Source organism: Lactobacillus sp. ESL0260, from assembly GCF_003692935.1.
GTDB lineage: Bacteria > Bacillota > Bacilli > Lactobacillales > Lactobacillaceae > Lactobacillus > Lactobacillus melliventris.
This window is the reverse complement of sequence record NZ_REHO01000013.1, coordinates 516,075-573,745: the sequence shown is the minus strand read 5'-3', so window position 1 is coordinate 573,745 and position 57,671 is coordinate 516,075. Positions and strand designations below refer to the sequence as shown.

Annotated in this window: 53 protein-coding genes, 2 pseudogenes and 1 riboswitch (2 of these 56 cut by a window edge); of the genes and pseudogenes, 41 read left to right on the top strand and 14 right to left on the bottom strand. The window is 35.9% G+C overall.

Annotation, left to right across the window (positions count from 1 at the left end; translation table 11 throughout):
* The 5 genes from F5ESL0260_RS09005 to F5ESL0260_RS08985 all read left to right on the top strand — a co-directional run.
* Window positions 1–266, top strand: the end of a protein-coding gene (locus tag F5ESL0260_RS09005) for a PTS sugar transporter subunit IIC (protein ID WP_122026723.1). 1,030 nt of this gene lie to the left of the window's left edge; only the last 266 of its 1,296 coding nucleotides appear in the window; its start codon lies off the left edge, out of view; it ends in the stop codon at window positions 264–266.
* A 3-nt stretch (window positions 267–269) separates the two neighbouring features.
* On the top strand, window positions 270–1,136 hold the full coding sequence (locus F5ESL0260_RS09000; RefSeq protein WP_046325713.1) for an alpha/beta hydrolase: 867 nt from the start codon (window positions 270–272) through the stop codon (window positions 1,134–1,136).
* The gene (locus F5ESL0260_RS08995) at window positions 1,136–3,667 is read left to right on the top strand and encodes an AAA family ATPase (protein WP_122026672.1); all 2,532 of its coding nucleotides are present in this window, start codon (window positions 1,136–1,138) and stop codon (window positions 3,665–3,667) included. Before F5ESL0260_RS09000 ends, F5ESL0260_RS08995 begins: the two co-directional genes overlap by 1 nt.
* Window positions 3,668–3,871: 204 nt before the next feature.
* Window positions 3,872–5,968, top strand: a complete 2,097-nt coding sequence (locus tag F5ESL0260_RS08990; RefSeq protein WP_122026671.1) for an ATP-dependent Clp protease ATP-binding subunit — start codon at window positions 3,872–3,874, stop codon at window positions 5,966–5,968.
* A gap of 306 nt (window positions 5,969–6,274) precedes the next feature.
* Window positions 6,275–7,297, top strand: a complete 1,023-nt coding sequence (locus F5ESL0260_RS08985) for a branched-chain amino acid aminotransferase (RefSeq protein ID WP_046325710.1) — start codon at window positions 6,275–6,277, stop codon at window positions 7,295–7,297.
* A 117-nt stretch (window positions 7,298–7,414) separates the two neighbouring features.
* On the opposite strand, the gene F5ESL0260_RS08980 is transcribed toward F5ESL0260_RS08985, so the two are convergent.
* Window positions 7,415–8,137, bottom strand: coding sequence for a GntR family transcriptional regulator (locus tag F5ESL0260_RS08980; protein ID WP_122026670.1), 723 nt, complete (start codon window positions 8,135–8,137; stop codon window positions 7,415–7,417).
* Window positions 8,138–8,279: 142 nt separating this feature from the next.
* Between F5ESL0260_RS08980 and F5ESL0260_RS08975 the strand changes: the two genes are divergently transcribed.
* Together F5ESL0260_RS08975 and F5ESL0260_RS08970 are read left to right on the top strand one after the other, a co-directional pair.
* Window positions 8,280–9,206 carry a haloacid dehalogenase-like hydrolase gene (locus F5ESL0260_RS08975; RefSeq protein ID WP_122026669.1) on the top strand — a complete coding sequence of 309 codons (927 nt, stop codon included), beginning with the start codon at window positions 8,280–8,282 and terminating at the stop codon, window positions 9,204–9,206.
* A gap of 12 nt (window positions 9,207–9,218) precedes the next feature.
* Window positions 9,219–10,460, top strand: a complete 1,242-nt coding sequence (locus F5ESL0260_RS08970; RefSeq protein WP_122026668.1) for a PTS sugar transporter subunit IIC — start codon at window positions 9,219–9,221, stop codon at window positions 10,458–10,460.
* A 461-nt stretch (window positions 10,461–10,921) separates the two neighbouring features.
* Here F5ESL0260_RS08970 and F5ESL0260_RS08965 read toward each other — a convergent pair whose 3' ends face one another.
* On the bottom strand, window positions 10,922–11,479 hold the full coding sequence (locus tag F5ESL0260_RS08965; protein WP_122026667.1) for a TetR/AcrR family transcriptional regulator: 558 nt from the start codon (window positions 11,477–11,479) through the stop codon (window positions 10,922–10,924).
* 99 nt (window positions 11,480–11,578) lie between these two features.
* Here F5ESL0260_RS08965 and F5ESL0260_RS08960 point away from each other — a divergent pair, with 99 nt between their 5' ends.
* Window positions 11,579–12,325, top strand: coding sequence for a sulfite exporter TauE/SafE family protein (locus tag F5ESL0260_RS08960; protein ID WP_122026666.1), 747 nt, complete (start codon window positions 11,579–11,581; stop codon window positions 12,323–12,325).
* 55 nt (window positions 12,326–12,380) lie between these two features.
* Here the strand turns inward: F5ESL0260_RS08960 and F5ESL0260_RS08955 are convergent, their stop codons facing one another.
* Window positions 12,381–13,394 carry a LacI family DNA-binding transcriptional regulator gene (locus F5ESL0260_RS08955; protein ID WP_122026665.1) on the bottom strand — a complete coding sequence of 338 codons (1,014 nt, stop codon included), beginning with the start codon at window positions 13,392–13,394 and terminating at the stop codon, window positions 12,381–12,383.
* Between the two features lie 160 nt (window positions 13,395–13,554).
* On the opposite strand from F5ESL0260_RS08955, the gene F5ESL0260_RS08950 reads away from it, so the two are divergent.
* The 5 genes and pseudogenes from F5ESL0260_RS08950 to F5ESL0260_RS08930 all read left to right on the top strand — a co-directional run.
* The gene (locus F5ESL0260_RS08950; protein WP_158593832.1) at window positions 13,555–14,901 is read left to right on the top strand and encodes a glycoside-pentoside-hexuronide (GPH):cation symporter; all 1,347 of its coding nucleotides are present in this window, start codon (window positions 13,555–13,557) and stop codon (window positions 14,899–14,901) included.
* A gap of 1 nt (window position 14,902) precedes the next feature.
* Complete coding sequence (locus F5ESL0260_RS08945; RefSeq protein WP_122026663.1) at window positions 14,903–16,018, top strand: glycoside hydrolase family 172 protein; 1,116 nt, start codon at window positions 14,903–14,905, stop codon at window positions 16,016–16,018.
* A gap of 434 nt (window positions 16,019–16,452) precedes the next feature.
* Window positions 16,453–17,343 carry a DUF3737 family protein gene (locus tag F5ESL0260_RS08940; protein WP_122026662.1) on the top strand — a complete coding sequence of 297 codons (891 nt, stop codon included), beginning with the start codon at window positions 16,453–16,455 and terminating at the stop codon, window positions 17,341–17,343.
* Window positions 17,344–17,348: 5 nt separating this feature from the next.
* The gene (locus tag F5ESL0260_RS08935; protein ID WP_122026661.1) at window positions 17,349–18,515 is read left to right on the top strand and encodes a MalY/PatB family protein; all 1,167 of its coding nucleotides are present in this window, start codon (window positions 17,349–17,351) and stop codon (window positions 18,513–18,515) included.
* 276 nt (window positions 18,516–18,791) lie between these two features.
* A pseudogene (locus F5ESL0260_RS08930) lies at window positions 18,792–18,977 on the top strand (IS3 family transposase); the annotation flags it as partial.
* Between the two features lie 160 nt (window positions 18,978–19,137).
* On the opposite strand, the gene F5ESL0260_RS08925 reads toward F5ESL0260_RS08930, so the two are convergent.
* Together F5ESL0260_RS08925 and F5ESL0260_RS08920 are read right to left on the bottom strand one after the other, a co-directional pair.
* Window positions 19,138–19,695 (bottom strand): hypothetical protein, encoded by a 558-nt coding sequence (locus F5ESL0260_RS08925; RefSeq protein ID WP_122026659.1) that lies wholly within the window; start codon window positions 19,693–19,695, stop codon window positions 19,138–19,140.
* 367 nt (window positions 19,696–20,062) lie between these two features.
* Window positions 20,063–20,428 carry a DUF805 domain-containing protein gene (locus F5ESL0260_RS08920; RefSeq protein WP_122026658.1) on the bottom strand — a complete coding sequence of 122 codons (366 nt, stop codon included), beginning with the start codon at window positions 20,426–20,428 and terminating at the stop codon, window positions 20,063–20,065.
* 160 nt (window positions 20,429–20,588) lie between these two features.
* Here F5ESL0260_RS08920 and F5ESL0260_RS08915 point away from each other — a divergent pair, with 160 nt between their 5' ends.
* The 7 genes from F5ESL0260_RS08915 (at window position 20,589) to F5ESL0260_RS08885 (ending at window position 27,128) form a co-directional block, all read left to right on the top strand.
* Entirely contained in the window at window positions 20,589–21,476 is an 888-nt protein-coding gene (locus tag F5ESL0260_RS08915) for an SDR family oxidoreductase (RefSeq protein WP_122026657.1), read from the top strand.
* A gap of 144 nt (window positions 21,477–21,620) precedes the next feature.
* Window positions 21,621–22,106 carry a GNAT family N-acetyltransferase gene (locus F5ESL0260_RS08910; RefSeq protein ID WP_122026656.1) on the top strand — a complete coding sequence of 162 codons (486 nt, stop codon included), beginning with the start codon at window positions 21,621–21,623 and terminating at the stop codon, window positions 22,104–22,106.
* Between the two features lie 45 nt (window positions 22,107–22,151).
* Window positions 22,152–22,544: a cytidine deaminase gene (locus F5ESL0260_RS08905; protein ID WP_122026655.1), complete on the top strand. Its 393-nt coding sequence runs from the start codon at window positions 22,152–22,154 to the stop codon at window positions 22,542–22,544.
* Complete coding sequence (locus F5ESL0260_RS08900) at window positions 22,544–22,987, top strand: ASCH domain-containing protein (RefSeq protein ID WP_122026654.1); 444 nt, start codon at window positions 22,544–22,546, stop codon at window positions 22,985–22,987. Before F5ESL0260_RS08905 ends, F5ESL0260_RS08900 begins: the two co-directional genes overlap by 1 nt.
* 272 nt (window positions 22,988–23,259) lie before the next feature.
* Window positions 23,260–24,813: an ATP-binding cassette domain-containing protein gene (locus F5ESL0260_RS08895; protein ID WP_122026653.1), complete on the top strand. Its 1,554-nt coding sequence runs from the start codon at window positions 23,260–23,262 to the stop codon at window positions 24,811–24,813.
* Between the two features lie 173 nt (window positions 24,814–24,986).
* Window positions 24,987–25,715 (top strand): gamma-glutamyl-gamma-aminobutyrate hydrolase family protein, encoded by a 729-nt coding sequence (locus F5ESL0260_RS08890; protein WP_122026652.1) that lies wholly within the window; start codon window positions 24,987–24,989, stop codon window positions 25,713–25,715.
* A 9-nt stretch (window positions 25,716–25,724) separates the two neighbouring features.
* On the top strand, window positions 25,725–27,128 hold the full coding sequence (locus tag F5ESL0260_RS08885) for an APC family permease (RefSeq protein WP_122026651.1): 1,404 nt from the start codon (window positions 25,725–25,727) through the stop codon (window positions 27,126–27,128).
* A gap of 80 nt (window positions 27,129–27,208) precedes the next feature.
* On the opposite strand, the gene F5ESL0260_RS08880 is transcribed toward F5ESL0260_RS08885, so the two are convergent.
* From F5ESL0260_RS08880 to F5ESL0260_RS08860, 5 genes are all read right to left on the bottom strand, one after another.
* A complete protein-coding gene (locus tag F5ESL0260_RS08880; RefSeq protein ID WP_122026650.1) occupies window positions 27,209–28,387 on the bottom strand; it encodes an MFS transporter in 1,179 nt (392 codons plus the stop codon).
* An 82-nt stretch (window positions 28,388–28,469) separates the two neighbouring features.
* The gene (locus tag F5ESL0260_RS08875; RefSeq protein WP_122026649.1) at window positions 28,470–29,117 is read right to left on the bottom strand and encodes a helix-turn-helix transcriptional regulator; all 648 of its coding nucleotides are present in this window, start codon (window positions 29,115–29,117) and stop codon (window positions 28,470–28,472) included.
* Window positions 29,118–29,409: 292 nt separating this feature from the next.
* Complete coding sequence (locus tag F5ESL0260_RS08870; protein ID WP_233557732.1) at window positions 29,410–30,306, bottom strand: alpha/beta hydrolase; 897 nt, start codon at window positions 30,304–30,306, stop codon at window positions 29,410–29,412.
* A gap of 231 nt (window positions 30,307–30,537) precedes the next feature.
* Window positions 30,538–31,530 (bottom strand): diaminopimelate epimerase, encoded by a 993-nt coding sequence (dapF, locus tag F5ESL0260_RS08865; protein WP_122026648.1) that lies wholly within the window; start codon window positions 31,528–31,530, stop codon window positions 30,538–30,540.
* Window positions 31,531–31,547: 17 nt separating this feature from the next.
* Entirely contained in the window at window positions 31,548–32,900 is a 1,353-nt protein-coding gene (locus F5ESL0260_RS08860; protein WP_122026647.1) for an aspartate kinase, read from the bottom strand.
* Between the two features lie 279 nt (window positions 32,901–33,179).
* Window positions 33,180–33,358, top strand: a riboswitch (Lysine riboswitch).
* A gap of 85 nt (window positions 33,359–33,443) precedes the next feature.
* Between F5ESL0260_RS08860 and lysA the strand changes: the two genes are divergently transcribed.
* The 13 genes from lysA (at window position 33,444) to F5ESL0260_RS08790 (ending at window position 46,390) form a co-directional block, all read left to right on the top strand.
* Complete coding sequence (gene lysA, locus F5ESL0260_RS08850; RefSeq protein ID WP_122026646.1) at window positions 33,444–34,757, top strand: diaminopimelate decarboxylase; 1,314 nt, start codon at window positions 33,444–33,446, stop codon at window positions 34,755–34,757.
* A 9-nt stretch (window positions 34,758–34,766) separates the two neighbouring features.
* On the top strand, window positions 34,767–35,477 hold the full coding sequence (gene dapD / locus F5ESL0260_RS08845) for a 2,3,4,5-tetrahydropyridine-2,6-dicarboxylate N-acetyltransferase (protein WP_122026645.1): 711 nt from the start codon (window positions 34,767–34,769) through the stop codon (window positions 35,475–35,477).
* 4 nt (window positions 35,478–35,481) lie between these two features.
* Window positions 35,482–36,621 carry an N-acetyldiaminopimelate deacetylase gene (locus F5ESL0260_RS08840; protein WP_122026644.1) on the top strand — a complete coding sequence of 380 codons (1,140 nt, stop codon included), beginning with the start codon at window positions 35,482–35,484 and terminating at the stop codon, window positions 36,619–36,621.
* Between the two features lie 18 nt (window positions 36,622–36,639).
* On the top strand, window positions 36,640–37,563 hold the full coding sequence (gene dapA, locus F5ESL0260_RS08835; RefSeq protein ID WP_122026643.1) for a 4-hydroxy-tetrahydrodipicolinate synthase: 924 nt from the start codon (window positions 36,640–36,642) through the stop codon (window positions 37,561–37,563).
* Window positions 37,560–38,321, top strand: a complete 762-nt coding sequence (dapB, locus tag F5ESL0260_RS08830) for a 4-hydroxy-tetrahydrodipicolinate reductase (protein WP_122026642.1) — start codon at window positions 37,560–37,562, stop codon at window positions 38,319–38,321. Before dapA ends, dapB begins: the two co-directional genes overlap by 4 nt.
* A 16-nt stretch (window positions 38,322–38,337) precedes the next feature.
* The gene (locus tag F5ESL0260_RS08825) at window positions 38,338–39,525 is read left to right on the top strand and encodes an aminotransferase class I/II-fold pyridoxal phosphate-dependent enzyme (RefSeq protein WP_122026641.1); all 1,188 of its coding nucleotides are present in this window, start codon (window positions 38,338–38,340) and stop codon (window positions 39,523–39,525) included.
* Window positions 39,522–40,592, top strand: a complete 1,071-nt coding sequence (locus F5ESL0260_RS08820) for an aspartate-semialdehyde dehydrogenase (RefSeq protein WP_122026640.1) — start codon at window positions 39,522–39,524, stop codon at window positions 40,590–40,592. Before F5ESL0260_RS08825 ends, F5ESL0260_RS08820 begins: the two co-directional genes overlap by 4 nt.
* A gap of 204 nt (window positions 40,593–40,796) precedes the next feature.
* Complete coding sequence (locus tag F5ESL0260_RS08815; protein WP_122026639.1) at window positions 40,797–41,615, top strand: PTS sugar transporter subunit IIC; 819 nt, start codon at window positions 40,797–40,799, stop codon at window positions 41,613–41,615.
* Entirely contained in the window at window positions 41,612–42,448 is an 837-nt protein-coding gene (locus tag F5ESL0260_RS08810) for a PTS system mannose/fructose/sorbose family transporter subunit IID (RefSeq protein ID WP_046325673.1), read from the top strand. The genes F5ESL0260_RS08815 and F5ESL0260_RS08810 overlap by 4 nt, the downstream gene beginning before the upstream one ends.
* Before the next feature lie 18 nt (window positions 42,449–42,466).
* The gene (locus tag F5ESL0260_RS08805; protein ID WP_046325672.1) at window positions 42,467–42,910 is read left to right on the top strand and encodes a PTS sugar transporter subunit IIA; all 444 of its coding nucleotides are present in this window, start codon (window positions 42,467–42,469) and stop codon (window positions 42,908–42,910) included.
* The gene (locus F5ESL0260_RS08800) at window positions 42,885–43,376 is read left to right on the top strand and encodes a PTS sugar transporter subunit IIB (protein WP_046325671.1); all 492 of its coding nucleotides are present in this window, start codon (window positions 42,885–42,887) and stop codon (window positions 43,374–43,376) included. Before F5ESL0260_RS08805 ends, F5ESL0260_RS08800 begins: the two co-directional genes overlap by 26 nt.
* Entirely contained in the window at window positions 43,376–44,434 is a 1,059-nt protein-coding gene (locus tag F5ESL0260_RS08795) for a tyrosine-protein phosphatase (RefSeq protein WP_122026638.1), read from the top strand. The genes F5ESL0260_RS08800 and F5ESL0260_RS08795 overlap by 1 nt, the downstream gene beginning before the upstream one ends.
* Window positions 44,435–44,488: 54 nt before the next feature.
* The gene (locus F5ESL0260_RS08790; RefSeq protein WP_122026637.1) at window positions 44,489–46,390 is read left to right on the top strand and encodes an HTH domain-containing protein; all 1,902 of its coding nucleotides are present in this window, start codon (window positions 44,489–44,491) and stop codon (window positions 46,388–46,390) included.
* A gap of 146 nt (window positions 46,391–46,536) precedes the next feature.
* Here the strand turns inward: F5ESL0260_RS08790 and F5ESL0260_RS08785 are convergent.
* Window positions 46,537–46,662: pseudogene (locus tag F5ESL0260_RS08785) on the bottom strand (IS3 family transposase); the annotation flags it as partial.
* Between the two features lie 138 nt (window positions 46,663–46,800).
* On the opposite strand from F5ESL0260_RS08785, the gene F5ESL0260_RS08780 reads away from it, so the two are divergent.
* From F5ESL0260_RS08780 to F5ESL0260_RS08765, 4 genes are all read left to right on the top strand, one after another.
* On the top strand, window positions 46,801–47,517 hold the full coding sequence (locus F5ESL0260_RS08780) for a GntR family transcriptional regulator (protein WP_122026636.1): 717 nt from the start codon (window positions 46,801–46,803) through the stop codon (window positions 47,515–47,517).
* A 130-nt stretch (window positions 47,518–47,647) separates the two neighbouring features.
* Window positions 47,648–49,048: a PTS sugar transporter subunit IIC gene (locus F5ESL0260_RS08775; RefSeq protein ID WP_122026635.1), complete on the top strand. Its 1,401-nt coding sequence runs from the start codon at window positions 47,648–47,650 to the stop codon at window positions 49,046–49,048.
* A gap of 6 nt (window positions 49,049–49,054) precedes the next feature.
* The gene (locus tag F5ESL0260_RS08770) at window positions 49,055–50,569 is read left to right on the top strand and encodes a sialate O-acetylesterase (RefSeq protein ID WP_122026634.1); all 1,515 of its coding nucleotides are present in this window, start codon (window positions 49,055–49,057) and stop codon (window positions 50,567–50,569) included.
* A 10-nt stretch (window positions 50,570–50,579) separates the two neighbouring features.
* Window positions 50,580–50,894 (top strand): PTS sugar transporter subunit IIB, encoded by a 315-nt coding sequence (locus F5ESL0260_RS08765; protein ID WP_122026633.1) that lies wholly within the window; start codon window positions 50,580–50,582, stop codon window positions 50,892–50,894.
* Window positions 50,895–51,148: 254 nt separating this feature from the next.
* On the opposite strand, the gene F5ESL0260_RS08760 is transcribed toward F5ESL0260_RS08765, so the two are convergent.
* Window positions 51,149–52,141, bottom strand: coding sequence for a GMP reductase (locus F5ESL0260_RS08760; protein WP_122026632.1), 993 nt, complete (start codon window positions 52,139–52,141; stop codon window positions 51,149–51,151).
* A 196-nt stretch (window positions 52,142–52,337) separates the two neighbouring features.
* On the opposite strand from F5ESL0260_RS08760, the gene F5ESL0260_RS08755 reads away from it, so the two are divergent.
* From F5ESL0260_RS08755 to F5ESL0260_RS08745, 4 genes are all read left to right on the top strand, one after another.
* The gene (locus F5ESL0260_RS08755; RefSeq protein ID WP_122026631.1) at window positions 52,338–53,627 is read left to right on the top strand and encodes an adenylosuccinate synthase; all 1,290 of its coding nucleotides are present in this window, start codon (window positions 52,338–52,340) and stop codon (window positions 53,625–53,627) included.
* Window positions 53,628–53,630: 3 nt separating this feature from the next.
* Complete coding sequence (gene purB, locus F5ESL0260_RS08750; RefSeq protein ID WP_122026630.1) at window positions 53,631–54,926, top strand: adenylosuccinate lyase; 1,296 nt, start codon at window positions 53,631–53,633, stop codon at window positions 54,924–54,926.
* 169 nt (window positions 54,927–55,095) lie between these two features.
* The gene (locus F5ESL0260_RS09585) at window positions 55,096–55,218 is read left to right on the top strand and encodes a hypothetical protein (RefSeq protein ID WP_255410406.1); all 123 of its coding nucleotides are present in this window, start codon (window positions 55,096–55,098) and stop codon (window positions 55,216–55,218) included.
* Between the two features lie 142 nt (window positions 55,219–55,360).
* Window positions 55,361–57,172 (top strand): FAD-binding protein, encoded by a 1,812-nt coding sequence (locus tag F5ESL0260_RS08745; protein WP_122026629.1) that lies wholly within the window; start codon window positions 55,361–55,363, stop codon window positions 57,170–57,172.
* Window positions 57,173–57,284: 112 nt separating this feature from the next.
* On the opposite strand, the gene F5ESL0260_RS08740 is transcribed toward F5ESL0260_RS08745, so the two are convergent.
* Window positions 57,285–57,602, bottom strand: a complete 318-nt coding sequence (locus F5ESL0260_RS08740) for a hypothetical protein (RefSeq protein WP_122026628.1) — start codon at window positions 57,600–57,602, stop codon at window positions 57,285–57,287.
* Between the two features lie 12 nt (window positions 57,603–57,614).
* Window positions 57,615–57,671 carry the final stretch of a type II toxin-antitoxin system RelB/DinJ family antitoxin gene (locus tag F5ESL0260_RS08735; RefSeq protein ID WP_046325662.1) on the bottom strand. The gene runs 216 nt beyond the window's last position, so only the last 57 of its 273 coding nucleotides appear in the window; its start codon lies beyond the right edge, outside the window; the stop codon is at window positions 57,615–57,617.

The following is a 57,671-nucleotide window of genomic DNA, read 5'->3' as shown; positions in this document are numbered from 1 at the left end:
TTTTTATCTTACCGAGCATTTTAATTCCTCTGATTAATATGACAATAGCCGTGGCAGCTATTAGTTTACACATTATCCCAGTTTGCGTTTACCAGAATTTAAAAGGGACTCCGGGACTATTGGTTTCCTTTTTTGGCACTAACGGCAATTGGGCAACACTAATTTTTACATTATTGTTGTTTTTATTAGATATCTTTTTATTGCTACCTGTAATTAAGATAAATGAAAAAGTTGAATTAAGAATTAAAAAGCAGGAGATGAAATAGCAGATGCAAAAAAATCCTAACTATAAATGGTTGCTCCTGATTATTATTATTTTAATTATGCTTGCTGTTCCCAGCTTCTTTTGGATGAAAAAAGATAATAAATCACGAGCAGAACTCAGTAAATCGCTTCTCTCGCCTGTAATTATGGTCCCGGGTTCAAGTGCTACCACCGAGCGCTTTAACCAGTTAATTGATGAACTTAATAAAACGACACTTAACAGACATAGTGTAATAAAAATTAGAGTTTCACGTGAAGCAAAATTGACTTACACTGGCTCTATAGGTAAAAATGACTTGGAGCCCTTTATTATTATTGGTTTTGATAACAATAAAGACGGCTATTCCAATATTAAAAAACAAGCTAAGTGGCTAAATGTTGCATTTGAATCGTTAATCCAAAATTATAAGTTCAATAATTTTAAGGCGTTTGGTCATTCTAACGGCGGTTTGATTTGGACTTACTGGCTGGAGCACTATTATTCTGAGTATTCAAATGATATCAAAATCAAGAAATTAATGACTTTAGGTACGCCATATAATTTTACTGAAAATAATATTAATAATAGAACGCAAATGCTGGCTGATTTTATTAAAAAACGTTCAGCACTGCCAACCTATTTAAAGGTTTATTCTCTTTCTGGTGGCAAAAATTACGAATCTGATGGTATTGTACCTGAATCAAGTGTAGCTGCAGGTAAATTTATTTTTCAAAATCAAGTAAAAAACTATACTGCAATAACAGTTACGGGTGAAAAGGCAGATCATTCTGATTTGCCGCAGAACAAGCAAGTAATTCAGGCCATAAGACAGTACTTATTAAAGAAGCCAGAAAAGCCGTTAAAGCCGGCTAAAAGAAGGGGCAATCACTAATGAAATATCAAAAGCAGCCGACCAAAATTGAAGTAATTGGTGGTAAAGTTAATAACTTAAAAAACATCAACGTTGATATTCCCCTGCATAAATTTGTAGCGATATCGGGGTTAAGCGGATCTGGCAAATCAAGCTTAGCGATGGGAATCTTGTACTCAGAGGGTGCAAGACGTTATCTTGATTCCTTGGCAGCTTATACCAGAAGACGTATTAGTCAAGTTGGTCGTGCACAGGTTGACGAAGTAAAACATATTCCTTCAGCTTTAGCTCTAAGGCAAAGGCCTGCTGTGCCCGGAGTTCGTTCCACGGTAGGTACAATTACAGAAGTTTTTAACATCTTACGGTTGATTTTTTCCCGTTTAGGTTCACCTGTATGCCCCAACGGTCACCGAGTACCAGCAACGATTAAAATAGCTGAAGCCATGGATCTAACGGGGGCAGCTATGGGACGATTAACTTGTCCTACATGTGGGAGACAATTTTATGCTTTTAGTGCAGAAGACTTTGCGTTTAATTCTGATGGTGCGTGTCAAAAATGCCAAGGACTGGGAACTGTTGAAGAAATTGATGATAGCAAAATCATTGCAGATGAGAATTTATCTCTTGAAAATGGAGCAGTGGCAACTTGGCAAATTCCCGGACGAAATTGGATGTGGCGTATTGCCCGGGAACTAGGGGTACGGACCGATATTCCATATAAAGAGCTGAATGCTAAAGAAAAAGAAATTGTACTTCATGGAAAAGAGCGGAAAGTCCCGATTGATTTGCCAACTTCAACTGGTCGCGTATATCATCTAGATGCGCTATATGAGAATGCTTATAATGCGGTAGCTAATTCACGCAAAACTACTAAGTCTGAACGCGGACTGCAAAGAATTAACTCCTTTTATAAATTCAGTACCTGTCCCCGCTGCCAAGGCTATCGCATTGATCCAAGTCGCTGGCAGCAGTTAGTTGCTGGAAAAAGTATTGTAGCAGCTGAACAATTAACTTTGGGTGAACTGAGCCACTATATGAGTGAGATTTTAGCTTCCCTGCCGCAAGATATGCAGGAATTGGCGGAAAATTTAACTGGTGAATTGATGCATCAAGTCAAGCCCCTGCTAAAATTAGGCTTAGACTATCTGAGTTTAGATAGACAGGCTGCCAGTCTGTCTACGGGGGAACTGCAACGAATTCAGCTTGGTAGAACTTTGCGTACGGAAACCACTGGGGTGCTTTACGTTTTAGATGAACCATCTGTTGGTTTGCACCCTGATAATGTGGCTGGACTGATTGATATATTTCATGAACTGGTTAATCAAGGAAACTCTTTAGTTGTAGTTGATCATGAAACTGCAATCATTAAGGCAGCCGATTGGGTAATTGAAATTGGTCCTGGTTCAGGCAGCCGGGGTGGTGAGATTATTTCCCAGGGAATACCTAGTGAGATTGAGCAAAGTGAACAGTCTCTAATTGGTCCTTACTTAACTGGTAAGGCACCACTCCTAGTTCGTCACAGGGCCAAAACTGACCAAATTTTTAAACACGGTAAGGTTGAATTTGATGTTACTGAACGTTTTAATTTAAAGAATATTCACGCGCAAATTCCACTCAATCGCTTAACTTCCGTTACCGGCTTTTCTGGCGCTGGTAAGACTACCCTAATTCTCGATTCCCTCATTCCTGCACTTAAAGCACAAAAAAATCTTAAAAATGGTCCTGATTGGGTAAAAAATTTAAAAAATGATGCTATTAAAAATGTAATTAGTGTTGACTCTACACCTGTTGGTAAAAATCAACGTTCGACTGTTGCAACTTATACTGATATTATGGATAATTTGCGTAAACTCTTTGCCAAGCAGCCATTAGCAAAAAAATTAAAATACCGTGCGTCTCATTTTTCTTACAATAACAAAGAGGGTGCCTGTCCGGCATGTAACGGAACCGGTGTAATTTCACTTGACATCCAATATCTACCAGATATGGTTGAAACGTGCTCTGTATGTGGCGGTCACCGTTTTAACCAAGCTGTTTTACAAGTAAAATGGCATAACTTAAGTATTGCGGATGTCTTAGATTATTCCGTTGATGATGCGCTAGACAAAGAACTTTTTAAAAATGAACCAAAAATCAATAAAACAATTACAACTTTGCATGATATGGGTCTAGGATATTTGCACTTGGGAGAATCTACTCCAGCTTTATCAGGAGGAGAAGCACAACGCTTGAAACTAACCAGTCATATCCATCAAAGACAAAAAGGGACACTATTTGTTTTTGATGAACCGACCGTTGGCTTACATCCACAAGATGTCAGAACCCTTTTGCATGTTTTTCAAAAATTACTTGAGCAAAAAGGAACTATTATTACAATCACACACGATTTAGATATTATGGCTAACAGTGATTATATGATTGATATGGGACCAAAAGGTGGGCTGCAAGGTGGGAAAATTATTGCAAGTGGCACTCCTGTGGATATTTCGCAAAAATCTAATAGTTTAACTGGTAAATATTTACGAAAACAATTTAAATTGTATCAAAAATAGCAGTGAAAAGTCTTAAAAGAAGCATTAGTGCTTTTATAGCAAGACTTTTTTCTTTTGTGGAAAAAACGGGAAAATTGTGGAAAAAGCAATCATAATTTTTGCCTTCTGTGGATAACCTGCTATAATATTATATGTAAGTAATTAGCAGTCGAACCGATCGAGTGCTAATCACAAATTTATAACCTATCAAAGGGGTGTTTGCATATGGCATATTTTGATAACGATTTTGACGATTTATTTAACGAACTAAACAATTCATTCTTTAACAATACTAACGACAACGGTGGTGCTATTCCTATTCACTACTCCAGTAGTATGAATATTTCTCCACAAGATTTGAATCAAAGTGGACAAGTGAGACAAAAACAAGGTCAAAAGCCAATTGGTGTTGATCTGGTTGAACAAGCTAAGAAGAATAAGTACGATCCTGTAATTGGGCGTGACGAACAAATTCAAGAAGTAATTGAAATTTTAAGTCGGCGCAAGAAGAATAATCCTGTGTTAATTGGACCTGCCGGGGTTGGTAAAACAGCTATTGTAGAAGGCTTGGCACAAAAGATTGCTGCAGGCGATGTTCCTGATAAAATGAAGGACAAGCATATTATCGCAATTAATATTAATGATATGGTTGCCGGATCAAGCTTGCGTGGCAGTTTTGAAGAGCGCCTTAAGAAAGTGATTGACGAAGCAAAAAAGAATCCGAATATTATCTTGTTCATTGATGAATTGCATAATATAGTTGGAGCCGGTTCTACTGATTCTGAGAATAATAACGGTGATGCCGCTAATATTTTAAAACCGGCTTTAGCTAGTGGTGATTTAAACTTAATTGGTGCAACGACTACAAGTGAGTATCGCAGAATTGAAAATGATGCGGCACTCGCACGTCGGTTCCAACCAGTACAAGTTCCGGAACCATCAGCAGACGTTACCGTTAAAATCTTGGAAGGATTAAAGGATAAATATGAGTCTTTCCATCACGTAAAATATAATGACAGTGCTTTGAAACTCGCAGTTGAATTGTCACAACGTTATATTCAGGGACGTTATTTACCTGACAAGGCCATTGACTTAATGGATGAGGCAGGTGCTAAAAAGGGTCTTGATACAATTCCCAGCGATGAAGCAACTTTAAAGAAACGGATTAAAAAGCTTGAAAGTGAGAAAGAAGCAGCTGTCAAAAAAGAAGATTATAGTAGAGCAAACGAGTTGAAAAAACAAGTCGAAGACTTGCGTGATAAGGCTAATCACGTGGATGACGCTGCCACTCCACATGTTACTGATGAAGATATCTACGCTTTAATCGAAGCTAAGACTAAGATTCCAATGAGTGAATTACATGCAAGTGCAGGACAAAAGAACCTTGACTTGGCTGAGAAATTAAAGAAAGTAGTTATTGATCAGGATAATGCTGTTGACATCATTACAGATGCGATTGCCCGTAAACAAGTTTTCAAAGACAATGATCGTCCCACTGGTACGTTCTTGCTAACTGGACCTACTGGTGTAGGTAAGACGGAATTAGCTAAACAATTAGCTATTCAGCTATTTGGTGGTGAAAATCATCTTATTAGACTGGATATGTCTGAATATCAAGATCAGATGGCAGTTAATAAATTGATCGGTTCGGCACCGGGCTATGTTGGTTATGGTGAAGGCGGCCAATTAACTGAAAAAGTTCGTCATCAACCATACAGTTTGATTTTGTTTGATGAAATTGAAAAAGCTAATCCACAAGTATTCAATGCTTTGCTTCAGATCATGGACGATGGGCGCTTAACTGATGCTCAGGGCAGAACAGTTTCCTTTAAGGACACAATTTTAATCATGACTTCTAATGCAGGCTACTCTGACCAATTATTAAAAGACGGCAAAGTTGATCATGATAAGCTGATTAAAGCTCTTGAGGCCTACTTCAGACCAGAATTTTTGAATAGACTTGATGCTATTGTTCCGTTTAATTCATTGACCAAAGATGATATGAATAAGATTATTGATATCTATTTGAATAAAATGGCACATGTTTTGGCTAAAAAAGGTGTTAAGGTTGAAGTCTCTGATGAAGCTAAAACCTACTTAGCAGATAAGGGTTATGATAAGAAATTTGGTGCAAGACCTCTACGTAGAGTCGTTGAACAAGATTTAGAAACGCCAATTGCCAAGTTATTAATGAAAAAACCTGACACTAAAACAGTTAAGTTTACAGCAGATGATAAACATGTTTACCTAAATGATGCCGCAATTTTGGACATTTCGGCAAAAACTGATACTGAAACTAAAGATAGTGCAAAACAAGACTAATTTTAAAAACGAGAGTCATCCTATGAAAGTGATGTAAACCCTGAAATTAAGATAAATTGGGGAGTCATATTGCAATGAAGGGATGGCTCTTTTTTTAAATATATTCGTTTCACGTGAAACTAGATGCACATACAAAATTTTGCTTTTGTTTTATTATTAGAAGTTCAAATTATTTTATTGGACAATAGAGAAGTTTTACTATTGACAATAAAAAGAATTTAGTTTAAATTAGTTAACAATTAAATTAATATTAAAAGCTAAAGAGAAATTTTTAGCTTATGTAGTTTTTTATAGGGGACAGTTCAAATGAAACAACGAGTAGAAGACCTAGATTGGAAAAATCTGGGATTTAAGTATCGAGATCTGCCTTATCGCTATGAGGCAAAATATAAAGATGGTGAATGGCAGGAAGGGAAACTGACTGAAGATTCAACCATGACATTTTCTGAAGGTGCAGAAGTCCTGCACTATGGTCAGGAAATTTTTGAGGGCTTAAAGGCCTATCGTAGAAAAGACGGTAAAATCAACCTGTTTAGACCTGATCAAAATGCACACCGCTTTACCCTTTCAGCAAAGCGGTTAGCCATGCCGCCTTTCCCTGAAGATAGGTTTGTTGCTGCAGTAAAGCAAGTTGTTAAGGCTAACGAAGAGTTTGTACCACCATATGACAGTGGTGCGACCCTGTATTTACGGCCACTTATGGTGGGAACATCAAAAGTTTTAGGTGTTGAAGCAGCCAGCGAATATACCTTCCGCATTTTTGCGGTTCCAGTTGGCGCATATATTAAAGGATTGAACCCTGCAGATTACATTGTTAGTGAATACGACCGTGCCGCATATGCCGGTACTGGTCAAGCAAAGACATCAGGTAACTATGCCAGCAGCTTGCTTCCGTCCGTTGAAGCACACAAAAACGGCTTTGCCGATTGTCTTTACTTGGATCCACGTGAACATAAATATATTGATGAATTTGGTGGTGCTAACTTCTACGGCATTACCCAAGAAGGTCAATTTGTCACACCAAAATCACAATCGATTTTGGTTTCTATTACTAAGCGCTCACTTTTGGAAGTCGCTAAGTGGCAAGGACTAAACCCGGTTGAACGTCAAATCACTTTGGAAGAAGCGTTCAACATGAAAGAAGCTGGTGCGATGGGTACAGCTGCTGTAATTTCACCCGTAGGTTCAATTACCTATAAGGGTGAAAAGCACGTTATCTACAGTGAAACAGAAACTGGACCGGTAACGACTAAGCTTTATAATGAATTAGTTGATATTCAGTACGGTAATAAAAAAGGCCCAGAGGGCTGGGTCCAAACAGTAGAATAAGTTTAAATATCGGGAACATAAAAGCGAGGCTTAGGCCTCGCTTTTTTTATAACATTTTAGAATTATTATGACTAAAACATTGGAAAAATTTAATAACAGTTTTATGACTTAAAAAAATTATTTTCCCACAAAGTTTTGGTAATCGAATTTTGAAGTTAGAATTTTTCTTTTACTTAATATAATTAATTCATTGTTATTGTTGTATGCCGATTTAAGAATAGTCAAAGCAGGTTCAAAATCAGCGTCTAAAATTTTTGATTCTTCGCTGGATAAATTCATTATTTTATAGGTTTCTTCAATCACTTTTAAATTGATATGTCTTTGCCTAATTAAAAAATCAATCTCATGTTCATCAAAGGATTTTTTGTTTAAAAAACTAAAATATTCATTTTTTAATATCAAATTTTCAAGAACAACTGGAGTGGATTTCAGTTTATAAAGCATATTTATTTTAATAACGTTTTGAGATTTCTTAAGTCCCATTCTTTGCCTAATACTTGAGGAAGGGGGCTCTTTAATAAATGTCAAAATGTGCTTTTTAAGTTTATTTCGGTTTTCGCCAATATAGTGGTTTCTAAGATTTAAATCAAAAAAAGAATTTAGGGATTTAGGCTTTATTGCCGAAACAAAAGAACCTTTTCCCTGTATACGATAAATAAAACCACGTTTTTCCAACTCTTGCATGGCTAAGCGAACAGTAGTCCGACTCATAGAGTATTCTTCACCAATTTGCTTTTCAGTTGGTAACTTATCGTTAGGCTTCATTTGGGTTTCAATTTGTTCTTGTAATGTACTCATTAGTTGAGAATAAAGAGGAATTTTATTTGAATTATCACGCACTATGTTCACCTCGACTTGTTATAACAATATTATGAAAGAAAAAAATTTTTTTGTCAATAATGTGCTTGACAAGTATATGCAAGCGCTTTATAATTCGTTAAAAAGGTAGTGTTGTTATAACAAATTATAAGAAGAAAGGTAGATTAGATTGAAACGACTTTTGGATTTCTCGGCCAGAGATTTTTTAGAGGCTACCCCGTTGGAGCTAAAACAAGCTATTTTGGCTTCAGAAGGGCGTACCATCATGGCAGAAAATGTTCCTACACATCACCCATTTTTAAATGGTGTAACCAATGCTGAATTGGAAAGAGCTGCTGGGGCGGATCTTTTAATGTTTAATACTCTTGATTTGTTTCACCCGATTATTCGAGGAGTACCAGAAAAAATTAAGGAAAGTCCTGTAACCTGGATTAAAAAGGCTACTGGAAGAGCTATTGGAGTAAATTTAGAACCCGTAGATTTATCTGCTTCAATGGTTGAAGAGCGAACCGAGATATCTATTGGTCGTGTCGTTTCTCCCAAGACTTTAAAGGAAGCACAAAACCTAGGATTTAGTTTCATTTGTTTGACTGGAAATCCAGGAACAGGTGTTTCAAATAAATCAATTAAAAATGCTATTAAAATTTCAAAGGAATATTTTAATGGCTTAATAATTGCAGGAAAAATGCATGGTTCTGGAGTTGATGAGCCAGTGATGAATTTAAATATAGCTAAAGACTTTATTTCTTTGGGAATTGATATTTTATTGGTTCCTGCACCGTATACTGTTCCTCATTTTATGGAACAAGATTTAAGAAAAATTGTTGATTACGTAAAAGCTTATAACGAAGGAAAAAATATTAAAGAGAAAGTTTTAGTTTTAACTGCAAACGGTACTAGCCAAGATTCTTCGGATATTGATACTATTAAAAAAATTGGACTTGCAGCTAAAGCATGTGGAGCGGATATTCAGCATATTGGTGACTCTTTTAATGGTATCTGTTTGCCACAAAATATTTTTGCATTGGGTCAAGCTATTAGAGGCTACAGGCACCAAATGACTATGCTAGGTAAATCAAATTATAGATAGGAGTGATTTGAAATGATTAATAAAGTTCAAAAAATTGCTGCAAAAATTAGTAGCCAGCGTCATTTAATTGCTTTAAGAGATGGTATGGCAAGTGCTATGCCTTTGATTATTATTGGGTCAGTTTTTATGTTAGTTGCGAACTTTCCTATTCCCGGTTTTACTGCTTGGCTTAAAAATATTGGGATTCAAGATTTTTTTAATAAAGCTGCTAATTCAACCTTTGGGATTGTGGGACTTACTGTAACCTTCTCAATTGCATATAATCTTGCGAAATATTATAAAGTTGATCCTTTATCAGCTGGTTTATTATCTTTAGGTTCTTTTGTATTGTTAACTCCAGTTTTAAAAAATAATGGATTTCCAATGCAATATTTAGGTAGTGCTGGCCTTTTTGTAGGAATTATTGTTTCGCTTATTACTACTGAGATTTTTAAATTCTTTGTAAAGCGAAACCTGGTAATAAAAATGCCAGATACAGTTCCTCCTAATGTTAGTAGAGCTTTTGCTGCTATTTTACCTGGATTTTTTTCTATTACATTTTGGTTTTTAATATTATTAATTACTCACTATATGGGAATTGATAATATTCATGCTTTAATTGCTAACATAATTGCTAGACCGCTGAGCATTTTGACAAAAACTTTACCAGGAATTATTCTTGTAATTTTTATTCAATGTTTCTTTTGGATGTTTGGTATTCACGGTGCACAGGTAACGGGTCCCATTATTGAACCATTGCTTCTGCAAAATTCCGATGCTAATAGGATAGCTTTTCAAGCGGGAAAGCATTTACCTAACATTATTACCTATGAATTTTTATATAATTTTGTTTTTTCTGGTGGTGCCGGATGTGTCATGGCATTAGCAATTTTACTTTTTCTTTTCTCTAAGAGTAAAGAAAATAAAGTTTTAGGAAAACTGTCAATTGCACCAGTTAGCTTCCAAGTAGCTGAACCAGTTTTGTTCGGCTTTCCAACCATTTTAAACATTAAAATGGTAATTCCTTTTGTAATGTCTCCAGTGGTAACTGCCTTAATTACTTATTTTGCAATGGATTGGGGTCTAGTTGCAAAACCTGTTGGTGCAGTTATACCTTGGACAACACCACCAGTAATAGCCGGCTTTTTAGCTAGTGGAGGTAAGATAAGTGGCGCAGTTATTCAAATTATTACTATCCTAATTAATATGGCAATTTATTATCCGTTCTTTAAGATGGACGATAATGAAAAGCTCAAAAAGGAGTTAGCAAAATGATATTTATAAGCTTTTAATTATTTTGCATAATTTAAATATTAATACATTGCTACTTTTTAATTTAAATAAAGTTCTTAATTTAGTTCAAACTAATATGGTGGATACTGGATAATAAGATTATTTTCGAAAAGATTTAAATTTTAGCTTAGTTAAATTTGTCACCAGAATATGGGTATAGATACGAAAGCAAAAGTATTGAGAATTATAATAGGAGTCGAAAATAGTTTGGTAAATTAACAACTTTTAAAAAATTTTTGTATTAATCTATCTATTATGTATTTTAAAAAATATTGTACAGAATTTTAACTAAGGGCTATTTGATTGGCAAAGTTCATTATAAAGCATTATTTGGATATTATATAAGTCTAAATAAGGGTGACTAGTTTTTAATAGTCATCCTTATTTGATAATAGATTGCCTGGAATATAAAAAGTATCAATATATAAGAAGGTGAAAAATCTTTATTCTTCGATCTTGTCCAAACTTTGCTCCAGCAATTTGCGAAAGCTTTTATCGGCTGGTAACGATTTATCCGCAAACCAACCTGTTCCGACATTGACAATATCTCCTATTGCCAAATCCCTGATACATCTGCTTGCTAATAGTTGCTTTTTAGGGTCAGTGAACTCAGTTGCTATCATTTGATTAAAGATAGATTTAAGTTCATTAAAAGCTGCAGTAGTTTCAGGAAACATATTGGTACGCGGCATTTTCAAAACAAATTGTGTTAAATGAAAATGATTAAGCGCTATTTGGCGAAACTCCATTGCAAAATCAATAATTGCTGTCATACCGGCTTTACCAAATAAATTTCGTCGCAGCTGATCTGTCATTAAATTAATTAACCAAGCAACTATGGCATAATTCAGTGCTAACTGATTGGGAAAGTAGTTATATAAAGCCTGTGATTGGGTACCAAATTCTCTGGCAATGGTCGCAAAATTATTTTCTTTTTTGTTTTCAATTAATTTAATACTGGTTTTTATAATTAATTCTTTAGATAAAATTTGACGTGGCATACAAAACTTCCTATTTGCTTGACTTTTACAACTTGTAAATTATAATTACATATTGTAACTATAACACAAGATATGGCAAAAATTAATAGGTCAAGCATTATGAAAATTTTTTTATTAGGATTAATAGGGTTAGTAATAGGAACCTTTGTTATTCTTTTTGGTGGCGGCGCAGCCATCTACCTGGCAATTTTGACCGGTTTGTTTGGCTTAAATGCGGCAACAGCTTCTTCAACTTCACTAGTGACTGCTTTACCTTCATTAATTATCGGTGCAATTAGTTATTACCACCAAAGACAAATTAATACTAGAGTGGGTAATCAAATGCTAATGACGGCAATTCCAGCTGTAATAATCGGAGCAATGGTCTCAAAATATATTCCCGCTAAAATTTATAAGTGGCTAATAGGAATTGTCTTAGTAGTGCTTGGCATTAATATGTTATTTAAGAAAAAAGCGCAAACCGCAGAAACAGTTAAGAAAACGCAGTTTGCTAGAATGGAAGCTGGAATTTATGGTGTTTTGGGTGGCTTAATGGTTGGCGTAGCCGGCATGAGCGGTGGTGCTGTTATTATCGGTGGCTTATTTTTGTTAGGATTACAAGATTTTCAAGCTACTGCAACTTCAACTTACATTCTAGTTTTTATGACTATTACGGGCGCAATCTTTCATATTGCTGACGGCCGGGTAGATTGGACTGCTGGCTTGCCCTTGATGATTGGTGCCATATTAGGTGCAATAATTGCACCCAGACTGGCCCAGATTTTAGCCCAAACTAAAATTACTCGTTACATGAAACCCACAATTGGCATTTTGCTTATATTATTAGGGGCTAAGTCATTGCTTTAGCTATTATTACGTAAAATTTTTAAAAGCACTAGTATTCAACTAATACTGGTGCTTTTTAAATTATTTTATTTTGCTGTATGTTTTTAGTTGTTTGAGCAGCTCGAAAGGCTATGGGAACAACAATATTGTCAACTTCACGGCTATGCAAAATTAATTTAATTAAGTTATCGACTGCTAATCGTGCAATTTCTTTAACAGGTTGGACTATTGAAGAAAGACTGGGTGCAATGCTTGGCATCATTTGAAAACCATCATACCCAATTAATTGTAATTCTTCAGGAATTTTAACCGAATAATTTTGGAGTTTAAAAAGTAACTGATAAGCTGTTTCATCATTAACAGTAAATATGCCATCGATGTTATCAAGATGGTTAATGACTTTGTCCAACAATAAAGGTGCTTCAGGGTCAGTTTCACTGCATTCAAAAACCTGGTAAGGTACATTTTGCTCTTTTGCTATTTTAAGAAACCCTTTTTTACGATTTAAGGATCCATTGGGATAGTTAGCATAGGTGCCAACAAAAGCAATTTTTTTGGCACCCCGTCTGATTAATTCATTTGCAGCAATTTCACCGCCATGATAATTATCGGAAGTAATAGTCGCTACTGTTGGAGTCGTAGAAGTATCAAAGAAACGGTCAATACTGATAAATGGAATGTTGGTGGATAGATAAGGATCAATATCGTTATAAGTAATTCCGATTATGCCATCAACTTTGTTTTCTTGTGCCATTTGTAAAAACTTTTTTTCGCTCGCGGGATCGCTTTGGTTATTTGAAAGTAACATACCATATCCACGATTTTGTAATTCCGCTTCAACATAATAAGCAAACTCTGCATAAAAGGGATGCCAAACAAACGGTACACTAAGTGCAATCATTTTTATTGAGTCAGATTTTAATGCTTGAGCTAGGCGGTTCGGCTGATATCCTAAGTCTGCCATTGCCTTGTGAACTTTATCAAAGGTAATTTTTGAAAAACCACCCTTATGGTTAAGAACACGGGAAACAGTGGCAATAGATACTTGTGCTTTAGCTGCTACGTCTTTGATACTAGGTTGTTGAGACATTCTGATCACGCTTTTCTTAATTACTACTTACATTATACATCATGGATAACGTTTACTTATTTTTGATTATATTTTTCTTGAAAAGTCTTTAAATAAGTTTTATTATTTAAGTAAACGTTTACTGATAACGTTTGCAGAAAAAGAGAGGGAGAAAAATATTGTGAAGCAAACAAAGAAGTTAAACACATATCATTTATGGAAAAATCGGATAAGTTATGGTGTTTCAGATTTTGCTTGTAACTTGGTGTGGAACGTATTGACGTTATATATGATGTTTTTTTATACCGATGTAGCTGGCATTGCAAGTGCAGCAATTGGAACAATGATTATGGTAACTCGAATATTTGATAGTTTTGCAGATATGTTTACTGGAGTAATTATTGATAAAACACATTCACGTTGGGGCAAAAGCTTACCCTATATCTTTTTTGGCGCATTTCCGTTAGCTGCTTTTGGCATATTATTATTTTGTGTGCCAAATATATCGATGACAGGCAAATTAATTTACGCTTATGTCACATACTTAGGCATTTCCATTTGTTATGGCTTAGTAAACATTCCAATATCGTCAATCTTACCTAATCTGACTAAGGATCCAGTTGAAAGAACTAATATGTCAACGGTCAGAATGGTTTTTTCGTTTTTAGGTGCAACTTTTGTTAGCGTTGCAACGCTACCCTTAGTTAAGCTTTTCGGTGGTGGCAATCAACAAAAAGGTTTTGTTTTAGTAATGAGCCTATATTGTGTCGTAGCAATTTTTATATTGTATGTACCTTTTCACAACTTACACGAAATTGATGATCCTAAGAGCGTTAAAAGCTCTGTTAAATTAAGTGAAAGTTTCAAGGCATTGTTTAAAAATAAGCCATGGTTAGTTTTTGCTTTTAGTACACTATTTATGTGGGCGTCGAATTTCTTTGTACAGGGTTCGTTAGTTTATTATTTTACTTACGTTGTTGGCAGTGCAGCGCAAGCTGCAATAGTTGCAGGATTAATAAATTTTGTCCCAATGATTGGAACAATCATAACACCGTTTTTAGTTAAACATCTAATTAAGCGTAATGTCTTTATTTTAGGAAGTGGTATAGCTGCATTAGGTTTGATAATAATGTTACTGGGACACAAAGGTTTGCTTTATATATATTTAGGCTCAATCTTATATGCATTTGGCCATGGTATTCGGCAAAACATGTACTTTTCAATGCAAGCCGATCCAGTTGATTATAGTCGCTGGCAATCTGGACTCAATTTATCTGGCCTAATTTCAGCCATTAATGGCTTTATTGGTAAGTTGGCCATGGCTATTACTTCAGCAGTTACCGGCTTTTTACTAAGTTGGGGCCAATATGTGCCGCATCATGTTCAATCTGGTAAAGCAATCTTTGCCATTAAGGCTAACTTTATTTTGTTACCGATAGCTATGATTGTATTATCAATTGTAGTAATGTACTTTTATAATCTTGATAAAATTTATAACCAAATAAAAATGACTAATAAGGAGAATTAAAATGAACATTTCTGATTTAACTCGAATTAACTTAAATGAAGAAAATCGGACAATATCACCTGAAAATTTAACGGGCGCTAAGGGTAAAGCCGCTATGAGTGCCAGTGACTTGGGTCCCAGCCGCAAAGGCAATGGTTCCATTAAATTACCTCAAGGAAAAACTGTAACCATAGCTGATATTCATTCTGCAGGAGAAATCAGGCATATTTGGATGACAATTGCTGACGCAACTCCAGCTGGTAGTTTTGTACTGCGGGATGTAGTTTTGAGAATGTATTGGGACGGAGCAGACAAACCTGCAGTTGAAGTTCCTATTGGTGATTTTTTCTGTAATGGTTTTGGCGAACGGTGTAATATTAATTCTGCTTTAATTACTGTTAACCCAACAGGTGGCTTTAACAGTTACTTTCCAATGCCTTTTAGAAAATCCGCTAAAATCACAATCACAAATGAACATCCGGGTGATATTGACGGTTTCTTTTATGGTATTGACTATGTTATCAAAGATGTGCCCGAAGATGCCGCATACTTTCACGCTGCTTGGAATAGACAAGAATATACTGAAAAACAAAATGATTTTGTAATTTTACCTTCTGTAAAAGGCCCCGGACATTTTGTAGGGGTTTATTTTGAAGTCTGTGCTTTACAACGTTATTGGTGGGGTGAAGGAGAATTCAAATTTTATATTGATGGTGATACCAACTATCCAACAGTTACTTCTACAGGTACTGAAGACTATTTTGGTGGAGCTTGGGCATTTCACCAAAAAGACAAAAACGGTATGACTTACGCTCAAACTTTTCAAAGACCTTTTATGGGATATCCATTTATGTCAAAAGTAGATCATACTCGGGATGAATTTAATAATGGTGAGTTAATGCCTTTACATGCATTTGGCAATGATGCTTTGCCAATGCATGGGTTATATCGTTTTCACTTATTGGACCCAATTCGGTTTAAACACGATTTAAAAGTAACTGTCCAGCAAATCGGTAATAATGATATTCAATTGTTTGAGCGTTCAGATGATGTTGCTGCAGTTGCCTATTGGTACTCAACAGAAAAAGCAAGTGATTTACCAGCTATTGCTCCTCAACAGGAAAGGGTGCCACGCTAGGTATCTATAAATGACAAATTAAAAACGTGATTCTGCTACGAAAACAGAACCACGTTTTTTCGAGCGCAGAGAACTGTCAAAATTCCAGGTTCCTTTATTATGCCCTGCATCTATTTGAGAACGCCGTGTTTTATAGGAGTGCGTAATTTTTACTATATTTAATGATTTTCATGTTAGATGGTCTATCTTTAGCTACAATAAAATAGTTATTTAAAAAGTCTTTCCAGCTTTTTAAAAATATACAGTAACCTTTTAATAGAATGGTAAAATATTTATATAATTGAAAAGTAATTTAGTATAACTTTTTGTAATAGCAGGACCTAATTAATTGGTATTTTATATTGAATACTTTTCAGTGGATAATAAAATAAGGCAATTTGGTTATCTAAATAAAAATTAAAGCCCGCCAATTATATCAAAGAAAAGAGATCAGAATGAGCATTATCAAAAATCATTTTTTTGCAGGTGAAAGAATTCTTTTTGGACTAAAAGATGCACAGCTGGAAGGAATCACTTTTGGAGAGGGTGAGTCACCACTAAAGGAAGCCAGCAAAATTAGCATTAAAGACTCTGTTTTTAAGTGGAAATATCCGTTGTGGTATGACAATGACATCACTGTCACTAATACTGTTTTTGAAACTATGGCTCGTAGCGGTATTTGGTATACCAAAAATATTGAAATTAAAAATTCAGCTTTGCAGGCACCCAAATTATTTAGAAGAGCAGAAAAAATAAATTTAGACCATGTTCATTTTGCGAATGCTGAAGAAACAATGTGGACATGTAAGGACATTCGCATTACCAATAGTCAAATTAACGGTGACTATTTTGGCAAAGATAGTCAAAATATTTATCTTGACCACGTCAGTGTGGTTGGCAACTATGTTTTTGATGGTGCCCAAAATGTTGAAGTACATCATTCTACTTTTGTCTCTAAAGATGCCTTTTGGAACTGTGAAAATGTTACTGTGTATGATTCGCTAATAGATGGTGAATATTTGGCCTGGAATGGCCACAATATTAAGTTCATTAATTGTCAGATTGAAAGTGATCAAGGACTTAATTACATTGACCATTTGGAATTAAAAAATACCAATTTAATTCACACGGACTTAGCTTTTGAATATGTTTCTGATATCGACGCTACGGTTCCAAGTAAGATTGATAGTGTCAAGAATCCAATTTCCGGTAGAATAGCTGCTCCTGCAATTGGTAAGTTGATTCTAGATCCACAAAAAATTACTCCCGCTAAAACGGAAATTATCTGTGCTAAAATTGATGAGAAGATTGATCATTCAGATGAAAATCAGAAACCAGGGGATTAAATATAATGAATAAATATGATTTTGTTAATGCACCGGATAGGAGTATGACAGATTCAGTCAAGTGGCATGTTAAAAAGGGCGACTTACCAATGTCAATTGCCGACATGGACTTTAAAACTGCACCGGAAATTATTGCTGCAATGAAAGAAAAAATTAGTCTCGGTGTTTTTGGCTACGAGTGGCCTGAAAATGATTATTTTAATGCTGTAGCAGATTGGTATGAAAAAGAGCACGGTCATCGGCCAGAGCAGGAATGGCTAATTTTTACTACGGGTGTAGTACCAGCAATTTCTGCAGTTGTGCGGCGAATCTCTCATATTGGTGACAATGTTTTAGTGCAAGCACCAGTTTACAATGTTTTTTATAATTCAATTGAAAATAACGGTCGACACGTTTTAAGTAATGACCTGCAATTTGATGGTTCAAATTATACAGTCGACTGGGAAGACTTGGAACAAAAATTGGCATTACCTCTAACGACACTAATGATTTTTTGTAATCCGCATAATCCTGTGGGAAAGGTATGGACTCAAGCAGAAGTTCAAAAAATTGCTGATTTATGTTTTAAACATCATGTGGTACTTTTATCTGATGAAATTCATGGTGATCTGGTACGCGAAGGGCCAGATTATACTCCTGCCTTTTCAGTAAATGGTCCTGCACGTGACAACGTCATTTCCTTAGTTTCACCAAGTAAAACCTTTAACGTTGCCGCTTTGCATGCAGCAACCGCTATCGTACCGAATAATAACTTGCGCGCTATGGTTAATCGCGGTCTCAATAGTGACGAAATAGCAGAACCTAATTTGTTGGCTATTCCGGGAACGATCGCTGCTTATGAACATGGTCATGATTGGTTGCAAGCATTGATTAAGCAGCTAAACGTTAATTTTACATATGCGCAAGAGTTTATCGGCAATAATCTTCCCCAGGTAAAAGTGGTCTCAGGCAAAGCAACATACTTAATTTGGCTTGATGTTGAACAGATTAGTACCGACTCGCAAGAACTAGCAGATTACTTAGAGAAGAAAACAGGTCTGGTTTTATCACCGGGAAGTATTTATCGCGGTAACGGTCACAACTTTTTACGTATGAACCTTGCCTGCCCATTAGCAATGGTTAAAGATGGCTTAGAAAGATTAAAGACAGGACTAACCCAATATTCCGCTTAAATATGTTAAAAAGACGACTATGGCAATCAGCATAGTCGCTTTTTGACTAGAAATAATAAAAAGCTAACTAGTGTTATAAACCGAAATTAATGTTTCATGTGAAACTCAAAAACAAAAAGGTAATAAATATGGTAGATTATATATTTGAGTCAGTGTTATTTCCCGGGAAATGTTGCCAAAACCAATATTAATTAAATTAGAATTTAAGTAAGCGGCTTTGATGTCATTGCATTAAGTCACAGTTAATAGCACGTAAGGTCGATTCCCTTGATGATGTTAGTGGAAAGCTTCTTCGGAATATTCAAACGAGAAAAGTTTTTTGGCTTTGAGAAGCAGTTTAAAAATTTCACTGAACTAGAAGATGCAATCAGAGACTACATTGAGTATTACAATCAGAAAAGAATAGAAATCAAACTAAAAGGACTAACTCCAATTGAATATCAGAAGTTAGCCCTCAATTAGTAATTAATAAAGTGTCCCAATTTTAGGGCTCACATCACAAATTTACCATGACTCTTAATTTATATAATTTAATTTGCTAAATATACAAATATTTAATTGATTATTTATATATTGTTTGTTGAAACAACCGTTTTATTTGCCGGTTTTAAGTTGTAAAAAATTAATTTTTAGATTTATTTTTTTGAAAGTGCTGAGCAAGTTGAATGGCAGTAGTGATGTAGTCAAGAATAGTTGAGACAGCTAATATGATGCCTTTGAAATTAAGCGAGTCTTCAAAAATTAGCGGTAGTTGGGCTCCCATTGCAATAAACAAAACTATGATCAAAAGTTTACCTGGAGAAATTTTGCCATTACTACTTGTGAACTTATCTAATAAAGTTTGAATCTTTTTTGTTGTTTGTGGTGATAGCTGCATTTTCTGAGCAAGAATTTTTAAAAAGGTTCTGTTTTTAAAGACAGAGACTAATTGTTCATTTGCTTCTGTGGATAATTGTTTTAGTTGTTCTGCAATATGTTTATTATGCTTAGCGCAAATCTGCAATAAATTTTGAATTTGTTGTAGTTCAGATAAATTCCATGAATAATTATTTGAATTAATTCTTTCCCATAATTGTGGTATCTGTGCAATTCTTTGATTGAATTGGTTAAATAATTTTTGTGACGTTTTTGTTGGCAACATAATTTTTGGCCAATTTACTAACTTATTTTTAATATGCATAAAATATACTTCCTTTTCCTAATTATAGCAAGGATGAAAACTATACAAACTTGATATGCTTAAATTAAAAATTACTCTTTTCATGTGAAACATTATTACGAGTGACTTGATGATTGAGACAGGGTTCATTATTTAAAAGAATTATTGCATAAATGATGATGTTGGATAAATTAATAAAAGTAATTGACCGCAAACTCACTTTTTATAATGGAGTTACCAAAAAGCATAACATGGATGAGTGTAAAATAGCCGGAAGAAATATTAGCTGGCAAAGAAAAAGCGCAATAATGACACTAAAGGTAAATTATTGCACCTGATTTATATTACTTTAAATAAAGCTAAATTTTTATTAAAACGGAAATACTTTTTAATCGTAATTATTTGCTTTGGATGGTAATAACATAAGAACGATGAACCAAATGTCGCCAATGATTGGCACTATCATGATTAGAATCCACCAAGCAGAATGATTACTGTCATGTAAACGGCGAAAGCGCAAAGATAACATTGCAATCCAGACAACAAAGGATATGATGAGAGAGCTCGTCTTGATGCTCCAATCGCCCCAATTATAAATGTCATTAATTGAATGACCTAATAGGCTCTCAACCAAATTCATCAAAACAAAAGCCAATATCCAATTTATAATCACCGGCCACCAATATTCTGAACGATTAGCAGTGCCAGAAAAATCAAAAATATTCTGCCAGAACTTTTTATATGATTTAATCATTAAATATTTCCTCCTACTTTTACCTAATAAATTCATCATAGTGCATTGCAAGAGAATGGGCAAAGATAAAGGCTTTATATGAATTAATAAGCAATATTTTTGTTTTATTATTATAAAAGCGGTATCTTGAACTTGAATTCATTGAAGGGAGAAAGTACAAATGGACAATAATTTATCAGACCCGTTAAAGCGTTATCATCATGATAATTTTCCTAAGCAATCACAGGAATATCCTGGACTGCAAAGTAAAATGGATCCAGCGCCTGCTGGCGATATGGCCGACTATGAAGGACATGGATTGTTAAAGGGTCGCAATGCCCTTGTCACAGGTGGTGACTCCGGCATTGGCCGCGCTGTAGCAATTGGCTTTGCCAAAGAAGGAGCAGATGTAGCCATTCAGTATTTGCCAGAAGAAGAGTCAGATGCTAAAGACACAGCTGAATTGATTAAAAAGACTGGACGTAAAGCAGTTTTGCTGCCAGCTGATTTTCGTAAACGCGGCGAAGCAGCAAAAGTTGTTGAAAAAGCTGTCAAAGAATTGGGCAGTTTAGAATTATTGGTAATGAACGCAGCTATCCAACAAAATGTTGATGGCATAGAGAATTTGTCAATGGATCAAGTGCACGATACTTTTGAAGTTAATATCATTTCAATGTTTGAGATGGCTAAGGCTGCAGTACCCCATATGAAGCCGGGCAGTGTAATTCTGACTTCGACTTCATTGGAAGGCTTCAGTCCATCACCAATATTGCTTGATTATGCAGCTACCAAAGCAGCAATTGTCAGCTTTTCTATTAATTTGGCTCAAAGTCTTGCTCCTAAAGGAATTAGGGTTAACAGTGTTGCACCTGGTCCTGTTTGGACACCTCTGCAAGTTTGTGGAGGTCAACCAACTGCAGCTCTTTCCAAGTTTGGTCAGGAAGTACTGTTGAAACGTGCAGGACAGCCTGATGAAATAGCTCATGTTTATATTTTCTTGGCTTCAAACTTGGCGAGTTATGTAACAGGTCAAGTTTATGGTGCCACAGGTGGACCAGCTATTAACTAAAGTATAATAAATTAAATTTAATTTCCGTTTTTGCTTACACAAAAGCAAAAACGGCTTTTTTATGCCAAATTTGCTTTTTGGATAGAGCTTCAGTATATTAAATAATTAATTAGTCTTTAATATCCAAATAATAGAGGTGAAGAAATGAATAAAAGTATTTTTCAAAAAATAGCAATGCTGTCGCAAAAAAATGCCAGGATTATTGCAGATGAATGGCATTATGACGGCCAATATGCTTTTTACGATATGAAAAATGATCAAGAAGATTATGATGAAATAATTTCTCCCAAATTGCGTAAAAATAAATACTTTCAGATTTTGGATGCAAACAATAATTTAGTCGCCTTCTTTTGTCTTGATCCAGATAAGGAGAAAAGAGAACAAGTTGAAGTTGGCTTGGGATTGGCTCCAAATTTAACTGGTCGTGGTTTAGGCAGCGAATTTATGTCAGTTATTGAAAATTATGTTAAAAATAACTATGATTATCAAGTGCTTATTTTAGCGGTTGCTGACTTTAATTTGCGCGCAATTAAAGTCTATCAAACGGCAGGTTATGTCCAAACAGGTACAGAAAATGTGCATTCAAATGGCGGCATCTATAAATTCAATATTATGTCAAAGAAAATTTAAGTTTGGTTTTATAGATATTATACGAAAGAATTGCAGGTGAAAATTATGGATAAAACATGGCAAAAAATGTATGAGGCAGCGAAAAAAGTACAAGGGTTCACTGCCATTGGTCCTCATATGGAAGCTGGCGGAGTTGCTGCTGCTGTTTTAGCTGAATCAGGAAAAATTTATACGGGAGTTTGTGTTGACACAGCTTGTGGGTTAGGTGTCTGCGCGGAACGCAGTGCGCTTTTTAATATGATTACCAATGGTGAAACTAAAATTAACAGAGTTTTAGCATTAATGGCAGATGGTAAAAATGGTGCTCCTTGTGGTGCTTGTCGCGAATTTATTGTTCAGTTAATGGAAAAGGATTATCTACAAGTTGAAATTATGCTGGACTATGAAAAGGATAAAGTCACTACAATGTGCGAATTAACCCCGCAATGGTGGCTATAATGGATAAAGAAGTAAAACAATTTTGGCAGGATTTTTGCCTTAAGCACAATTTGTCTGCCGGCACTAAAGTTGACGCTTGGGCTTTTGGTTATAGTGAAAAAGATGCAGATGAATTGGCTGAGTTAGTTAAGAGAGGCATAAAAACTGCCACAACTTCAGAATATGTACCAGGTGATGAAGATATACCTAAAGCTGGCGATTGGAACATAATTCTCGATAGTCAAGGTAAACCCGTCTGTGTTGTCCAAGACAAAGTTGTAGAAATTATTCCGTATAATCAAATTTCCGCAGAGCATGCTTATCATGAAGGAGAAGGAGATCGCAGTTATCAATATTGGCGCACAGTTCATGATCAATTCTTTGAAGAAGAATTTAAAGCTAATGGGCAAAAATTTTATCCTCAAGCGCCAATGGTTTGTGAAACTTTTGCAAAGATTGATTAATTGGGACATTGCAAAATGAAAAAAATATGATATAGTTAAAATAATTTAGAGAAAGAGGTTATTGCCAAAATGGAGAATTAATTTCTGGTTTTATTAGTAAGCAAAAAGTTTGATAGCCAAAGCTTTTGTCATGCTTTTTTGCCGATAATCAGAAATTAGTTTTGTCTCTTTGCGGTGATTCTTTAGTTTCACTAGCTTTTTGTGCACTGCTAATCAAATTATGGGCAATTTGGTTATCAGTGCTTTTTCTTTAGCAAAAAGCAGGTGTTAACATGGAATATATTAAAATAACGAATCTGAAAGTAGAGTATCAAGGTGAGGTTTTATTTCAAGCTCCACATTTAAATGTTCAAGACCAGCAAATAATCGGTTTGATAGGTGATAATGGTGTAGGTAAAACTACGTTAGTCAACATTATTGCTGAAAAGCCTACAGTTTTTGAGGTAGAGGGGCAAGTTAAAAGAAATTGCCATACTATTTTAGTACCACAAATTTTAAATAACAGTGAGCAAAGTGGTGGAGAAAAGGAAAAGGCAGCTATTGTTCGAGCATTACTTCAGATAAATCAAACTCAGAATACTCTGCTAATTTTGGATGAGCCGACATCTAATTTAGATATTGAGCAACAAAGATGGCTAATTAAAGTCTTAGACAGTTTAAAACAACCAATTCTGTTAATTAGTCATGATCAGGCTTTTTTAAGTAAGCTTGTCAATGTTATCTGGCAGATCAAGGACCAGCAAGTTCATGAATTTAAAGGTACTTATGACGAATACCAGCAATTTCTTAGAACACAAGAAAAGAGGCAGAATACTGAGTATTATCAAAAACGAATTGAAATTAAAAGACTAAAAAAAGATCAAGTGGATTACGAAACTAGGGCTAAAAAATCTACTAAGAAAAAGAAAAATATTTCTTGGTCCGATTGGAAAATAAAAGATAGCAGCGGTTTAGAAAAAAGCCTTTTTCGTAAAAGTACTTTACTGAAAAGGCGTATAACTAAAGCAGAAACGACGTTGAAAAAGCCGCCAGTTCATCAGCCAATCACTTTAGGTAATATTGAAAATATGAATCTGGAGCTGTCTCAGAAAAGCAGCATAGTCAGATTCAAGACGCAAAGTGTTACTCTGCATAAAAAGCAATTATTTAGTATAACTAAAGAGTTGAAGATTAAAGGAAAAGAAAAAATAGCGTTAACTGGAAAAAATGGTGCTGGGAAATCAGTTTTTTTAGCAAAATTATTTCACAAAAAACTGGCTGTCTGGCTTAATCCACAGCTAAAAATGGGCTATTTCAAACAAAATATGGCGCAGGAAACTGAAGAAACAGCTACAGTAAAAGAGGTAATATATAAAAACAGCATTTTTAATAAAACCACTACAATGCAGCTTTTAGGTGACTTGCATTTGCAAAGATCTTTGGATAATCGCGTTAGTGCTTTGAGTGGAGGACAGCTTGTTTGTTTTAAATTGGCAAAAGTGCTTTTAGGTGAACATAACTTATTGATCCTTGATGAGCCGGACAACTTTTTAGATATTTCATCTATTAATGCTTTAGCAGAATTTCTAAGAAACTATCCGTTTGCTGTTATTATAGTTTCCCACGATCAGAACCTGTTAAAAAACTTAAACTTTACTTCTTGGAAAATAAAAAATCACAAGTTAATAACTCCCAGTGATTTCTCGAGTAAAGAAAATGCTAAAATTGCTAATCAGATCAGTTTATTACAATTCAAATTAGACCAACTGATTTCCGATCCTAATGCTTCATTTAATGACATTGAAAATATTTCCCGGGAAATAAATAAAATTTCAAAAAAGAACTAGGTTTTATTAATTGGGACAACAGTAGCAAAAATTATGGATGGCTTGTTTTACTTTAAGTATTTTACTGTAAAGCAAATTAAGGGGTCAATATTAAAAACAAATGGCACACGCAAACTGCTAATAACTATTATAATGTTAATAACTAATAGTATAAGTTTGATTAAGGAGGAAAAATGACTAAACCAGTTATTGGCATAGCAGGATCTGAAATGATTGATTCTGCTGGAATGTTTCCAGGATACAGACGTAGTTATGTTAATGAGGATTATGTGGATTCTGTTGTTAAAAATGGCGGAATTCCCTTTATAATTCCTTTTACTGAAGATGATGAGGTTATTAAAAGCCAGATGGCTCATGTGCAAGGATTGATTTTATCTGGTGGACATGATGTTGATCCTCACTTATATGGTGAAGAATTAATGCCTAAAATTGGTCCCATTTGGCCTCAGAGAGATCACTTTGACATGCTTTTATTAAAAATTGCTGAAGAATCTAATAAACCCGTTCTGGGAGTTTGCCGCGGGGCACAGATTATTAATGTAGCACATGGTGGCAGTCTCTACCAGGATATTAGTTATCGCTCAGAGCAAACTCTAAAACACGAACAAGGTCATACACCTGATTTGCCTACTCACAAAGTAACAATTAAGGAAAACAGCTTATTAGCTAAAACATTGGGTAAGACTGAATGCATGGTTAATTCTTTTCACCATCAATTAATTAAAGACATAGCGCCAGATTTGCTTGAAGTTGCAGATGCAAGCGATGGCGTCCCGGAAGGGCTTGAAAATAAACAGGGTACTGTTTTGGCGATTCAATGGCACCCAGAAATGCTACATAACAATCCTAATACTAAGTATATGAATAATTTATTTAAATTTGTGGTTGAAAATGCCAAGTAGGGAGTAAATATGACTCAAAACAAAAATGCAGGAGACAAACTTGGCTTTTGGTCGATTGTTCTTTTAGCTATTAACTCAATTATTGGTTCCGGTATCTTTTTAACACCTGGTAGTGTAGTTAGTCAGGCAGGGAGTAAAGCTTTAATTGTCTACTTCATTGCTGCAATTTTTGCCTCAGTCTTAGCCATTTCATTTTCAGCAGCCGCTAAATATGTCACCAAGTCTGGTGCTTCTTATGCTTACTCTAAAGCTGCTTTTGGTGATAACGTTGGTTTTTACGTTGGCATTTTGCGTTACTTTTCTGCCAGTGTTGCCTGGGGAGTGATGGCTGTTGGTGTTATCAAATCAACTATTTCTATTTTTGGTGGCAATCCCGATAAATTTTTAAATGTTACTATTGGCTTTATGATATTAATGATAGTAGTTACTGTAATTAACTTATTTGGACAAAAGTTTGTGAAATTTGTTATGAACATGGCTACTGCAGGTAAATTAGCTGCATTAATTTTAATTATTGTGGCGGGTGTTGTTTTACTTATTAAAACTGGAGCTACACATAGCTTGTCATCTGTTGACCAAATAACACAAAACGGACAAAGAATAGTACCAACTTTAACTACTACAGGACTTGTGATGGCTGTTGTTTCAGCGTTCTATGCTTTTACAGGTTTTGAATCTGTTGCTTCTGGTTCAGAAGATATGCAAGAGCCAGAAAAAAACTTACCAAAGGCTATTCCGCTAGCAATTTTAGTTATCGCCGCTATTTATATTGGGGTAGTGGCAGTAGCGATGGTGCTGGATCCTAAGGCGCTGATGACGACTAAACAAGTGGTAGCAGTCAGTGCTATTTTTAAAAATGAAGTATTGCGGGATGTAATTTTAGTTGGTGCGCTTATTTCTATGCTAGGAATTAACGTTGCCTCTAGTTTTAATGCTCCACGTATTTTGGAAGCAATGGCTCGTGAACATCAACTACCAGGTACTTTAACCGAAAGAACTAAAAATAACTTTCCTATTAAAACATTTTTTATTTCTGAAGCATTAGCAATTTTAGTACCTTTGGCTTTTCAATATAACATGACTAACTTGATTACATTGAGTGCTATGGTCAGATTTTTAGGCTTTATCATTGTTCCGCTGGCAGTAATTTGCTTTTACTATGGTAAGAATAAACAACCAATTTTACCAGCTCCTAAGAATGTTTTAACTGATATATTTGTACCAATATTGTCAATAATTTTAGTAATCTTTTTGCTGGTTAAATATAACTGGCAAGCACAATTTGGTATTATTGAGAATGGTAAAGTCGTTGGTGTTAACTGGTATGCAATTTTCATGATGATCTTTGGGTTCATCATTTTACCACTATTTATGTTTTGGTTCTCTAGAAAAGAAAGAAGCAAGCAGCAGTAGTTTGCCAGGATAAATTAACATATATAAAAAAAGTTGGCCGTGAAAAAATCACGTCAACTCTTTTTATATTTAGCTATTTTCTAGTGCTTTCTTACCTTAAAATAGTGGATCAAGCTATAGCAGAACAAAATAATCATGCCAGCTCCAGCCATTGTCATATCGGCACGAGGTGAACCGTTGCCTAAATTGCTGCCTAACCAGTCTATGATTGTCGGTGAAGCGGCACAACCTACATTTACAAGCACTAAAGTAATCGTCGTAGCAAAGTTGACCGAATTTCGCGGAGCTGCTTCATCTAGCCAGTTAAAAATATAAGGAACTGACAGACCAAACCCAGTGCCTAAGACAATAACAGCAATAACCAATACTGGTAAATTAGCAGCATAGGCAAGAGCCAACAGTCCAACGACTTGCAGCAACAAACCTATTGGTAAAATTAAATCTTGGAGTTTCTTTTTTAAATAGCCATAACACATTCCGACAGGTATCCCAACTAAAGTTGCTACACTTGAAACAAAAGCAATTTGACTGACGTTGGCAATTTTTTGCGTAGTGGCTAATTGTGGCAATTTAAAAGTCATTGGCATAAAGAAGACATACATGAAGAACATGATAAGAGAGATTTCCACGACGCTGCCGTTGATCTTGTTTTCCTCTTTAACTGGTGAATTTTCTGTACCAGTTTCGTTACTTTTTTCATTTGGTAATGACACTACTAAGCCGAATAATAGCATGACTGGCAGTGCTACTAAGTAGATTGCAAAAGTTGCATGCCAACCCAGAACGGCTAAGAGACCAACACAAAATGAAAATACAGCGGCACCTACACTACCCATTGAGTTTTGAAAACCTAGCATAGTTGATAGTTCGTTTCCTTGGTAGAATTTGGACAGCAGGCTAACTGCTAAAGAATTAAAGAGACCAATTCCGGCTCCTAAAAGAAAGCGGGAAATTAAAATCGGTGTATAACTTGCTGCATACATTGGGTATGTGCCTGCCAATAAAGCAATTGCTAAGCCAGTAATAACCGTTGGCTTGATTCCGATCAGTTTTATTAAAAAAGGACTTATAATCAGACCTACAACAATTCCAATGTTAGGAATAGTGCTTAATGTTTCTACAGCAGCCCGTGAAACTTGTGGAAATGATGAGTACATCAACGGCAGTACTGAAGAAATTTGTGGTGCTATCATTAACATTAATGATATTGATAATAAAGCACATTTGAATAATCCAGATTTTGGATTAAATTTTTTCATATTAATTGCCTCTTTTTATTTAATACTAGTTTTAATAATATATTACTCTCTTTTTACAATCAAAATAACGCTTTCAGTAGCTTTAATCTGGCGCTGAGGAACTTTTTCTGATTTGCATACTAGTTTGGCCATAATAATCAACCATTGCTCTATTTAAAGAGCGGATACCACTAAAGCCATTATTCATTGCTATTGCTGTGAGAGTCATAGCAGTATGACATAAGTCTTGATATGCTTTTTGTGCCCGGAAATTCTTAAGATATTTACCGATAGTAGTTCCCATATTTTGATGAAAAATTCGTTGCAAATATTGCCGTGATAAATGGCAGCTGTCTGCAATGTTTTGGGGTGTAATTGGCTCTTGGTAATGATCTTGAATATAATCTAAAGCATGGCGCAAATGTCCGGTAATAATTAAGTTACGTGATATTTGCCCCTTATTATCTCGTTGTTTTAAAAAGTATTTGAGTAGAATTTTTAAAACCTGATAGCTAAAGATAGTTAAGTCTAGATTTTTAAAAGCTTTAGCTGGTGCAGATTTTATTGCAATAATTTTACTCAATAAAGTTTGTAAATAATGATATTGCTCTGCCTGCACTAAGCTTAATTTTTCAAAAGGCTGCACTTCAAATTGATAATGATCCATTTCAGGAAACATTTGTAATACTAGGGAATAAGGAAAAAGCAAGGTTAAAGCTAGATCGTTTTTAGCATTGTTAAGATTGCGCACGCTATGAACAACTTGGGTATTAATTATTAAAATCTCGCCAGGATGCGTTTCATGATCTACCCCGCCAATAATAAAATGATCAATTTTCCCTCTTAGTGTAAAACTCAGTTCAATACTTTGATGTCAGTGAGGAGGTACTTCTGAGGAGCCCGGGTATTGATGAACCTTAATAAAAACAGGAAGTTCATCTAATTGCACCAATTCATGCTTATCAAGTGCCATGATATTTTCTCCTTTACTAAAAATGGTCGAACTAAATTATACTAGTTCAACCAGTTTTGGTAGATATTATTTAATTGAGATATTTGCGGAAGAAGTTTAATTCATCTTCATTACACTTTTTGGCCAAATCGTCTTTTTGGTTAACGTGGAAAACGTGTCCCCGACGATGATCATTATCACCATAAAAATGAAGTTCATGGTAAATGTTTTTAGCATGGAGATAGCCTGAAAGCATGTAGGCATTATCACGCAGAAAATCATCGGTAGAAGTCATGATAAACAGGGGTGGTAATGCTGGTGTTAGGAATTGTTCTACATTTAGTTCGTCATGTTTCCCCATTTGAATTTCAGGTCTGAAATAGGCTTCAGGTGCACCAGCAATTGAATTAATTTCTGTTAAGAAGTAAGCGCCACAGTTTAAAGCCGCTGCTTTAATAGTTAAGTTAGGTACAGAATAGCCGAAATATTTACGGTATTCATTATTGGTATAAACTGCTAAAATTTGTTCACCCATTTGCCCGCCAGCACTGTCTCCAACTATAAAGACATTGTCTAGGTCAAACTGATATTTAGCGGCATTTTCTTTTTCGGCTACCCAATGAAATACCCGATTAATATCATCTAACTCGCCCGGGTATACAACATCAGGTGCTAACCGGTAATTGGCGTTAACTACTGCAAAGCCTGCTTTAGCAAGAGCTAAACAATAGAACTGGTATGTTTCCTTAGTGCCATATACCCAGCCGCCACCGTGGATATTGACAATAACCGGTAGTTTGTCATTAGTTCTTTTTTGTGGTAAGTACACATCAAGTATCTGATACTTGGGATCGTCACCATACGGTATATTATCGCATCTTTCTACTTCGGGAATTTGTGTTGGCAATCCTTCATCACGTTGGTCATCACCTTTTTTAAATTCGCTACGCATTTCTTGAACTAATTTTTGATAATCTGGTTCTGACATTTTACAGCACTCCTTTTTGTGAAATCGCTTTATCAAGTATATTTTACTTCACTATTATGAAAAAGAAAGGCTATAAAGTCACTTTAAAGTGGCGATTAAGTGACTCTTAAATATTTTTGTTAAACGTAGAAAAGCTATTTAATTATTAGAGACTAAATATTTTATAACTTTAAATCTCTCACAATAAAATTTGAATATTTTAATTTCAGGCTTTTTTATGTAATCTCAAAATTATTTTATGTTATATTGATTGGCCATAAATTCTTGATATGCCTCATCTTCCATAGTGGGCGTAACCTTAAAATTATTAAAATCGGGATGCTTCTGGTGTAATTCACTTTCTGCAACGTCAATATAATGTGTAATCGTAGCATTTCCGATTAACTCTATCCAATAGCCATGGCCACGGCGATGAACTTTAGTTTGAACAAAGCCGCCAGGATTAGAAACAGTCAGTAGTTTGTCAAACAGATTCTTTGACTGGTAAGTTACTGCGTAAATTAAACTTGCAGCTGACATGGCTGTACCACAGGCATTGGTGAAGCCTACACCTCGCTCAAAAGTGCGTACAAATAGATGATGCGCACTCAAAACTTGAGCAAAACTAACATTTACTCCATCCGGGAAAAATGGATTTTTCTGATTTAGTTTTGCGCCTAATTTTGCTAATAAGTCGCTTTTGAAAATATCATCTGAAACAAAGCTGATCAAGTGGGGGTTAGGGACAGCAACTGCTGAAAATTTCAGTTTTGGTGCCAGTTCCGGCACTTCTTGATTAATTAATTCAGAATAACCTAAATTAGTAAAGGGGAGAGCAGTAGCTGCAAAACTGACCGGACTGATTTCAACACTGACTGCCTTAACTTTTTGAGCCCAATCTGGCTGACAGCTGACACGCAAATCGCTTTGGATAGTTTCAACTTTGAATGTTTCTTTATGGTATTTTTGTGCTAAATAACGGCCTACTGTCCTTAGCCCGTTACCACACATGGAAGCAAAAGAACCGTCAGCATTGACAACCTCCATTTTTCCTAGAGTTTGCGCATGGTCTGAATTGCTGACCACTAGTAAACCGTCAGCACCATTAAGTAAGCCACTTTCCGGCTTAGTTATCTGTTGCGTCAAGTTGACTAATTCTCCCTTAGATAACGGTGTTTGAAATTGAGTTTGATCAAGTAGAAAAAACTTATTCTGTGAGCCGTGAACTTTTTGTAGTTGTATCATGAAAATTTCTCCTTAAATTAATTAAAAAACTGGTGATAGATTTCTTTAACAGCGGCAGCTGCGTCTGCCTTTTTGGTGCCTAGCATGATTGAAATGCGTGAAGCACCCTGGTTAATCATATGAATGGCAATATGCTTTTTTGCTAAAGGCAGAGTGATATTCTTCATTACACCAATCTTGTTGCGCATCCCTTCTCCAACCACCATAATGATGGCATAATCATCAATCCATTCTAGTTGATCAGGTTGAAGTGCTTTTTGAATTGCAAGACACATTTGCTGACGAATTTGTTTATCAAATTGCCTTTTATCAAAAATAACGGTCAAATCATCAATTCCTGATGGCATATGTTCATATGATATATTAAATTTATAGAATATTTGCAGTAATTTAAGTGTAAATCCCACTTCTTTATTTAGTAAATATTTATGTAAATATAATGCGGCAAAATGTCCAGAACTTGCCACACCTGTAATTGTACTTTGCGGGATAAAACTATTTTGCGGGACAATCATTGTTCCTGGCAGTTCCGGATGATTAGTGTTTTTGACGTTTACGGGAATCCGGCCTTCAATTGCGGGAATAATGGCTTCATCATGAAAAACAGAAAATCCAGCATATGATAGCTCCCGCAACTCACGGTATGTCATAAACTTAATGGCACGGGGATGCGCAATAATTCTGGGGTCAGCTGCATAGATTGCATCTACATCCGTAAAGTTTTCATATAAATCTGCTTTAATTCCACGGGCCCAAATTGCTCCGGTAATATCAGATCCACCCCGAGAAAAGGTTGCTATTAAGCCATCTTGTGTAATGCCATAAAAGCCGGGGACGACTAATAAATCTGCAGTTTGTGCCCATTTTTGTAAATTTTCGTAAGTTTCTGGTAGAACTTGAGTATCGTTAGCATTACTAGTAACCATAAAGCCAGCTTCTGCGGGATCCAAAAAGTGAGCGGCTGTATGGCGCTTTTGCAGAATTAAAGTTAAAAGCTGTGCACTAAGTTTTTCACCATGTGCTTTAAAACCCGCCATTAAAAAATCTGTGTTTGGATAAGAGAGTTGAGGAAGACTGAGTAATTCTTGTAACAAAGGCTTTACTAATTGCTCGGATATTTGAAAGTAATCTGCAATATTCTGATACCTGGTCCAAATTGCCTTTACCGTTGCACTGTAATCTTGGTTATTAAGAACATTTTCTGCATACGTAATTAATAAATCTGTTACTTTAGTGTCGTTTTTAGACCTTTTGCCAGGAGCAGAAGTCACGATCACTTTACGAGCTGGATCAGCATTAATAATTTTTAAAACTTTTTGAAATTGTTCTCCATCAGCTAGAGAACTACCACCAAATTTAACAACTTTCATGTTAATACCTTTCACAATTAAATTTAATTTAAGTAATTAGTATTGGATTTTAACATTAAAATTTTAATCTTCAACTGCAAAAGAAAGCTGCTATTCACTAAAGAAGCTGTTTTGCATAACATTATTGCATTAAAATTTGAGCTGAAAATGTTGGTGCTAAAAGCATTTTACAAGATAAAAAATAAATAAATTTTAAAAACAAGATTTTTATTTTAAAAATTAAAAAGCAATTGTCAGTGAAAATGGTTGACAATCATATTAATTAATAATAATATTTTAATAAATCGAAGAGGTTGCAACCAACAAGAGTAGCTGGTGGAGTTTCTGCAAAAACTAAGAAACTAGTCAAAGGGGCGGTTGCCGAAGCATTAATTATTGCGGTAATTAATAAGCTGGGACGTAATCAAACAGGTTACGGACTGTCGCAATTTTATGTTCGCGGAGCGCTATCGACAAAATTGATACCAGATAATAACTTGAAGGACTCTTTTGTTAGGTACAACAAAAGAGCCTTTTTTATTTAACAAAAAGGGAGAGACTTAAATGACTGCTAATGATTATTATCAAACTAATACCCAGGGTCATTTGATAATTGGGGGAGTAGACGCTTTGGAACTGGCAAAGAAGTTTGGTACCCCCTTAGTTGTTTATGACGTCCAGAAAATCAAACGGCAATTTCAGGCTTTCCAAAATGCTTTTGAAAAAGAGCAGGTAGATTATGCCATTAGCTATGCCAGTAAAGCATTCGCTACGATGGCAATTTACCAGTTAATTAATAAACTGGGAGGGCACATTGACGTTGTTTCCGGCGGAGAATTATTTACTGCACTTAAAGCCGGTTTTCCTGCGGCAAAAATCAGTTTTCACGGTAATAATAAAACCCCAGATGAATTGTTAATGGCTGTCCAAAACCATGTGGGCGTGATTATTTTAGATAATTTTACTGAGATTAAACTGTTAAAAAGGATTTTAAACCAAACTAATACTCGCGTGCAGGTAATGTTGAGAGTAACTCCAGGGGTCTCTGCTCATACACATGAATATGACCAAACTGGTCAAGAGGACAGCAAATTTGGCTTTGACATTCGCTCGGGTCAGGCTGAGCAGGCGTTTTTGCAAGTTAAAGCTAACCCACAAATGGAATTAATTGGACTGCATGCACATATCGGTTCGCAAATTTTGGCGGCTGAGGGCTTTAAACTTGAAGTAGAGAAGTTGCTGAAGTTAGTGAACGATTGGAAACAAAAATATGATTACCAGCCGCGCGTTTTAAACTTAGGAGGCGGATTTGGTATTAGATATACTGCGCAGGATGATACTTTGACTGCTCAAACCTTCATCAGTCAAATAATGCAGACAGTTAAAAAGTGTGCGCAAGCAAGCCACTTAAAAATGCCGGCTATCTGGATTGAACCAGGACGTTCGATTGTCGGTGAGGCCGGCTATAGCTTATATACAATTGGTACTCGTAAGGAAGTGCCGGGACTGCTGCCTTATGTAGCAGTTGATGGTGGTATGGGAGATAATATCAGACCAGCACTTTATCAAGCACAATATGAGGCAGTATTAGCAGAAAAGCCACATGCAGAACCGGTAGAAACGGTTAGACTTGCGGGACGTTATTGTGAATCTGGCGACATTATTATTAACAAATTGGCACTGCCTAAAAGCAAACCCGGAGATGTAATTGCGGTTTTAGCGACTGGTGCTTACGGCTATAGTATGGCAGCTAATTATAATCGTGTTCCCAGGCCAGCAGTTGTTTTTGCAGAAAATGGGCAAGCTCAAGTAGTGGTTACACGTGAAACTTATGCGGATATAGTTAGTCATGATCGCTTTTATCAAATGGAAGGATAAATTATAAATATGAAAAAAATGACGGCAACCGAAATCATTGACTTTATTGCTAATTCAACCAAAAAAACACCAGTTAAAGTTTATGTCAAAGGAAATTTGTCTCAATTAAACTGGCCAGCAGACTGCAAAACTTTTATTGAAAATCATACTGGGGTCGTTTTGGGAGATTGGCAAGTCTTGGGTCCTTTTATAGCAAAAAACTCTGACAAATTTGCTGATTACCAAGTGGAAAATGTCAGTCGGAATTCTGCTATCCCGCTGCTAGACATGAAGAACATTTCTGCCAGAATTGAACCGGGGGCCCTAATTCGTGAAAATGTTGAAATAGGCAAAAATGCGGTGATCATGATGGGGGCTGTCATTAATATTGGAGCAGAAATAGGCGAAAATGCCATGATTGACATGAACGCTGTTTTAGGAGGCAGAGCAATTGTTGGTGCGAACAGCCATATAGGAGCAGGCGCGGTGATTGCCGGAGTTGTCGAACCGGCTTCGGCACAACCTGTGAAAATTGGCAAGGATGTTTTAATTGGCGCCAATGCAGTGGTTTTAGAAGGAGTTCAAGTAGGTGACCATGCGGTAGTAGCTGCTGGAGCAGTAGTAACTAAGGATGTACCTGCAAACAGTGTCGTTGCCGGAGTACCGGCAAAAATTATTAAAATGCGTGATCAAAAAACGGCTTCTAAGACAGGAATTGAGCCGGGATTAAGAAAGCTGTGAATTAATGTTAACTTCCGCGCAACTAATTAAAATTCGGCGTGACTTGCATCAGATTCCAGAATTAGCTCTCCACGAATACCAAACACAAAAATATCTCTTGCAAGTTATTGGTAATTTTAATCAAAAATACATTGAAATTCGCACATGCCCTGAACTGCCTACAGCTATTTTAGTTAGAGTTAGTGGGAAAAAACCGCAAAAAATGATTGGTTATCGTGCAGATATAGATGGTCTACCAATTGCAGAACAGACCGGCCTGCCGTTTGCTTCCCACAATCAAGGTCAAATGCATGCTTGTGGTCACGATATCCACATGACAGTAGCCCTGGGAATTCTAGCTTATTTTTGCGAGCACCAACCACAGGACAATTTACTGTTCTTTTTTCAACCTGCTGAAGAAAGTGAAAGTGGTGCCAAAAAAGCTTATGAGGCAGGAATTTTTACTGGTAAATGGCGCCCAGATGAATTCTTTGCTTTGCACGACACTCCAGATTTACCTACCGGTACAATTGGCTGCCGCTTAGGAACATTATTTGCGGGGACAACTGAAATCAATATTGATTTATCTGGTAAGGATGGCCATGCGGCGTATCCGCAGCAAGCTAACGATATGGTAGTGGCTGCAGCTGCGTTAATAGAGCAAATTCAAACAATTATTTCGCGCAGTATTGATCCCATTGCAGGTGGTGTTATTACAATAGGAAAAGTTAAAGCTGGTACAGTTAGAAATGCGATTGCCGGTCATGCTCATTTAGAAGGAACCATTCGCGGATTAACCCAAAAAATGATTAAAAAAATTGATCAGCGTCTGCGCGAGATAACTCAAGGAATAGCACACAGCTATAATGCTAAAGTTGATTTGCAGCTTAATCAGGGTGGCTATTGGCCAGTTGAAAATAATCCCCAAATTACAGCTGAATTTATTAAATATATGAAGGAAAATGCTCAAATTAATTACCAAGAGATGCAACCAGCTATGACTGGAGAGGACTTTGGCTATTTACTAGCGCAAATTCCCGGCACCATGTTCTGGTTGGGAGTGGATGATGATTCGCAACTTCATTCTGCAACCTTTAACCCGCACGAAGAAGCCATAGAAGTAGGAATTAAAGCAGTGGTAGGTTTTTTAAAGAGTCACATGTAGCTCAAAAGGAGAAAAAATATGACTAATTTTGACAAGGCAGATTTAATGACCGCGCTAATTACGCCCTTTAATAAGGAAGATAAAGTTGACTATCCTGGTCTGAAAAAATTAACTGAGCATTTACTTAACACAGGTAGCACTGGTTTCGTCATTGGTGGTACGACTGGTGAAACAGCAACAATGACCCATGACGAAAAAATTGAATTATACACTAAATTCGCTCAAATAATTGCTGGACGTGTGCCAGTGGTTGCCGGTACTGGCAGCAATAATACTGCACAGACAGTTGCATTTACACAAGAAGTAGGACAAATTCCCGGTATTGATATGGCACTCGTAGTAGCACCTTACTATAACAAGCCGGATCAAAGAGGAATTACAGCTCATTTTGAAAAGGTGGCTGAAAATTCGCCTGTACCAATCATTATATATAACATTCCGGGTCGAACAGGAATTAAGATCACTAAGGAAACTTTAGTTGAGTTATCGCATAATCCTAAAATTGCTGGTGTTAAGCAATGCTCAGACTTAGAAGATTTGGAATATATTGTTGAACATGCAGCCAATGACTTTTTGGTATATACAGGCGAAGACTTACAATCTTTAACGGCTAAAGCTTTAGGTGCAAAAGGAGTAATTTCGGTAGCTTCTCATATTTATGGCAAAGCTATGCGAGAAATGTATGATGACTTAGATCAGGGCAAAATTTCTGCAGCGGGTAAATTGCAAAGGCAACTAATGCCGAAAATGCAAGCATTATTTATGTACCCCTCACCTTCACCGGTTAAGGCAGTTTTAAACGCTCAGGGTTTACCTGGTGGTGGCTGCCGGTTACCGCTTGTAGCTTTAAATGAAACAGAAAAGCGGCAATTAGCTCTTCATTTAGGTTTAGCTGAATCAGCTTTATTACATAAATTGTCACTAGAACTAGGAGTAGAATAATGAAAAAAATTTTGATAGCTGGTGCCACAGGATCTATGGGCAGGCAAACTGTCCAATTGGTTGAAAAGTTACCTGACTGCCAACTGGTAGCAGTTTTGGCACCTACTGCATCTGAGAGTTCAGATTTTAAGCCTGAGGTTAAGCGATTTAATAATTTAGCAATGGTCGATATTGCTGCTGATGTTTGGATTGATTTTACGACTCCACAAGCAGTTTATGAAAATACTAAGTTTGCTTTAAAGCATCATATGCACCCAATTGTGGGAACAAGTGGTTTAACTTCTGAACAAACAAAACAGCTACAAGAACTGGCAAAAAAGGAAAAAATTGGTGGCCTTATTGCTCCAAATTTTGGTTTATCGGCTGTCTTATTAATGAAGTTTGCACAAGAGGCTGCCCGTTATTTTCCTGATGCAGAAGTCATTGAAATGCATCATGCTGATAAAAAGGATGCCCCTAGTGCTACTGCTATTGCGACTGCCAAAGTGATTGCAGAAAACCGCAATTCAGAAAATTGTTCTAAAACAACAAGTGATTCTCAAGCTCGCGGCGCTGATTATGGTGGAGTTCCAGTTCACTCCGTTCGTTTACCTGGTTATATAGCCCATGAACAGGTGCTTTTTGGTGGTTCCGGCGAAGCTTTAACAATCAGGCAAGATTCATTTTCCCGTTCTTCATTTATGCAGGGCGTTAAAGTAGCCTTGAGTCGGGTAATGGATTTAGCGGATTTAGTGGTCGGTTTAGACCAAATTTTATAATTACAAGGAGAACGAAATGCCCCAATTAGCTACTGATTTAACTTCAATTATTCATACTCCCTTGGTAAAAATTCCTCCTTCTGGTATTCGTGCTTTTGCCCAAAAAGTTGACGATATTCCCGATTTAATTAAGTTAACTTTAGGAGAGCCTGATTTAAATACACCTGAACATGTCAAAAAAGCTGCAGCCCAAAGTATATTAGATAATGATTCGCATTACTCGGCTCAAAAAGGAACGCCCAGATTGCGTCAGGCTATCAGCAATTATTTAAAGCGCAAGCAAGGCTTAACCTATGATCCTGAAAGTGAAATTATTGTCACGGTCGGTGCGACAGAGGCCATAGCTGCAACCATGTTGGCACTATTTCAACCAGGCGATCAAATTATTGTGCCTACGCCATCCTATGCTCTTTATTTTCCACTAATTCAATACACTAAAGCTGAATTGGTCGCCATCAATACGGCAGATACGAATTTCGTGTTGACCCCGCAGGCACTGAAAAAAACTTTAAATGAGCATCCTCATGCTAAAGCAATTTTATTTAACTATCCTACTAATCCTACTGGCAGAGAATGTCCTAGCTCTGTTTTAAAGCAAATCGCACCGATTATTAAAAAGCATCATCTTTATGTTATTTCTGATGAAATTTATAGTGAATTGACTTATGACTTTAAGCATGTTTCAATTGCGCGTTATTTACCCGAACGCACTTTGTTAATTAATGGCTTGTCCAAGTCGCACGCGATGACCGGTTACCGTTTAGGCTATGTGACTGGACCAGCTACTTTAATTAGTTTAATTGCAAAGATGCACGCATTTCTGGTTACAGCTCCATCTAATCCTGCACAAGCGGCAGCTACTGAGGCCTTGGAAAATGGTGATCAGGATCCAGCAAAGGCCCGGCCAATTTATCAAAAAAGACGTGACTATATTGTTAGTGCGTTAAACAATATGGGTCTTGAAACCCATGCCAGTGAAGGAGCATTCTATGTTTTCGCCAAAATACCGGCAAGTTATGGTCAAGATGATGAGGCTTTTGCACTGGACTTGGCTCACAAGGCTAAAGTTGGGGGCACGCCCGGAAATGCTTTTGGTCCTGGCGGTGAAGGGTATATTCGTTTTTCATACGCTGCCAGCGATGAAAACTTGCATACAGCAATGAACCGCATCCAACAGTTTTTAGCAGAAAAAGGTGAAAGTTGATGAGAAAATATGTAGTTGCAATTCTTGGTGCCACAGGTGCAGTAGGTCAGCGTTTAATTAGTGAACTAGAAAAGTCTAAAATTCCAGTCAAACAAATCAAGTTACTAGCTTCTAAGCGGTCAGCAGGTAAAAAACTAACATTTAAAAATCAAGCAATCACAGTAGAAGAAGCACAACCTGATTCATTTAAGGGGGTCGACTTAGTTTTATCATCTGCAGGTGGTGCGGTGTCACAAAAATTATTGCCTGAAGCTGTCAAAAGAGGGGCGGTATGTGTGGACAATACTAGTGCTTTTCGTATGGCTGATGATGTGCCCTTAATTGTTCCGGGAGTTAACGATGACCAATTAGTTAATCATCATGGCATCATTGCCAACCCTAACTGTTCGACTATTCAGATGGTGGCCGCACTTTACCCACTACACGTTAAATGGGGAATTAAACAAATTGTTGTTTCGACTTATCAAGCAGTGTCAGGAGCAGGTAAGGCAGCTTGGGCGGAGCTGCTGCAGCAAGCACAAGATAGGTTGAATAAGCAAAAGACAGCAGCTAAAATTCTGCCCACCGCCTCTGCTAAAAAGCATTATCCTCTGGCGTTTAACTTATTACCACAAATTGATGTTTTTGAAGATGATGGCTACACGCACGAAGAATGGAAAATGATTCATGAAACCAAAAAGATTTTGTTTAATGATCAGGACTCAAAGAAGATTAAAGTCACTGCTACTTGTGTCCGTGTACCGGTTGAAATTGGTCATGGCGAAACGGTTTATTTTGTGTTGCAAGACGAAACTGCAACAACCGCGGCAATAAAGCAGGAAATTGTAAAAGCTCCTGGCCTTGTGTTACAGGATGACCCTGAAAATCAGATCTATCCCCAACCACTTTTAGCAGCTGGTAAAAAAGAGACTTTCGTGGGGCGTATTCGCCCAGATCAAGAAAATCCTGGTGCATTTAATATGTGGATCGTAGCTGATAACTTATTAAGAGGCGCTGCCAGCAATACAGTAGAAATTGCTGAATGTTTAGTAAGAGATAATTTAGTGCGTGTGTCAAAAAATAGTTAGCTCTATATTTAATTAGATGAAATAAACCAAGTTTGTATAAATAATATAAGCTTGGTTTATTTGATTACTTTTAAACTGACTTCCTACTATTTTTTTGCAATTTTAAACGATAAAAAATCCATGGAGGTTATGAAAGCGCTATTTTATACTGACAATGTATTAATTGAATAACTAAAAAGTTATTTAGATGAAAGGAGTACGTTAATGAGTCTTGTAAATGCTTTGTTGATCGCAATTTGGGCAGGATATTGTTCATTTGACGATCAAGGACCACAAATGTTTCGGAGACCCTTGCTAGTTGGACCGGTTGTAGGATTAATCCTGGGAGATTTGCCAACGGCACTCGTGATTTCCGCTACATTGGAATTAATGTGGATGGGCCTGGGTAACATGGCGGGTTATCAAACACCAGATATGATTGTCGGGACAATTATCGGAGTTACCGTTTCAATTACTTCAGGAACAGGTGCTACGCCAAAGGGAATTGCTGCTGGAGTCGCTGCCGCCACTACTGTAGCTGTTTTAATTCAACAGTTAATAGTAGTTACACGGGTATTAAAACAGTTTTTCGAACCATGGGCTCAAAGATTGGCTGATAACGGTGATTTAAGTGGGATAATGCAAATAAATATTGTTGCTTTTCTCATACAGTTTTCAATTCGAGCAATACCAACTTTTCTGTTTGTTTATTTCCAAAAGGGCATAATTGATAAAATACTGTCTGTTGTACCAAGCAACATCTTAAATGGTTTGGGAACAGCGTCATCCTTATTGCCTGCTGTGGGATTATCCATTTTAATGACAATGATGATGAAGGGCACATTGTGGCCATTCTTAATTTTTGGCTTTGTTTTATCAGCCTATTTAAACTTAGGCATTTTGCCAGTTACCTTAATTTCTTTAATTTTTGCCGTGATCTATTCCTACATTATGGAAATTATAGATAAGCAAAACGAAATGGGTTCAGAAAATAGTAGTTCTAATAATCAGCAAGTTGATGAAGATACGGGGTACGACCTATGAGTAATGAAGTGGAAACTAAAAACAGTAAAAAAATTACCCGTAAGGATTTAAATAAAGTCTTTTGGCGATTGCAAATTTGGGGACTAAACGTTACTTCGACGCTGGTCTTGACTCAGGCTATTGGCTTTTTAAATGCGATGGTACCAATTATTCGCCGTCTTTATGGTGATAATAAGGAACTTAGAATAGAAGCCATGAAGCGCCATCTGACCTACTTTTTATCACAAATTACGGCAACAGGTATGATTCTGGGAATTACCGCAGCTGTTGAAGAGACAACCAGCGAGGATGAAAAAGAAGCAGTTGTTGCTATCAAAGCCGGAATGATGGGACCATTAGCTGGTATTGGTGACAGTGTCTTTAAAATAACCATTCAGGCTATTGCCGGCAGTATCGGTGCAGCCTATGCATTACAAGGAAATGTATTAGGGCCAATTTTGATGTTTGTCATTTATAACGGAATCAATATTGTTGTTAAATATTATGGAATTATTTTTGGTTACGAAAAGGGCACAGAATTTATTAAAAGTGGTAACCAAAAGAAGGTTATGCAAAAGATAATTAATATTTCAACAGCGATCGGTGTCATGGTTATAGGTGCGCTCATTGCCCAATACGTCAAGATAAATGTTGGTACAGTCATTTATACCAAGGGTACAAAAATTGTCATCCAAAAATTACTAGACGGCGTGATGCCAAAGCTGTTACCTTTGCTGTTTACCTTAGGTCTTTATAAATTACACTCATATTTACCACGTAAATATTTAACTTGGTTAATATTTGCTATTTTGATTTTGGGAACAGTTTTAGCAGTAATGGGAATTATCAAATAATTTGTAAGGAGGTTACTGATGGCTATAAATATTATCTTGGCCAGTCACGGCTTGTTTGCTCAGGAAGCATTAAAGTCGGCTGAAATGATTATTGGACTGCCGCAAAAAAATGTTGCAGTTTTATCTGTTACTAAAGGTAAAACTTATGAAGAAAGTCTTGAGGAAATTCAAACTAAATTAAAGGCGCTCAACGAAAAAAATACGGAAACTCTTATCTTAGTTGATATTTTTGGTGGTACCCCTGCTAATGTGTCTACGTATTTAACTTTGACAAATGAAAATGTCTTAGTCTATTCGGGACTAAATATGCCAGTTTTACTGGAACTATGCTTAAGCAATCCTGAAAATTTAGCAGAAGCTAAGAAGATTATTGAAAGAACATATCCGCAAGCGTTAGTGAATATTACTGAAAAAGCAAAAGAAGGAGAGAAGCAAAATGCCAATCAAGTGGACTCGTATTGATGACAGATTAATTCACGGTCAGGTTGCCAGTTCCTGGCTGCGTCATGTTGGTGCTGAGCAAATTATATGCATCAGTGATAGGGCAGCTAGTAACCCAGTGCAAGAGCAAGTGTTGAAAATGGCTGCTCCTGGCTATATCGTGCATGTTTTTGGAGTTGATAAATTTATTCGAGTTTACAAGAAAAATCCTATAAAGAAGACCACGTTTTTAATATTGACCAGTACCCTTGATTTATTGCACTTAATCGAAGGCGGGGTTGACATTAAGTCAGTTAATTTTGGTGGTATGAGAGAGCGTAAAGAACGTACAATTCGCTACAACAATGACCTGTGCTTTACTCCAGAAGAAAAGGATGCACTAGATAAATTGGTTGACTCAGGACTCGAAATAAACTTTCAAATGGCAGCTTATGATGCGCCTACACCAATCAAAGAATATATTGAACAAGTGCAAGGAAAGAACTAATGAAAATAGACTACGCAGAAGCATATGTTTTAGATGATGGTCAAACAGAAGTAGATATTAAAACTAATGAACAAAGTTTGCCTGATTATGAATTATATTGGACTCTGGATAATGATAAATATACTAAAGAAAAAAAGTATTTGTTAACCAGTAATAAAACTCAGGTCTGCTTTCAATTTACCTATTCAACTGTTAGACCAACTTATTTCATTCTGAATTTTAAGAAGCACGAACCATTATTATTTGGCTATCGCATACTGCCCGTTCCGGGGATGTATAATCTGCGTGATATTGGTGGCTACCGCACAAGTGACGGCATGAGAATCAAATGGGGGCAAGTTTATCGCTCTGATTATTTGCACAATTTAGAGCCTTCTGGATTCACTTTTGTTAAAAATTTGGGGTTATGCTCAATAATCGATTTCCGTAGCGCAAGTGAAGTTAAAGATACGCCTAATCCTGTTATTGATCCTGCAATTCATACTTTTAATTTTGATCCTAATGCTAAAACAGCTGCAATCGCCGGCAGAGCACAAAACTTAGATACCGGTAAAGATATGAAAGAAAGGGCCAAAGAAGCGTTGGCTAAAGGAGAAACTGGTAATGATCAAATGATCAGACAACAAGAATCCTTTGTCGATAGTCCAGCAAGCATAGAGGCTTTTAGTAACACCATTAAAGTTACAGCTCAAAGTAAGTATTTACCCAGCTTGCAACATTGCCGTGGCGGTAAAGACAGAACCGGTTTTGGCTTCATGGTCCTGGAAGGAATTCTGGGCGTACCAGCAGATTTACTAGTTTATGATTATATGCTAACTAAACGAGCACGCGTTAAGAAAAATGCTCGTTACTATCAAAAATTTTTGCAACAAACTGGTAATAAAGCAATTGCGGATTATATGTATGCCCTTTTTGACACTAGAGCAGAATTTATTACTGCTTCAATTACCAAGATAATGCGCGAATACGGCACAATTTATCAGTATGCAACTGACAAGTTGGGTCTGACTGAATCAGAGTATTTGAGTTTACGCAAGTCATTATTAGAAAAAGCATAAGTTTTCAGTTAAAGTAAGTATTAATATTGTCTTAAAAAGGAAGACGGCAAAACAATGTTGAATTTAACTTACCGTGAAATTGAGTTGTTAAATCTTTTTTTAAACAATGATTTACTTACTATCTCTGAATTAAAAAATAAAAGCGGAATTTCAGCGCGAACGCTGAATACAGAATTTGAGCAGATTAATAAGGCTTTACGTAATAACGGTCATGATGTCAAAATTATCAATCAAAGAGCTAAAGGATATTTACTTGATTATTCTTTGGCAGAAAGTGACTGGCTGAAATTATTAAAGGAGAATTGTTCTGAATATTTAAATCTCAAGTTTAATTACTTGTTTCGTAATAAGTTACGTATTGCCAAAATTTGCAGATTTCTGTGTGCGAGTCCAAACTACATCAAAATCGACCAGTTGGCGAGAAAACTAAATTTTAGTACCGCGACTATCAAAAAAGATATGCGCGATGTGAAAAAATTTTTAAGTATTTATAATTTAAAAGTAAAATCTGTTCCATACTATGGCATGAAAGTAGTAGGTAAAACGGGTGCAGTTCGTTCATGCTTGATAGATTTATTTGATGTCTATAGTTTTGAACAAAAAGATGCTTTGCTACCAGAATATGCTTTTACTGAATATGCTGTTACTAAAACTGATTTACTAAATAAAAGTCAGGCTTTACGGCAATTAATTCACGAATATGATTTTCCTTTAACGGATAATGGCTTCAAGCAAGTAACAAAATATCTGCTGATTTATAAATTACGGCCAGATATTAGTTTAAAAATTAATCATAGTTTTAAAGTTGAATTGATACATAACAAGGCATTTATAATTGCAGCAAAATTAATTAAAAAAAGTATCAAAGAAGAACTATGCTTAGCTATTTTTTTACTAATTAATTCCGAAATTAATCAAATTCCTGATCTGGATAAATTAAAAACCTGCTCTCAGCAAGTAAAATTACAGGTTAAACAAGTTTGTGCTATTTTAAAAGAGCAAATGTCACTATGTATTAATAAAGATTCTGATATTGCTGCATACATTTATCGCAGTTTCTTTATCAGATACCTTAAGAAAAAATATGACTTTGTTAGCTTCAACCTAGAACTGGCAACTGAAAAGGTTGCCCACAAAATTTTTGCAACAAGTTCTTTAACCGTTGCTTTATATAATTCTTGCGCTGATTATAATAAAAAAGAGTTAAATGACAGCCTGTTTAACGATATAGTTCTGGGCTTATACAGTAAGATTCATCAAAAACAAAATAGTTACTTTCCCACTAATTTCTTAGTTGTAAACGACTATGGTAAATTAGCCAGTGAACATTTAATAGGTAAACTTGATTTAAATAAATATAACGCAAATTATACTTTTGTTTATTCTTATGAATTGGAAAATATTGATTATTCAAAATATGATTACTTATTAGTTTCTTCAAAGACTAAACCGAGTTATAAAACTATAAATATTTCTAAAATAACTTTTTCCTTTTTTTCAGATGATGGGCTAAGAATGGCTCTGTGGCAAAGAATACTATCCACTAAACGAACAATTGGTTCAATTGCCAATTATTTTAAGCGGCCAGTAATAATTAAAATAGATGCTTTAAAAGGAAAAATTCAGGACATAGTAGCTAATCATTTGATTAAACAACTAGGCATCCCCCAAACACATAAAAACAATTTTGTTAGTTATGTTGCAGCTTTAATAACAAATGAAGGCTACCATGCCTACCCTTATAATATGTACCTCACTCTTCTGGGCCCTCATGAAATTAAGAAACGTTATTTTGTTTTTAAGTTTAAGCAACCTGTATATATAAATTATCATAAGGTCTTTAGTTTACAGATTATAATTCTTGACCCTAGTAAAGGATTATTGGAAATCAAAAACGGTGATTCTGAACTACAACAATACTTTAATATTGTGAGGAATGATCAAACTATGAGGTGAATATCTTGCGGAAAGAAAATTATTTCAAAAGTTATAAATTCTATTGCTAGCAACTAATTTTAAGGAGTCTGGAAAGATTATTCTTTTAGAAAAAACTGACTTTGAAATTTAATGTGAACCCTAAAATTAAGACACTCTATTAATTGCTAACGGAGGACTAATTTTCGATATTCAATCGGAGTTAGTCCTTTTAGCTTTAGTTTGATTTTAAATCTGTAATACTCAATGTAGTCTCTGATTGCGTCTTCCAGTTCATTGAAATTTTTAAACTGCTTTTTAAAGCTTTAAATCATTTTTCCACTTGAATATAGCAAATTTTAATAATTAACATAAAGATTTGTTATATGCGTTATGTGATTAAACATGTTAGAATCTATTTGATATAACAAATTAATTATAGAGATGAAATTATGAAAGAATTGCCTAAGTATTTACTTATAGCTAAGAAACTTAAACATGAAATTGAGACTGATGAATATCAGCCAAATGACCGTCTTCCTAAAGAGTATGATTTGGCTAAATCATACAACGTTAGCAGGATTACAGTTCGAAATGCATTAAAAGAACTCGAAAATCAAGGCTTAATTTATAGGATTCAGGGAGCTGGTACTTATGTAAAAGATCACAGTCAATATCAGTCATCAGTAAATTCAAATCAATTAGAACTAATCAATTTAAAAAAGTATAAATTAAAACTCCTCGATTTTGAAGTTGGACAAGGAACCTCAAAAATTACTGAAGCCCTTGGGATAAACCCTTACGATATAGTATATACAATAAAACGGGCGGCAATGACAGCCAGCAAACAATTGGTTGCTTTTCAAAAGATATCAATTCCTGCAAAAGTAATCCAAGGTTTAAATATGGAGATGTTAGAAACTTCAATTTATCCATTAATAAGTAAAAAAATTGGTGTTGAACCTAAAAGTGCAATGCGGGAAATATCTTTAGTTTTCGCAAAACAAGAATTGCTAAGAGAAAACAAAGTTCAAGAAAAAGTTGATAATAATGAGCCTCTCCTTAAATGGTTTCAAAAATCATATTTAAGTGATGGTCGTATTTTTGAATGTAATGAGACATATTATCGTATAACTAAGTTTTTAATTAAAGAGGCGGTAGTATTATAAAAAATAGGAAGTAATTAAGCTTCCTATTTTTTGTTATATCAAAAGTTGACAATTTAAATATTTGTTATATCATATTATTGTAATCTAAATAAAGCGGTTACAAAAATGTGAGTCAAAGAGGGAGATAGTTATGAATGACAGTTCAGAATCATCCGGTATGAAAAAACTGGAAAATGGATTTATTAGAGTTGCCGGGAAAATATCTGGTAACAGATTATTGTTAACTTTGCGTGATACATTTGTTATTGTTTCGGCTACAACAATGATTGCCGGTTTTGGAATCATGCTCCAGAATGTTGTTATCGATCCGATGAATGGATTAATTTTTGGTAATCAGGGGCTTCAGTTAGGTCGACTAATTTCAGGTTCTTGGTCAGCTTGGCAACAAAGTGGCTTTGAGCAGGGCCTTCAAACAACGGCAAATTTAATAGGTCTTGTTTCAAATGGTACTTTGAGCGTCTTTGCGTTGCTACTGGCTGTGATTTTTAGCTGGGAAGTTTCAACAAGATTTTTTAATAACAGAGCAGAACATATGACAGATGTTTTGTTTGGACTTGCTGCATTTTTTATATCAATTCCATGGAATTTTCAATATACTATTCCAAATACTAAAAAAGCAATAAACGTTTTAAATTATTTGGATACTCAATACCTTGGAACTCAGGGTGTGTTTGCCGCAATTTTAATCAGTGGCAGTGCAGTCTGGATTTATAACAAGATAATGCAAAAAAATATTACTATAAAACTACCTGAATCAGTTCCACCTGCAGTTGCCCAAAGTTTCTCGTCATTAATTCCAGGTTCAATTACATTGGGAATTTTTATTGTTTTAACTGGTTTAAGCACTGCAACAACAGGAAAAACTATGCCAGCATTATTTTTAGCCATTTTACAAGCTCCAGCTTTAGCAATATCTAAAACAAATGCTTTTGCGTTTGTATCACAATTTACATGGAGCTTACTTCAATGGTTCGGTATACATCCAACATCGATCTGGGGAGCTATTTTTGGTATGACTTGGACTATTAATGATACCCAAAATATGCTAGGACAGGCACATCATATTTTTTCAACCTTATTTATGAACTTTTCATCAATTGCGGCAGGAACTTTCTCCTTATCCCCAGTTTTAGCAATATTAATTGCCTCAAAGCGGGTTGCAGCAAAGAAAATTTCCAAAATTGCGCTTTTACCTGCAATCTTTAACATTTCAGAACCAATTACGTTTGGTTTACCGATTGTTTTAAATCCAATTTATATTGTTCCATTTGTTATTGCTCAACCACTTGCCTTTTATATTGGTTATTTCTTTACTAAAATAGGCTTTATTGCTCCTATTGTTAATAATGTACCATGGACTGTGCCGACATTATTATCAGGACTGCTTTACACCGGAAATATTCGTGGTGTGATTGTACAAGCGGTAAGTTTAATAATTACAACTTTGATTTATATTCCTTTTGTAAAAATGGATAATAAAATAAACGCTGATTCTATTGCTATTGATGAAATGGAAAGTGCTAATTCATAAGAAAAAATGAAATTTAATCAAAATTTGTTAGCTGATTTGTTTCAGTCAAACATGGTATTACCAGTTAATATGGATTTTAAAATTGGAGGAAAAATTAAAGCTAATCAAGAAGTAAATATTACTTTTAACAAAAAAAGATATCAAACAGTATCAAATAATACTGGTGAGTGGCAAATAACTTTGCCAGCTGTTAATAGCACAAATACGGTTGCTGAAATCACTGTGAATACGAAAGGTGATCATCAAACTATTAATAATATTCATTTTGGTATGGTTTATTTACTTAGTGGACAATCTAATATTGAATTTCGTTTAAAAGATGAAGCAAATTATTCACAAGTTTTAAAAGATTTAAAAAGTAACAAGTATAATGAGTTATATTACTATAATGTGCCTCAAATAGATTATATTAATCCAATAAATAGTCAGGTTAAACCCAGTGACTTACAATTTGAAACTTGGCATAAAATAAATGCTAAAAACTGTGGAATGGTATCTGCCATAGGCTTTTATATGATGAAGACTATGAGAAAAGCAGGTTTAACTTGTCCAATAGCAGTGGTTGACTGTTACAAAGGGGGAACATCTGCCAGCTCTTGGGTTAAAACAGAAGATCTAGCTAATGATCCAGACTTGTATAAAACTTTTTTGGAAAAATATAATAACGAGATTGCAAATAAAACTCTAGTTGATTTTAATCGTGAAACGGCCATTTACAACGAAAAAGTTAATCAACACAAAATTGATTTAAAAAAATATTTAAGAGAACATCCCCATGCTTCATTAAGTACAGCTAAAAATATAGTGGGGCATACTCCATGGCCACCTCCTGTACGGCCAGACTTGTTTACGCGTCCCGGTGGCTTGTATGAAACGATGGTAAAACAAGTTCGATATGGTGTATTTAACGGTATGGTTTGGTATCAAGGAGAAAATGATACTGATAATGCAGCAGAATATAGTAAATTATTACCCATATTAATTAAAACATGGAGAAGAGAATTACAAGACCCTTCTCTACCGATTAAGTTGATACAATTGCCCGGATATGCGGATTACCCTGAGAACGCTGCGGCAGTGATTAGACAGACTCAGTCAGATGTAGCGGCTAATACTCCTGGTGTAGATTTAGTTTCTTTTATAGACGGTGGCGAAGAACATAATATTCATCCAGAAAATAAAAAAATAATGGGTAAACGGTTAGGAAAAATTTTGGTAGGTAATGACTATGCTGGCACACCCTATGTTGACCAAATAAAGTTTAATAACGGTAAACTTATTTTAACAATAGCTAGGTGTTCAGAATTAAAACTAATTGGGAAGGCTGTATTACAAGTAACAATTTTAGATAAAAAATATGATATGATGCTTGTTAATAACCATTTAGCCAAAAATAAAATAATTGTTTCACTTAACAAAAAACCAGCTATAATTTCTTACGCTTATACAAATTTCACTGAAGACTTAGGTTTATATAATGAACTAAATTACCCAGTATCGCCTTTTAGAATAGAATTGTGAGGTATATAGGTTGAAAAAGATTCTATTATCTTGTGCAGGTGGCTTTTCAACTTCACTTTTGGTAAATAAAATGAAAGAGGAGGCTAATAAGTCTAATAAAAATTATCAAATTAAAGCAGTTTCTGCAGATTTAATTCCTAACTTAGTGGAAAAAGATATGCCAGACTGCATTTTGCTTGGACCACAGATTCGGTACATGATTAATAGTTTAAAACCAATTACTGAAAAAAATAATATTCCGCTTGCAGTCATACCAATACAGGATTATGGCAGAATGGACGGATTGGCCGTATTAAAGCAAGCCGAAAAATTAATGCATATTTGATATATACAAAAAATATATGAGTTAAAGCTCTATTGAAATGAGTTCTGAAAGTAATATGACCTTCAGGACTCATTTTAAATATTCCGGCTCTTTATTTTAGAAAAAGAAATTTCGTTTTTTGAATAAAGTAAAATTTAGCTATAAAAAATCCCAGCACCGACTACCTACCAGAGCTGAGATAAATTTTATTTTAACGGAAAAAAGAAATAATTACCATATTTATTAATAATTTGGGAATAAAATCATGAAATTAGCTATTTATCGCCATCCATAATCGTGTTTTTAACAATTACATAATCAACCAACTTAATTGAACTAAGGTCTTTACCACCAGCATAAGAAATCGAAGATTGTAAATCTTCCTGCATTTCTTTTAAAGTGTCCGCGATATGTCCGCGATATGGGACCAGCATTTGCTTACCTTCAACATTGCGATAAGCTCCCTTTTGGACTTCAGAAGCTGAACCCCAATATTGTTTGTAAGTTTTGCCATTAATTTTAATCACATTGCCTGGAGACTCCTCGTGTCCCGCAAGCATGGAACCAATCATGACCATGGTAGCGCCAAAACGAATTGATTTCGCTATATCGCCGTTATAACGGATACCGCCATCTGCAATCAATGGTTTGCTGGCTACTTTACTGCACATTCTTAAAGCAGCTAGTTGCCAGCCACCAGTACCAAAACCAGTTTTAAGTTTGGTAATACATGCACGGCCAGGGCCAACACCCACCTTAGTGGCATCGGCTCCTGCACCTTCTAATTCACGTACAGCTTCTGGGGTTGCGATATTGCCTGCTGTTAAAAAAGTGTCAGGCAATTTTTCTTTAATATACTTAATCATATCAATGACATAGATAGAATGACCGTGGGCAACATCAATTGTGATATATTCAGGTTTGATATTCTCACTGACTAATTGGTCAATAAAGTCGTATTCACCTTTTTTAATACCGACGGATATTGAGGCAAATAAGCCTTTTTCGTGCATCATTTTGATAAAATTAAGACGCTTCTCAGGCTGAAAGCGGTGCATGACATAGTAATAGCCATTTTGAGCGAGCCAGACTGCTAAATCATCGTTAATGACACTTTCCATGTTTGCGGGTACTACAGGTATTTTAAATGTTCGGTTTCCAAACTTTACACTAGTATCAGCATCATGACGGCTTTTGATAATTCCCTTGTTGGGCACAAGCTGGATGTCGTCATAATCAAAGGCTTCCATACTGAAATAATTACTCATAAATAAATCGGCTCCTAGAATAAATAATCTTTGCAAACGAAGTAACTATAATCAAAAATACTTTTTTTGTCAACAGAAAAATCGAACTATTAAAAATTTGACTACTATAATAATTCGCATTTAAATTTGACTAAATGTGGGCAAATTGCTAGACTATTTACGTGATATTTGTAGAAATTTAATGAGGTGAATAAAAATGACAGCAGTTGCAGTTGTTGGTAGTCAATGGGGCGACGAAGGAAAGGGCAAAATCACTGACTTTTTAAGTAATGAAGCAGCGTATACTGTGCGCTCAAATGGTGGTAATAATGCTGGTCATACTATTGAAATTAATGGTCAAGATTTTAAGATGCGCTTGATTCCGTCAGGCATTTTTGCGTCAAAACAAGGTGCCGTAATCGGTAATGGCGTGGTCATTAACCCTGAAGTTTTATTTAGTGAATTAAAAAATCTTGAAGAAAAGGGCATAGACACCAGTAAATTAAAGATTTCTAATCGTGCTCACATCATCATGCCTTACCATATCAAGCAAGATGAATACCAAGAAGAAGCAAAGGGCGATCAAAAAATCGGTACTACTAAAAACGGTATTGGTCCAGCATACATGGACAAAGCTTCCAGAATTGGTATTCGCGTTTGTGATTTACTTGAAAAAGATACCTTTGAAGTAAAATTACGTACTAACTTAGAACAGAAAAACGAAGTATTTACCAAAATTTATGGTAAACCGGCACTTAAATTTGAGGATATTTTTGCCAAATATTATGAATATGGTCAAAAAATGAAAAAATATGTTACAGATACTTCAGTACTAGTTAATAAAGCTCTTGATAACAATGAAAAGGTCCTGTTTGAAGGGGCACAGGGAATTATGCTTGATATAGATGAAGGAACTTATCCTTTTGTTACCTCATCGAACACCATTTCCGGCGGTATTGCCAGTGGTATCGGTGTTGGCGCCAACCGGTTAAAGACTGTCATTGGTGTCTGCAAAGCTTATACGACTCGTGTTGGTGCTGGTCCTTTTCCAACTGAATTATTAGATGAAACTGGTGACCGGATTCGTGAAACTGCTCATGAATATGGTACGGTTACCGGCCGTCCTCGACGCGTAGGTTGGTTTGATTCAGTCGCGTTACGTCATGCCAAGCGCGTAGCTGGTATTAACGGCTTAAGTCTAAACTTACTTGATATTTTCAGCGGCTTTGACACTATTAAAATTGCAACTGCTTATGAACTCGATGGTCAAAAGATTGACTATTATCCTGCCAGTCTGAAAGAACTAGACCGGTGTAAACCTGTTTATGAAGAATTACCTGCCTGGAAAGAAGATATCACAGGTGCTAAGACTTGGTCTGACTTGCCGGAAAATGCACAGAAGTTTTTAAACCGTGTGTCAGAGCTTGTTGATATTCCTCTTGTTACTGTTTCAGTAGGACCTGACCGTGAACAAACAATCGTGTTACAGAATCCGTGGGAAATGTAATTTATGTTAGAACGTTATACTCGCCCAGAAATGGGCAAAATATGGTCGGATGAAAATAAATATGAAGCGTGGTTAAAGGTAGAAATAGCTGCCACCAATGCCTGGAGTGAATTAGGTGAAGTACCAAAAGCAGATGCTGCTAAAATTGCGCAAAAAGCTAGCTTTACGCCTGAACGGGTAGCAGAACTGGAGCAGATAACGCATCATGATGTTGTGGCTTTTACCCGTACTGTTTCCGAAAGTCTGGGTTCAGAAAAAAAGTGGGTACACTTTGGTTTAACTTCTACTGATGTTGTTGACACAGCACAGGGATACATCTTAAAGCAGGCTGATGAAATTATTCGGCAAGATTTGCAAGACCTGAAAAAGACGATTGCACAAAAAGCACTTAAGTATAAAAATACGGTGGAAATGGGGCGCACGCATGGCGTTCAGGCTGAACCTACTACTTTTGGCCTGAAATTAGCTCGCTGGTATGCGGAAATTAAGCGTGATATTGAACGCTTTGAACATGCAGCAAAAGGTGTAGAATCAGGGAAAATTTCTGGTGCCGTTGGGACTTTTGCCAATGTGCCACCGGCTGTTGAAACCAGTGTATTAAGACAATTAGGCTTAACTCAGCAGCCAATTACCAGCCAGGTCTTGCCGCGCGACTTACACGCTGAATATATTGCGACCTTGGCTTTAATAGCTACCAGTATTGAAAATTGGGCAACCGAAATTAGAGGTTTACAGCGTTCCGAAATCCATGAAGTTGAAGAACACTTCCGTGCTGGGCAAAAAGGCTCCTCGGCGATGCCTCATAAGCGTAATCCTATTGGCTCAGAAAATCTTTGCGGCATGGCACGAGTTTTACGTGGTCATATTATTACAGCCTATGAAGATATATCACTTTGGCATGAGCGCGATATTTCTCATTCTAGTGCCGAAAGAGTGATTCTGCCAGACACAACAATTGGTATTGATTATATGCTTGACCGTTTTAACCGTATTTTGACCAATCTAGATGTTTTTCCAGAAACAATGCTTAAGAACATGGATAAAACTTATGGCCTGATTTACTCACAACGCTTGCTGTTAAAGCTTATTGATGAGGCTGGTCTTTCTCGTGAAGATGCTTATGATATGGTCCAAAAGCTAACTAACAAGTCTTGGAATGAGGGAATTTCCTTTAGAAAATTAGTTGAAGATAGTCCAATCATGGATTACCTTTCTGAAGAAGATGTAGCTGATGCTTTTGACTATCATTACCATTTACGGCATATAGATGAGATTTTCAAAAAAGTTGGTTTGGAATAAATTAATAAATAAAAGTTCACTTGAATGTGAACTTTTTTTATACTCAAAAATTAAATTTTGGATAAGTCCAGTTTAATGTAAGCGGTTATGTGATAAGCTGAGCTTGTTAACAATAAAATGAAATTGAAGTAAAACTATAGGAATCAAGACAATTAAGGAGCTCGGTTTGATGCTTGATCTTTTATCAGCTTCAAAATGTCTTACCGGTGTTATTAAAGGCGACTCTGTACCGCAGGAATTTATTCCTGAAATGGTTGACCTTTATCGTTCAGGCAAGTTTTTACTTGATTAAAATGGTTAAGTTTTATCAATCAGAGGAAATTAATGAGGCCATCAAAGATTCAGTAAATGGCAACACGATAAAACCAATTATTGTTTTTGATGAAAAATATAAATAGTTTTAAAAATTATTATTGTGAAAGAAAGGTAAACATATGATAGTTAATGATCATACATATTATGATGCAAGCTATGATGTAGTAGTTTTAGGTTTTGGTGGAGCCGGAGCAACTGCGGCTCGCTTTGCGGCTGATAGTGGTGCTAAAGTGCTAATAGTTGACTCTGCTCCAGAAGGTCACGAAGGTGGTAACACAAGATATGCTGCTGAACTTGTAGGTTATAGCAGCAGCGAAGAAGATTATCGTGCTTACTATGAGCATTTGGCCCAGCACTTTAATATTGACCCAGAAATAGAGGAGACAGTTGTTCATGGCATTACACACATGAAAGAATATTTTAGAAAATATCTGGATGTGAATGAACCTGTTAGCTATAAAACTATTTTAGGATTGCCGGATGATGCGGTAATTGCCGATCACCCTGATTTACCTGGTGCTAAAAGCTATGACATGATCACAATAGAGAAGGGGATTTTTAACGCTTCATTGTGGAACATTTTACGGCAAAAAGTACTTGATCGTAGTGATAAGATTGATGTTTGGTATTCTGCACCTGTTAAGCATATCTTGCAAACTCCTGGTAAAAAAGTTGTCGGAGCTCAAATTGAGCGGGATCATGTTTTATTAAACGTTTACGCTAAAAATGGTGTAGTGTTAACTACTGGTGGTATCGAAAATAATCCGCAAATGATTCAGGATTACATTGGTTCACACAAGTTAGTGCCACTGGGTTCACTTTATAATAAAGGTAAGGGTATTGACTTGGCCCACGAAGCAGGTGCGGATATGTGGCATATGTCAATGTATGCGGCCGGTGGAATGCAACAAGCTTTTGCTTTTGATGAACCTGGGATGAAGCGTGCACCATTTTATATGGGTAACCCGGTCTTCTATACAGGCAGTATTTTTACGGTTGGCGATGACGGCACACGCTACTTTAAGGAAGATCAAGGAGCACGTGAAGGCTATGTAGAAAATCATGGTTCATGGTACAAACCATTGAATCCAATTCACCCTTACTTTGTCTTTGATCAAAAGCAATATGACAAGATCAGTGAAATTGATACTTTCCCTGATAATAAAGCACTTAATTCCGTTCTTAAAGCTGATTCTGTTTCTGAATTAGCAGAAAAGATGGGAGTTGCTGGGGATAAACTGCAAAGTACAATTGACGAATTTAACTTCTTTGCCGAAAAGAAACATGATTATGCTTATCATCGTGATCCCGCTACTTTAAGTGTATTTTCTGAAGAGGGTCCGTATTATGCCATACCGTTAGTACAAACTATTGGCTGGTCAGAAGCTGGTCCTAGAAGAAATGCTCGTGCTGAAATTCTTGATCCAGAGCACAAACCAATTCCGCATTTGTATGGTGCCGGCGAGCTGGGCAGTAATATGTCTAACTTATATCAAGGTGGGTCCGATCTTGCGGACTGCTTGATTTTCGGTAAGATTGCAGGCCAAAATGCAGCTCATCCTAAAGATGATGTAGCAGAAGTCAATGTACCTTCTCCTAAGCATGAAAAACTATTAAAGCCACGGCCACTTGGTTCTGATATTAAGAAAGAAGAATATCCAACTGGTCCTGAACAATATATTGGTAAATCTACTAAAGGAATGGGAGATGAAATTGTTGTCAGGGTAACGGCTGATAAGCAAAAGAATCTCAAAAATATCGAAGTTCTGAAACAAGCTGAATCCGATGACTATGGTCAAAAGGCAATTAATGAATTACCAGCAAAAATGGTTAATGCAAATACAGTTGATGTCGATGCAATTTCTGGTGCCTCTAATACCACTAGAGGATTAAAAGACGCTGTCAGGGATGCATTAAGTAAAATTAAATAAATAGTTGTTTGGAATTTAGAAGGGTTTGAAAAACCCCGGCTTCTCTTAGAACAATTAAAAGGCATTGAATAATAAAACTCAGTGCCTTTTTCATACTTGTCCTTGTTGTTCTCTACCAGATAAATTTCTTAAGATTATTCAAATCGGTTATCGTTAAGTTACCAATACCTTTTAGTCTTGTTTTATCAATTCTCAGCTGATACCGTTTATTACAGTCTATCCACGATTCCTTGTAAAGGCCCGACTTTTGCCAATCGGTAATTTTAGCATACTTTGCGCGAATGCTTTTTGACTTACTTTGATATTTACTAGTAATTTTAAATACATAATAAAATTCATCATCCTGCTCAATGTATAAAACTGGCCGACTTTTTCCGTTTGGTACATCTTCGTATTCAAGGTATGTTATAAAAATATTGCACAAATTCATTAACTGGTTTCCTTAATCTGCAAAAAAGTCAGCTATTTCTTTGGAAGTTTCAACCTTTTGTGCAGGAAT

Bases quoted from the DNA above. Each gene is read 5' to 3' on its own strand.
- F5ESL0260_RS09000 (WP_046325713.1), top strand. From the start codon at position 270: ATGCAAAAAAATCCTAACTATAAATGGTTGCTCCTGATTATTATTATT.
- F5ESL0260_RS08995 (WP_122026672.1), top strand. From the start codon at position 1,136: ATGAAATATCAAAAGCAGCCGACCAAAATTGAAGTAATTGGTGGTAAA.
- F5ESL0260_RS08990 (WP_122026671.1), top strand. From the start codon at position 3,872: ATGGCATATTTTGATAACGATTTTGACGATTTATTTAACGAACTAAAC.
- F5ESL0260_RS08985 (WP_046325710.1), top strand. From the start codon at position 6,275: ATGAAACAACGAGTAGAAGACCTAGATTGGAAAAATCTGGGATTTAAG.
- F5ESL0260_RS08970 (WP_122026668.1), top strand. From the start codon at position 9,219: ATGATTAATAAAGTTCAAAAAATTGCTGCAAAAATTAGTAGCCAGCGT.
- F5ESL0260_RS08965 (WP_122026667.1), bottom strand. From the start codon at position 11,479: ATGCCACGTCAAATTTTATCTAAAGAATTAATTATAAAAACCAGTATT.
- F5ESL0260_RS08960 (WP_122026666.1), top strand. From the start codon at position 11,579: ATGAAAATTTTTTTATTAGGATTAATAGGGTTAGTAATAGGAACCTTT.
- F5ESL0260_RS08955 (WP_122026665.1), bottom strand. From the start codon at position 13,394: ATGTCTCAACAACCTAGTATCAAAGACGTAGCAGCTAAAGCACAAGTA.
- F5ESL0260_RS08945 (WP_122026663.1), top strand. From the start codon at position 14,903: ATGAACATTTCTGATTTAACTCGAATTAACTTAAATGAAGAAAATCGG.
- F5ESL0260_RS08940 (WP_122026662.1), top strand. From the start codon at position 16,453: ATGAGCATTATCAAAAATCATTTTTTTGCAGGTGAAAGAATTCTTTTT.
- F5ESL0260_RS08935 (WP_122026661.1), top strand. From the start codon at position 17,349: ATGAATAAATATGATTTTGTTAATGCACCGGATAGGAGTATGACAGAT.
- F5ESL0260_RS08925 (WP_122026659.1), bottom strand. From the start codon at position 19,695: ATGCATATTAAAAATAAGTTAGTAAATTGGCCAAAAATTATGTTGCCA.
- F5ESL0260_RS08920 (WP_122026658.1), bottom strand. From the start codon at position 20,428: ATGATTAAATCATATAAAAAGTTCTGGCAGAATATTTTTGATTTTTCT.
- F5ESL0260_RS08915 (WP_122026657.1), top strand. From the start codon at position 20,589: ATGGACAATAATTTATCAGACCCGTTAAAGCGTTATCATCATGATAAT.
- F5ESL0260_RS08910 (WP_122026656.1), top strand. From the start codon at position 21,621: ATGAATAAAAGTATTTTTCAAAAAATAGCAATGCTGTCGCAAAAAAAT.
- F5ESL0260_RS08905 (WP_122026655.1), top strand. From the start codon at position 22,152: ATGGATAAAACATGGCAAAAAATGTATGAGGCAGCGAAAAAAGTACAA.
- F5ESL0260_RS08900 (WP_122026654.1), top strand. From the start codon at position 22,544: ATGGATAAAGAAGTAAAACAATTTTGGCAGGATTTTTGCCTTAAGCAC.
- F5ESL0260_RS08895 (WP_122026653.1), top strand. From the start codon at position 23,260: ATGGAATATATTAAAATAACGAATCTGAAAGTAGAGTATCAAGGTGAG.
- F5ESL0260_RS08890 (WP_122026652.1), top strand. From the start codon at position 24,987: ATGACTAAACCAGTTATTGGCATAGCAGGATCTGAAATGATTGATTCT.
- F5ESL0260_RS08885 (WP_122026651.1), top strand. From the start codon at position 25,725: ATGACTCAAAACAAAAATGCAGGAGACAAACTTGGCTTTTGGTCGATT.
- F5ESL0260_RS08880 (WP_122026650.1), bottom strand. From the start codon at position 28,387: ATGAAAAAATTTAATCCAAAATCTGGATTATTCAAATGTGCTTTATTA.
- F5ESL0260_RS08870 (WP_233557732.1), bottom strand. From the start codon at position 30,306: ATGTCAGAACCAGATTATCAAAAATTAGTTCAAGAAATGCGTAGCGAA.
- dapF (WP_122026648.1), bottom strand. From the start codon at position 31,530: ATGATACAACTACAAAAAGTTCACGGCTCACAGAATAAGTTTTTTCTA.
- F5ESL0260_RS08860 (WP_122026647.1), bottom strand. From the start codon at position 32,900: ATGAAAGTTGTTAAATTTGGTGGTAGTTCTCTAGCTGATGGAGAACAA.
- lysA (WP_122026646.1), top strand. From the start codon at position 33,444: ATGACTGCTAATGATTATTATCAAACTAATACCCAGGGTCATTTGATA.
- dapD (WP_122026645.1), top strand. From the start codon at position 34,767: ATGAAAAAAATGACGGCAACCGAAATCATTGACTTTATTGCTAATTCA.
- F5ESL0260_RS08840 (WP_122026644.1), top strand. From the start codon at position 35,482: ATGTTAACTTCCGCGCAACTAATTAAAATTCGGCGTGACTTGCATCAG.
- dapA (WP_122026643.1), top strand. From the start codon at position 36,640: ATGACTAATTTTGACAAGGCAGATTTAATGACCGCGCTAATTACGCCC.
- F5ESL0260_RS08825 (WP_122026641.1), top strand. From the start codon at position 38,338: ATGCCCCAATTAGCTACTGATTTAACTTCAATTATTCATACTCCCTTG.
- F5ESL0260_RS08815 (WP_122026639.1), top strand. From the start codon at position 40,797: ATGAGTCTTGTAAATGCTTTGTTGATCGCAATTTGGGCAGGATATTGT.
- F5ESL0260_RS08810 (WP_046325673.1), top strand. From the start codon at position 41,612: ATGAGTAATGAAGTGGAAACTAAAAACAGTAAAAAAATTACCCGTAAG.
- F5ESL0260_RS08805 (WP_046325672.1), top strand. From the start codon at position 42,467: ATGGCTATAAATATTATCTTGGCCAGTCACGGCTTGTTTGCTCAGGAA.
- F5ESL0260_RS08800 (WP_046325671.1), top strand. From the start codon at position 42,885: ATGCCAATCAAGTGGACTCGTATTGATGACAGATTAATTCACGGTCAG.
- F5ESL0260_RS08795 (WP_122026638.1), top strand. From the start codon at position 43,376: ATGAAAATAGACTACGCAGAAGCATATGTTTTAGATGATGGTCAAACA.
- F5ESL0260_RS08790 (WP_122026637.1), top strand. From the start codon at position 44,489: ATGTTGAATTTAACTTACCGTGAAATTGAGTTGTTAAATCTTTTTTTA.
- F5ESL0260_RS08780 (WP_122026636.1), top strand. From the start codon at position 46,801: ATGAAAGAATTGCCTAAGTATTTACTTATAGCTAAGAAACTTAAACAT.
- F5ESL0260_RS08775 (WP_122026635.1), top strand. From the start codon at position 47,648: ATGAATGACAGTTCAGAATCATCCGGTATGAAAAAACTGGAAAATGGA.
- F5ESL0260_RS08770 (WP_122026634.1), top strand. From the start codon at position 49,055: ATGAAATTTAATCAAAATTTGTTAGCTGATTTGTTTCAGTCAAACATG.
- F5ESL0260_RS08760 (WP_122026632.1), bottom strand. From the start codon at position 52,141: ATGAGTAATTATTTCAGTATGGAAGCCTTTGATTATGACGACATCCAG.
- F5ESL0260_RS08755 (WP_122026631.1), top strand. From the start codon at position 52,338: ATGACAGCAGTTGCAGTTGTTGGTAGTCAATGGGGCGACGAAGGAAAG.
- purB (WP_122026630.1), top strand. From the start codon at position 53,631: ATGTTAGAACGTTATACTCGCCCAGAAATGGGCAAAATATGGTCGGAT.
- F5ESL0260_RS09585 (WP_255410406.1), top strand. From the start codon at position 55,096: ATGCTTGATCTTTTATCAGCTTCAAAATGTCTTACCGGTGTTATTAAA.
- F5ESL0260_RS08745 (WP_122026629.1), top strand. From the start codon at position 55,361: ATGATAGTTAATGATCATACATATTATGATGCAAGCTATGATGTAGTA.
- F5ESL0260_RS08740 (WP_122026628.1), bottom strand. From the start codon at position 57,602: ATGAATTTGTGCAATATTTTTATAACATACCTTGAATACGAAGATGTA.